The sequence below is a fragment of the Nocardioides sp. genome (genome assembly GCF_030019515.1).
GTDB lineage: Bacteria > Actinomycetota > Actinomycetes > Propionibacteriales > Nocardioidaceae > Nocardioides.
Genome location: NZ_JASEEQ010000002.1, coordinates 338,997 through 395,096, shown reverse-complemented (window position 1 = coordinate 395,096; position 56,100 = coordinate 338,997). Strand labels below are relative to the sequence as shown.

The following is a 56,100-nucleotide window of genomic DNA, read 5'->3' as shown; positions in this document are numbered from 1 at the left end:
CGACGTTCCGGCTGGTCACCTTCCCGATGCTGCGCTCGGCGCTGCTCGCCGGCGGGCTGCTGTCCTTCGGGCTGTCCTTCGACGAGATCGTGGTGACGACGTTCACCGCGAGCCCGCAGGACCAGACGCTGCCGATCTGGATCCTCCAGAACCTGTTCCGGCCCAACCAGGCGCCGATCGTGAACGTCGTGGCCGCCGTGCTCGTGCTCGCCTCGGCGGTCCCGATCTACCTCGCCCAGCGGCTCTCCGGCTCGACCGCGGAGGGGCTGACCGGCGCCAGGTGACGCATGCTCGCCGGTCCACCTAGGGTGGGCCGGTGAGCGAGACGGCGGGGGTATCTCGGGACGGACGCCGACGCACGCTCCTCGTCGGCCTGGCGGCGCTGGTAGTGGTGGCCCTCGTGGTGGGCGCGGCCGCCTGGACGCGCGATCGAGAACGTGACGACGAGTGGGCGCACGGCGGCGACGGCGTGACTGTGAGTGCGCAGATCGAGGCGACGACCAGTGCGGGCTACCCGGATTCGCTCGCCGCGGCCGGAGTGCCGGCCGAGCCGGCCGACTCGCGGGCGCGGCAGTCGTTCGTCCTCCAGGTCTCCTGGACTGGCACGCCCGACCCCGACGGGTCCTACGTGTTCGTGCTGCTCGACCAGCGGCTGTCCCCGCCGAAGCCTCTGGTGGCCATCGCGTCCTGGGACGCCGACGGCGCGTCCGCCCCCAGCTGGGCCGGCTCCTACGGCGCAGTGGCGGAGCACTACCCGTGGCTCGCCCGCACCGCGGCCCGGCACCACCCCGACGGCAGCTACACGGAGACGACCGAGGGATTGCTGCTCTCGGCGACGGAGGAGGGGGAGGGCGTCCTGGCGTTCTTCCTGCCCCGCCCCGAGCTCGCGACAGACCAGCCCGAGGACGACCTGCTGCTGGCCATGGTGCGCACCGACGACGACGGCGAGGTTCGCTGGGCGCGGAAGGTGCCGCTCACCTGAGTCGAGCCCGGTCAGCTGCCGTCCTCGGTCAGCGTGGTCGATGGCAGCCAGTCGGCTCCGAGGAGCTGGGCGAGATCGGCGAGACCAGTGGTGTCGCTTCCGACGGTGTCGGACGCCGCGGCGATCCGCTCCACCATCACTCGGCCGACCTGCTCCTCGACCGTGCCCTCGGCGTACGCGATGTGCCACGGCGAGACCTGGTGGTCGCGGTGGGTGCGCCCGGTCACCTGCCGTCCGGCGATTCCGGAGAAGCGCGCCTGGTGGAAGACGCCGACCCGCGGCTCGGTGCTCGCCTGCCGGCCGTCGGCGAGGGTCTCGCCGGCGTGCAGGCTGATCGAGGCGACGGTGGTGAAGACGCAGACCTTCGCCTGCCCGGTCTGGAACCGGAGCCGCTCGGCCTCGGCGTCGAACCGGTCGCGGCCGTAGATCGTGGCGACCTCGACGCCCGAGTCGCGCAGCCGGTCGGCGATGGGGTCGGCGGCGGTCGCGACGAACTCGACCGAGCACGCCACCTGTCGCTCGGACTCGACCTGCTGGGCGATCCACGCGACCGTGGAGTCGACCCGGATCAGCCCGGCCTTCTGCCGGAAGCGCAGCAGCGCGGCCCGGCCTTTCGCGACGTTGCGGCCGCGTCGTGCGATGTCCATCTCGCGACAGAACTCGCCCCACTCGGCCTCGTACGCCGTCCGCTCGGCCGGCGTGAGCGCCACCGGCATGCCGGAGATCGGCACCGGCCCCCAGGGCGCGGCGCGGTGCAGCATCGCCGGGGGCCGCTCGTCGGCGAGCCAGCCGCGCACCAGCTTGAGGTCGGCGGCGCGGCGCGCCGGATCGGTGGTCCAGGCCGCGCCGTACCGACCCTGCTCCACCGCGATGCCGTGGCGTTCGAGCGCGGCGGCGAACGTCGCCCCGGGCTGCGTCGCCGAGGTCCACTCCCGGATCGGCTCGCCGAGCACCTGCGCATAGGCGGGAGCGAGGTACGGCAGCTCCAGCGGCGTGTGTCCGGGCGTCGCGGTCGTCGCGATGACGAACGGCGCCTGGTCGTGCGGCTTGCCGTGGCCCGAGATCCTCGCCCAGTGCTTCCACCGCTTCGTCGTCGTCCGCCGCAGCGCGTGAGCCTCGTCGGCGATGATCACGTCCCAGGTGTGGTCCTTGACCTTCTCGAGCCGGTCCCACGTGATCACGACCCACTCCAGGCCGCCGTCGCCCAAGGCCGTGATCGTGCGGCACCAGTGGCCGATGGTGATCGCGGCGGGCCGGTCGGCCACGACGAGCACCCGCCGCGCGCCGCGCAGGTCGCCCACCGCGATCGCGCCGAGCACCGCGGAGATCGTCTTGCCCACGCCGGGCTCGTCGGCCAGCAGGAACTGCCGTCCGCCCGCCGCGGCGCGCGCCGCGATCGCGTCGGCCGCCTCGAACTGGAGCCTCCGGGGCTCGAGCTCGTCGGCCGGCTCGGGGGAGGGCGTCGGACTGTTGGGATTGAGGGTGTTCTCGATGAACCGGCCGAGCGTGTGCGGCCCCGGAGCGTACGGCGCGAGGTGCGCCGGCAACGCGCGCCCGACGTACAGGTGGGTCTTGACCGCCGGGTGCCAGCTCGTGCCGTCGACCTGGGTCCCGTACGGAACGTCGAGCACCCACAGCCGCTCGCCGGGCCCCGCGGCCGGCAGCGGCCGCTGCGGCGTTGCCTTCCGGCGGCGTGGGCGTCGGGCGGGCATCCCACGACGCTATCGCCGGGCGCGCCCTCGAGGAGTGCGGCTCGCCCACCTCGTGCGCTCTCGTGATGCCGTCCAGGGTCCCCTCGTCGTCGGACCAGAAGAACCGGGAGACACTCGCGGCGATCGCGCTCGGACGACCAGGAATCAGCGAGTTCGTCCTGTCTGGTCACGCCGATCGACCCCTGCGGACAGATCCGGATGTCCGGCAGGTGGTGAGGCGACGCGACGGTAGGTCGCGCCCGCGACGGCGCGGGAGGCCAAGGAGCGGGCCGCGATGGCCACGATCCGGCCGGTGTGGGACCTGGCTGGTCAGGCGCCGGTGGACGCCTGCGAGATCCGGGACCGACATCGGAGGGCAGTGCAGCTGAAGATGCCGGCCGACACCTTCCCCTACGCCTCCTGCACGTCCCGGTCCATCGAGACCGACCCCGACCACCCCGACGACCCCGAGGTGGCCTGACCTCGCGGGCCCGAGGTCAGCCCATATGGGTGATGGTGACCCGGCCGTCACGGACCTGCCAGTGCTGGTCCAGCCTGACGTTGTCCAGCAGGCGGCGGTCGTGCGAGACCAGCAGCAGAGCGCCGTCGTAGGACTCCAGGGCCTCCTCGAGCTGCTCGATCGCCGGCAGATCCAGGTGGTTGGTGGGCTCGTCGAGGACGAGGAGATTGACCCCGCGGGCCTGCAGCAGGGCCATCGCGGCGCGCGTGCGCTCGCCGGGCGAGAGCCCGCTGACCAGGCTGGTGACCTGGTCGGCCTTGAGCCCGAACTTCGCCAGCAGCGTCCGTACGTCGGCCGGAGCCATCTGCGGCACGGCCGCCTCGAACGCGTCCCCCAGCGACAGGGTCTCGACCAGCCCGGTGCGGGACTGGTCGATCTCACCGACCGCGACCGAGGCGCCCAAGCTGGCTCTGCCGGTCGCAGGGGCGAGCCGGCCGAGAAGGAGTCGCAGCAGCGTCGTCTTGCCGGCGCCGTTGGGACCGGTGACGCCGATCCGATCACCCGCACTGACCTGGACCGAGGTCGGGCCGAAGGTGAAGTGGCCGAGGCTCACCGCGGCTTCGTCGAGCGTCGCCACGACGGAGCTGGAGCGTGGAGCGCTGCCGATCGTGAAGCGCAGCGCCCACTCCTTGCGCGGTTCCTCGACCTCCTCGAGGCGTGCGATCCGGGACTCCATCTGTCGGACCTTCTGGGCCTGCTTCTCGGAGGACTCCGTGCGTGCCTTGCGGCGGATCTTGTCGTTGTCGGGGGCCTTCTTGATGGCGTTGCGGACGCCCTGGGAGCTCCACTCGCGCTGAGTGCGGGCTCGGTTGACGAGGTCGGCCTTCTTGTCGGCGAACTCCTCGTAGGCCTCGCGGGCGTGCCTGCGGGCGATGGCGCGCTCCTCGAGGAACGCGTCGTAACCGCCGTCGTAGACCGCCACCTGTTGCTGGGCCAGGTCGAGCTCGACGATCCGGGTCACCACCCGGGAGAGGAACTCGCGGTCGTGGGAGACCAGCACGACTCCGGAGCGGAGCCCATGCACGAACGTCTCCAGCCGTTCCAGCCCGGCGTGGTCGAGGTCGTTGGTCGGCTCGTCGAGCAGCACGACGTCGAAGCGGCTCAGCATCAACGCGGCGAGGGCCGCTCGGGCGGCCTGCCCGCCGGACAGGGACGTCATCCGGGCGCCCGGGCCGACGTCGAGGCCGAGGTCGGCGAGCATCGGCGCGAGTCGTTCGTCGAGGTCCGGCGCGCCACTGGCCAGCCAGTGGTCGAGCCCGTGCGCGTAGGCGTCCTCAGCTGCTCGGGAGGTGTCGCCGGCGCCGAGCGCGGAAGCGGCCCGCTCCATCGCATCGGTCGCGGCGGCGACTCCCGTGCGGCGGGCGACGTACTGACCGACGGTCTCGCCGGCGACGCGCTCGTGTTCCTGAGGAAGCCAGCCGACGAACGCGTCGACGGGAGCAGTCGAGACGACCCCGTCGAGCGGCTCCAGGTCTCCGGCAAGGATGCGCAGCAAGGTCGTCTTGCCAGCCCCGTTGGCACCGACCACGCCCACCACGTCCCCGGGCGCGACGGTCAGGTCAAGGGACTGGAAGAGGACGCGGTGAGCGTGGCCACCGGCAAGGTTCTTGGTGACGAGGTTCGCGCTCACCCGGCGATGGTAGTTACCTCACCGCATGCCCCGCGGGCCGGCCGCTGCGAGGCTGTGTGCCTGCGCCCAGCTACAGGTCACCGCTCGCGTCGTACACCCAGCTCGTGTCAGCGGTCGCGAGCGACTCCACCCACGACGTCGGCGCAGCGTTCATGATCGCGCCGTAGTCCCAGTAGTCCTTCCACAGGCAGACCTTGCCGTCGCGCACCCGGTGCACGGTCGCGAACGGCAGCGCGACGACCTCGCCGGAGGAGAACGTCCACGTCTCGGAGTGCTCGTACATCACGTTGTCGCCATCGGCGACCAGCAGCCCGTCGTGGTTCTCGTACGCCGCGAGGTCGCCCCAGCCGACTCGCAGGCGCTTGGCGATGTCGGCCGGGCCGCGGGCGGCCAGCGTCGGTCCGACCGGGACGTCGAGGTAGATGCAGTCGTCGGTGACCCAGTCCGCGATGCCGTCGTAGTCGCGCTCGGACAGCGTGCGCCACAGGCCGCGCACGGCATCGGCAGGGCTGCGGGTCACGACGCCGCCTCGGCCTCCGCCTCGACCGAGGGCGCGATGACCGGTGGCACGGTGGCCGCCTGCTCCGCCCGCAGGAAGCTGCCGGTGCGCTCGTGGCCCAGCAGGGGAGTGGGCGCGCCGTCGGCGACCACCCGGCGGCCGGCGATGAACACCGCGGGGACCGCGGCGTCGTTGCGGTTGACCATCCGCGAGAGCCCGCCGTACTGCTCCACCGGGCACTCGCGGTACTCCTCCAGGGTCGCGTCGAGTCGCTCGGGGTCGATGACCACGAGGTCGGCGCGGTCGCCGACGCGCAGGTGCCCGACGTCGATGCGGTACCAGTCCGCGAGCTCGCCGGTGAGCCGGTGCACGACGTGCTCGACGCACATGAACGGGCGGCCAGCGCGCTCGGCGTCACGGACGTGCTTGAGCAGGCGCAGGCCGAAGTTGTAGAACGCCATGTTGCGCAGGTGCGCGCCGGCGTCGGAGAACCCGATCTGGATGCCGGAGTCGGCCGCGAGCTTGCGCAGCACCTCGGGGCGGTGGTTGGAGATCGTCGTGCGCCACCGGATCGCGGTGCCGTGCTCGAGCACCAGGTCGAGGAACGCGTCGACCGGGTGCTTGCCGCCGCGCTCCACGCCCACCTGGCCGAACGACTTCCCGATCACGGTCGCGTCGGGGCACGCGACGATCTCGGCGTCGAAGAAGTCGCGGTGCCATACCCGCGGGCCGTACTTGCTCTCGTAGTCCTTGCGGAACCGCTTGCGGTACTCCGGGTCGCGCATCAGCTCGTCGCGGGCGAGCTTCTCCTGCAGGTGCAGGGCCGCGGCGCCCGAGCCGAACTCCTCGAAGATCACCAGGTCGATGCCGTCGGCGTACACCTCGAACGGCACCGGCAGGTGCTGCCAGCGGAAGTCTGCCCCGAGCCGGTTGACCACCCGCGCCAGCGGGCGCATCAGGTGGATCACGAACGGGATCGCCTTGATGTCGGCCGCCGAGAGCAGGCTGGTGCGCAGCGCGGGCCGACCACCCAGCCCGATCGAGCCGAGCGCCTGGGTCACGATCGTGTGGGGGTGGCTGGCGTCGGGCCCGGCCTGCAGGGCGCGGCGGCGACGGCGCAGGATCGAGCGCAGCCCGCGCATCTCGCGCCACTTCGCGTACGTCGAGGGCAGCGTGCGCGAGCGACACAGGTCGCCGTCGAGCTTGTCGAAGAGCAGCTGCTGGGCCGACATGCCGACGAACCCGGCGTCGAGCGCCTCGTTCAGCATCCGCTCCATCCGGGCCTGCTCGCGGCGGCTCGGCCGGACCTCCTTGCGGGTCGCCCGGTCCAGGCCCATCGTCGCGGTGCGCATGTCGGAGTGCCCGATGAACGCGGCGAGGTTGGGGCCCAGCGGCAGTGCCTCCAGGGCCGCGACGTACTCCTCGGCGCTGGACCAGGTGCGGTGCTTGTCGATGGCGCTGATCACGTGCTGGCGGGGGATCGCCTCCACCCGGCCGAACAGGTCGCCGGCGTCGACCCCGCCGACATGGATGGTCGAGAGCGAGCACGACCCCAGCAGCAGCGTCGTGACGCCGTGCCGGACCGACTCGGCGAGCCCGGGGCCCTCGAGCACCTCGACGTCGTAGTGGGTGTGGATGTCGACGAGCCCGGGGATCACCCACTTGCCGGTCGCGTCGACGACCTCCGGGCAGCCGGAGGCGTCCAGCGGCTCCTGGCTCACGGCGACGACCCGGCCGTCGCGCAGGCCGAGGTCACGGATGGCGGACGGTGCGCCGGTGCCGTCGAACCAGCGCCCGTTCCGGATGATCGCGTCGAAGGTCATGCGGGCATAGAACCCGTTCTAGTTGACGGGCGTCAAGAGGTGGCGGCGAACGCCTCCGCGACCACATCGAAGCCCTCGTCGAGCAGCTCGTCGCCGATCGAGAGCGGCGGCAGGAACCGGAACACGTTGCCCCAGGTGCCACAGGTCAGCGTGACGACACCGTGCTGGTGGCAGTACGCCGAGACCGCGGCGGTGCGCACCGGGTCGGGGTCGGTGCTGCCGGGGTGGCACAGCTCGATCGCCATCATCGCGCCCCGGCCGCGCACCTCGGCGATGACGTCGTGCTCGGCGGCCAGCGCCTCGAGCCGGGCCCGCATCCTGGTCCCCAGCTCGCGGGCCCGCGCGTCGAGCCGGCCCGCGCGCATCTCCTCGATCGAGCCGAGCGCGGCCGCGCAGGCGACCGGGTTGCCGCCGTACGTGCCGCCGAGGCCGCCGACGTGCACGGCGTCCATCAGCTCGGCCCGGCCGGTGACCGCGGCCAGCGGCAGGCCGCCGGCGATGCCCTTCGCGGTGGTGACCAGGTCCGGCACGACGCCCTCGTGGTCGCAGGCGAACCAGTCGCCGGTGCGGCAGAAGCCGGACTGGATCTCGTCCGCGACGAATACGACGCCGTTCGCCTGCGCCCAGGCGGCGAGGGCCGGCAGGAAGCCCGGAGCCGGCACCACGAAGCCGCCCTCGCCCTGGATCGGCTCGATCACGATGCACGCCAGGTTGGCGGCGCCGACCTGCTTGTCGATCACGTCGATGGCGCGGGCCGCGGCCTGCTCGCCGCTCAGCCCGTCGCGCAGCGGGTAGGACATCGGCGCCCGGTAGACCTCGCCGGCGAACGGGCCGAACCCGTTCTTGTAGGGCATGTTCTTGGCCGTCATCGCCATCGTGAGGTTGGTGCGGCCGTGGTAGGCGTGGTCGAAGACGACGACCGCGTCCCGGCCGGTCGCCGCCCGGGCGATCTTCACGGCGTTCTCGACCGCCTCGGCCCCGGAGTTGAACAGCGCGCTCTTCTTGGCGTGCGTCCCCGGCGTCAGCTCGGCGAGCGCGGCGCAGACGTCCACGTAGCCGTCGTACGGCGTGATCATGAAGCAGGTGTGGGTGAACGCGTCGACCTGCGCGTGCACGTTGCGGGCCACCGCCGCGGCGGCGTTGCCGACGGTCGTGACCGCGATGCCGGACCCGAGGTCGATCAGCGAGTTGCCGTCGACGTCGACCAGCACGCCGCCGCCGGCCGCCTCGACGAACACCGGGAGCATCGTCCCCACGCCGTCGGCGACGTGCGCGCGCTTGCGCTCGAGGCGCTCGAGGGAGCGCGGGCCGGGGATGTCGGTGACGAGCCGCCGCTCCTGGGGGAGGGTCGGGCCGCCCACGGCGGCGACAGCAGATTCGGTCATGACAGGGAGGCTAGTCCGACGGGATCCGTCTCGGGGAGGGGGCTCGGACAAGGATTTCGTAGGACGACGGCCCGGGATTCCGTCGCGCGGCCCACGCTGCGGGAGACTGGGCTGCGTGAGTGGCTCAGTCAGAGACGTCGCGATCCTCGGCAGCACCGGGTCGATCGGCACCCAGGCGCTGGACCTGGTGCGTGCCAACCCGGACCGGTTCCGGGTCGTGGCGCTGACCGCCGGCGGGTCGAGCCCCGAGCTCTTCGAGCGCCAGGTGGCGGAGTTCACCCCGGCCTGCCCCGGCCTGTTCTCGGGCCTGGGCGAGGAGGCCTCCGTCGAGGCCGCCACCCGGCCCTGCGACGTCGTGCTCAACGGCATCACCGGCGCCGTCGGGCTGCGGCCCACGCTGGCCGCCCTCGACGCCGGCCACACGCTCGCGCTCGCCAACAAGGAGTCGCTGATCATGGGCGGCCCGCTGGTGCTCGAGCGGGCCGCGCCGGGTCAGATCGTGCCGGTCGACTCGGAGCACAGCGCGATCGCGCAGTGCCTGCGGGGCGGCCGGGCGAGCGAGGTACGCCGGCTCGTGCTCACCGCGAGCGGCGGCCCGTTCCGCGGCCGCACCCGCGAGGAGCTGGCCGACGTGACGCCCGCGCAGGCCATGGCGCACCCGACCTGGGACATGGGCCCGGTGATCACCATCAACTCGGCGACCCTGGTCAACAAGGGCCTCGAGGTGATCGAGGCGCACCTGCTGTTCGGCCTCCCGTTCGACCGGATCGAGGTTGTGGTGCACCCGACGAGCGTCGTGCACTCCATGGTCGAGTTCGTCGACGGCTCGACGCTCGTGCAGGCGAGCCCTCCGACCATGCTGATCCCGATCGCGCTCGGCCTGTCCTGGCCGGACCGGGTGCCGGACGCCGCGCCCCCGGTCGACTGGAGCCGGCCCGAGACCTGGGAGTTCCTCCCGCTCGACGACGCGGCGTTCCCGGCCGTGGCGCTGGCCCGTGAGGCGGGTCAGCGCGGCGGCACCGCGCCCGCCGTCTACAACGCGGCCAACGAGATCGCGGTGGACGCGTTCCGCACGGGGGCGCTCGCCTTCACCGAGATCGTTCCCACGGTTCAGGCCGTTCTCAGCCGGCACGACGTACCCTCGGAGGTGACGATCGAGGACATCCTCGCCGCCGACGCCTGGGCCCGTGAGGCCACCCGCACCCGCCTCCGGCCCGACCACATCGAGGACTGACCAGTGGAACCGCTCTTCTACCTCCTGGGCGTGGTGATCTTCGTGGTCGCCATCCTGGTCTCGATCGGCCTACACGAGCTGGGCCACATGATCCCGGCGAAGCGGTTCGGCGGGAAGGTCACGCAGTACTTCATCGGCTTCGGGCCGACCGTGTGGAGCAAGCGGGTCGGCGAGACCGAGTACGGCGTCAAGGCCGTCCCGCTCGGCGGCTACGTGAAGATCGTCGGCATGCTCCCGCCCGGCGCGGAGGAGATCGCCGACGAGGTCACCGTCGACGCCGAGGGCAACCAGGTCGTGCGGGTCCGCAAGTCCAACACCGGCATGTTCACCCAGCTGATCTCCGACGCCCGCGCGGCGGAGTGGGAGACGATCCGGCCCGAGGACAGCGACCGGCTCTTCTACCGGATGTCGTGGTGGAAGAAGGTCGTCGTGATGAGCGGTGGGCCGACGGTCAACCTGCTGATCGCGTTCGTGATCTTCTGGGGCATCTTCGCGCTCTACGGCGTGCGCACGGCCGAGCCCGACGCCGGCGCGCCGGTGATCGACGAGGTCTCGCAGTGCGTGATCCCGTACGTCGAGAGCGGTCGCGAGTGCACCGACTCCGACCCGCTCAGCCCGGCCGCCGAGGCGGGCTTGCGGCCCGGCGACGTGGTCACCAGCTTCAACGGCACCGCGATCACCGGCTGGGACGAGCTGCGCACCCTGATCCGGGGCAACGACGACGGCGAGGCGGTCATCGGCTACGAGCGCGACGGCCGGGCGCTGACCGGCACCACCAGCACCACCGTGGAGGCGCGCCCCACCTCGCTGACCGACGAGACCCTGCACCAGGTCGGGTTCCTCGGCGTCACCCCGACCACCCACGAGGTGGTCACCACGGGCGGCCCGATCTACACCCTCGACCAGATGGGCACCATGACGGTGGTCACCGTCAAGGCGCTCGGCACGCTCCCGGTCAAGGTGTGGGGTGTCGCCAAGGCGATCGTGGGCGTGGAGGAGCGCTCGATCGACAGCCCGGTGAGCATCGTCGGGGGTGGCCGGATCGCCGGCGAGACCGTGTCCCACGACACCTTCCCGGTCGCCGAGAAGGCCGTCTACCTGCTCTCGCTGATCGCCGGGTTCAACTTCTTCATCGGGATGTTCAACTTCATCCCGCTGCTGCCGCTCGACGGCGGCCACATCGCGGGCGCGCTGTGGGAGGCGCTGCGTCGTGGGCTCGCGCGGCTGCGCGGCCGGCCCGACCCCGGCTACGTCGACGTCGCGAAGCTGCTCCCGATCGCGTACGGCGTCGCCGCGGTGCTGCTCGTGATGGGCGTGGTGCTGATCGTCGGGGACCTCGTCGTACCCCTGCACCTCGTGTCCTAGGATCCGGTCCTAACATCGAAGGCATGAGCACCCCCGCGTCCGCCGTCAGCCTCGGCCTGCCCGAAGCGCCCCCGCCGGTGCTCGCCCCCCGCCGCAGGACCCGCCAGATCCGGGTCGGCAAGGTCGGCGTCGGCAGCGACCACCCGGTCTCGGTCCAGTCGATGACCACCACGCAGACCTCGGACGTCAACAGCACCTTGCAGCAGATCGCCGAGCTGACCGCGACCGGCTGCGACATCGTCCGGGTCGCGTGCCCGAGCCAGGACGACGCCGACGCGCTGCCGGCGATCGCCCAGAAGTCGCAGATCCCGGTCATCGCGGACATCCACTTCCAGCCGAAGTACGTCTTCGCCGCGATCGACGCCGGCTGCGCGGCGGTCCGGGTCAACCCCGGCAACATCCGCAAGTTCGACGACCAGGTCAAGGAGATCGCCCGCGCCGCCAAGGACCGCGGCACCTCGATCCGGATCGGCGTAAACGCCGGCTCCCTCGACAAGCGGCTGCTGGAGAAGTACGGCAAGGCCACGCCGGAGGCCCTGGTCGAGTCCGCGGTGTGGGAGGCCGGCCTCTTCGAGGAGCACGGCTTCCACGACTTCAAGATCTCGGTCAAGCACAACGACCCGGTCGTGATGGTGCGCGCCTACGAGATGCTCGCCGAGCGCGGCGACTGGCCGCTCCACCTCGGCGTCACCGAGGCGGGGCCCGCCTTCCAGGGCACGATCAAGTCGGCCACGGCGTTCGGCGCGCTGCTCTCGCAGGGCATCGGCGACACGATCCGGGTCTCGCTGTCCGCGCCGCCGGTCGAGGAGGTCAAGGTCGGCATCTCGATCCTCCAGGCGCTGAACCTGCGCCCCCGCAAGCTCGAGATCGTCTCGTGCCCGTCCTGCGGTCGCGCCCAGGTCGACGTCTACACGCTCGCCGAGCAGGTGACCGCGGGCCTCGAGGGGCTCGAGGTGCCGCTGCGGGTCGCCGTCATGGGCTGCGTCGTCAACGGACCGGGGGAGGCCCGCGAGGCCGACCTCGGCGTCGCCTCCGGCAACGGGAAGGGCCAGATCTTCGTCAAGGGCGAGGTGATCAAGACCGTCCCGGAGTCGAAGATCGTCGAGACCCTGATCGAGGAGGCGATGCGGATCGCCGAGGGCATGGAGTCGGTCGACGGCGCCGGCGCCTCCGTCACCGTCACCTGAGCGCCGGGAGGACACCGCCGCGCGGGTGGTGACGCGGAGGCACCTCCGGCCGCACACTTCGGCTGTGAGGATCTCCCGCAGGCAGCTGCTCGGCACGGCATCGCTCTCCGGGATCGCCGCAGCCACCGGCGTCTCGCGGCTGCTGCCCGCGGCGGCCGCGCCCGCGCCGCTCCCCGCCCCGGCGGCGTCCGGCATCGAGCACGTCGTCGTCGTGATGATGGAGAACCGCTCCTTCGACCACTACCTCGGCTGGCTCCCGGGCGCCGACGGCAGGCAGGCCGGGCTCAGCTACGTGGACCGCAGGGGCCTGCGGCACGCGACGCACCGGCTGACGGCGTACGACGGCTGCGGGTTCGAGGATCCCGACCACTCCTGGGAGGGCGGCCGGATCCAGTTCAACAACGGGCTGCTCGACGGCTTCCTCAAGTCCGGCAGCAACGACCTGCTCGCCGTCGGCTACTACACCGACGAGGACCTCTCGTTCTACTCGCGTGCGGCCCGGGACTGGACGGTCTTCGACCGCTACTTCTCGGCCGTGATGGCCGAGACCTACCCCAATCGCTTCTACCAGCACGCCGCGCAGACCGACCGGCTGCACAACAACACCGACCGGTCCACGCTGCCGACGATCTGGGACCGGCTGGCCGAGCAGGGCCTCCGCGGCACCTATTACTACAGCGACATCCCCTTCACCGTGCTGTGGTACGAGAAGCACCTCGACATCTCCCAGCACTTCGCCACGTTCCTGGTCGACGCCGCGGCCGGCACGTTGCCGGCCGTCTCGTTCGTCGACCCGCGGTTCCTCAACGAGGAGGGCGGCACCTCGAACGACGACCACCCGCTCGCCGACATCCGTGCCGGGCAGGCGTTCCTCAACCAGGTCTACGACGCGGTGCGCACCGGCCCGGGCTGGGAGCGGACGGTGCTCGTCATCAACTACGACGAGTGGGGCGGCTTCTTCGACCACGTCCGGCCGCGGCGCGCGCCGGACGTCTCGAAGAAGACCGCGCTGCGCGGCTTCCGGGTGCCGGCGCTGATGATCTCCCCGCTCGCCCGGCGCGGGCACGTCTCCCACCACGTGTACGACCACACCTCGGTGCTCCGGATGATCGAGTGGCGCTGGGGCCTGCGGCCGCTCACCCCGCGCGACCGGTACGCCCGCAACATGGCCGAGGCGCTCGACCTCGCCGCCGACCCGGACACCTCGTCGGCGACGTACGACGTCCCGGACCTGACGCCGGTGGGCTGCGCGCCGGACGAGACCAAGTCCGCCGACTGGGCCGCCCTCAAGCACCTCGCCCTCGACCTCGGCTGGAGGCTGCCGCGATGATCCTCAAGCGACTGCTGGCCCCGGTCGGGCTGCTCGTCCTCGGGCTGGCGCTGTCCCCGGCGGGCGCCGCGCTCCCGCGGCACGCAGTGCCCAGCGTCCGGACGCCGGCCACGGCCGCCTACGTGCCGCCGATCCGGCACGTGTTCGTGATCAACATCGAGAACAAGGGGTACGACGAGACCTGGGGTGCCGGGTCGGCGGCGCCGTACCTGGCCACGAGGCTGCGCCGCCAGGGCGTCCTGCTCAACGCGTACTACGGCACCGCGCACAACTCCCAGCCCAACTACGTCGCGCAGATCTCGGGCCAGGGGCCGAACCCGGACATGCAGGCGGACTGCCAGACCTACTCGACGTTCGTGCGGGTGGGCACGGTCGACCCGGACCAGGCGGTCGGGTCCGGGTGCGTGTTCCCCGCCGACGTCCCGACGCTGCCGGGCCAGCTCACGGACCAGGGGCTGACCTGGCGCGGCTACATGGACGACATGGAGCGACCCTGCCAGCACCCCGAGCGGGACACGCCCGACCCGACCCAGCGCGCGACCGCCGACCACAACTATGCGGCCCGGCATAACCCGTTCGTCTACTTCCGCTCGATCACCGACCACCCGGCGTACTGCAAGGCGCACGTCGTGAAGCTCGGGCGGCTCACCGACGACCTGGAGCGCGCCCGCACCACACCGAACCTCGTCTACATCACTCCCGACCTGTGCGACGACGGCCACGACGCGCCCTGCGCCGACGGCCGGCCGGGCGGGCTGCGCAGCGTCAACGCCTGGATGAGGAAGTGGGTGCCGCGGATCCTGCAGGCGCCCGCGTTCCGCAGGAACGGCGTGCTCGTCATCACCGCGGACGAGTCCGACGGCCCGCAGACCGACGCCACCGCCTGCTGCGGGCCCGAGACCTCGGCGAACAGCCCGATGCCCGGCATCTTCGGGCCCGGCGGCGGGAGGATCGGCGCCCTGGTCGTCTCCAGGTACGTCACGCCCGGCACCTGGAGCACCACGCCGTACAACCACTACTCGCTGCTCGGCTCGATCGAGGAGATCTTCGGGCTGCCCAGGCTGGGCTACGCCCGCGACCCCGGCGTGGAGACCTTCGGCCTCGACGTCTACAACTCCGGCTGGGAGCAGTGATCCGGACCGAGCCGGTCGCCGGGCGGTCTTCGACGGGATCTGCCGGGTCACCGGCCCGATGACGTCGTAGGCTTCGGCCGTGCTCACGACCCGCCACGGTGTCCGTCCGCTCGGGCCGGCCGACCTCGACGCGTTCCTGGCGCTGGCGCGCAGGAACCCGGTCGTGAACGCGTTCGTCGACTACCGCGCCACGACCACGAACCTCGAGCCGCGCTGGCTGGGCGGGGAGATGTGGGGTCGCTTCGACGACGGCGAGCTCGCCGCCGCCTGCCACGTGGGCGCCAACCTGGTCCCGGTGGAGGCGACGCCCGACGACGCCGCCGCGTTCGCCGAGCGGGCGCTGACCCGCAGCCGGACGGTCTCGACCATCGTCGGGCCGCAGGCGGCGGTCCGGGAGTTCTGGAACGGCGTCGCCCCCGGGTGGGGCCGCCCCCGCGAGACCCGCTGGGAGCAGCCGCACCTGGAGATCACCGGGGCCCCGCTGGTCGAGCCCGACCCGCGGGTGCGGCGTACCGTCCGGGCCGACCTGGACGAGCTCTACCCGGCCTGCGTCGCGATGTACACCGAGGAGGTCGGGATCTCGCCGGAGCAGGGCGGGGGAGCCGAGCTGTACCGGGCCCGGGTCATCCAGCTGGTCAACCGGGGCTGGTCCTTCGCCCGCTTCGACCAGGGCCGGCTGGTGTTCAAGGCCGAGGTCGCCTGCGCGACGCCGTACGCCGCCCAGGTCCAGGGCGTCTTCGTCCCCCGGGACCGGCGCGGCGAGGGGATCGCCACCGCGGGGATGGCCGCCGTCGTCGACCTGGTCCGGCATGAGATCGCGTCGACGGTCTCGCTCTACGTCAACGAGTGGAACACCCCCGCGCGGGCGGCCTACGAGCGGGTCGGCTTCCGCGAGACCGCGCGGTTCGCGACCGTGATGTTCTGACGGAGGCGACCTGCTTCGGCGTGCGGTCCCCGGTGGTCGTCGTGGAGGGCAGCCACGGGAGGGCGTGGCGGGCGGTCGCCGCCCGCTGCCCGGGTGACGGGCCACCGCCTGCGTCGGATCGCACCGGGTGGCTCGAACCGCGGTGGCTGGGATCAACCTGGTTCATCCCAGACACCGCACTTCCCCGCCCGCGCCCGGTCAGCCCCGCAGTTCATGCCTCCCGGACGCGATAACCCGGGCGAAGCCTGCCGTGCCGAACAAGTAGCCTGCTCCCCATGATCTCACCCCACGAAGCCGCTCGCTGCGCTCGCGCCTCCGCGGGGGCCCCGAGATGATCATGCGGATGTCGAGCCTGTTCGTGCGGACCCTGCGAGAGGACCCCGCGGACGCCGAGGTGCCGTCGCACCGGCTGCTCGTCCGCGCCGGCTACATCCGGCGCGCCGCGCCCGGCATCTACACCTGGCTGCCGCTGGGCCTGAAGGTGCTGCGCCGGGTCGAGGACATCATCCGCGAGGAGATGAACGCGATCGGCGCCCAGGAGATGCTGTTCCCCGCGCTGCTGCCCCGCGAGCCCTACGAGGCCACCAACCGGTGGACGGAGTACGGCGACGGCATCTTCCGGCTCCAGGACCGCAAGGGTGCCGACTACCTCCTCGGCCCCACCCACGAGGAGATGTTCACGCTCGTCGTGAAGGACCTCTACTCCTCCTACAAGGACCTGCCGCTCTCGATCTACCAGATCCAGACCAAGTACCGCGACGAGGCGCGACCCCGCGCCGGGCTGCTGCGCGGGCGCGAGTTCGTGATGAAGGACTCCTACTCGTTCGACGTCGACGACGCCGGCCTCGAGGCGAGCTACCAGAGGCACCGCGACGCCTACGTGCGGATCTTCGACCGCCTCGGGTTCGAGTACGTCATCGTCGAGGCGATGTCCGGCGCGATGGGCGGCTCGAAGTCCGAGGAGTTCCTCGCGAAGGCCAGCGTCGGCGAGGACACCTACGTCCGCTGCACGCTGTGCGACTACGCCGCGAACGTCGAGGCCGTGCACTCGCCGCCGGTCCCGCCCGTGCCGTACGACGACGCGCCCGCCGCCCACGCCGAGCAGACCCCCGACACGCCCACGATCGAGACGCTCGTGGACCACCTCAACGAGCGGTTCCCCCGCGAGGACCGCCCCTGGGCGGCGTCGGACACCCTGAAGAACGTGGTGTTCTCGGTGCGCTACCCCGACGGGGCCACCGAGGCACTGGCCGTCGGCCTGCCCGGGGATCGCGAGGTCGACGCCAAGCGGCTCGAGGCCCACCTGGGCGAGGGCGTCGTCTTCGAGCCGTTCGGCGAGGAGGACTTCAAGGCGCGGCCCGCGCTGGCCAAGGGCTACATCGGTCCCGGGGCGCTCGGTGAGAAGAAGGCCGCCGGCGTCCGCTACCTCCTCGACCCGCGGGTCGTCGAGGGCACCCGTTGGGTGACCGGAGCCGACGTGACCGGCAGCCACGTCATCGACCTCGTGGCCGGCCGCGACTTCTCCGGCGACGGCCTCATCGAGGTGGCCGAGGTCCGCGACGGCGACCCCTGCCCCCGCGGCGACGGCGGCACCCTCGAGACCGCCCGCGGCATCGAGATGGGCCACATCTTCCAGCTCGGCCGCAAGTACGCCGAGGCCCTCGACCTCAAGGTCCTCGACGAGCAGGGCAAGCTGGTCACGGTCACCATGGGCTCCTACGGCGTCGGCCCCTCGCGTGCGGTGGCCGCCATCGCCGAGGGCACCCACGACGAGCTGGGCCTGTGCTGGCCGCGCGAGGTCGCGCCCGCCGACGTCCACATCGTCGCGACCGGCAAGGACGAGCACATCTTCGCCGCGGCCGAGCGGATCGCGCACGAGCTCGACCAGCAGGGCGTCGAGGTGCTCTACGACGACCGTCCCAAGGTCAGCCCCGGTGTGAAGTTCAAGGACGCGGAGCTGATCGGCGTCCCGACGATCGTCGTGGTCGGCAAGGGCCTCGCCGAGGGCACGATCGAGGTCAAGGACCGCCGTACCGGCGAGCGGCACCAGGTGCCGGCCGACCACCTCGTCGACCGGGTGACCGGCATCGTCCGGGCATGAGTGCGGGCCGGGCGCTCGACGCGGTCGTCTTCGACTGGGGCGGGACCCTGACCCGCTGGCACGACGTCGACTTCCACGCGGAGTCGCTGGCGCTCGCCCAGGCCGTCGTCGACGTGGACCACGACGTCAGCGTGTCCCAGGCCCGCCTGCACGAGGCGAACCAGGCGATCTGGGGCCGCTCGCGGGACCGCCAGGAGAGCGCGACCGTCGCGGACCTGTTCGCCGAGGCGGGCCTGGGTCATGACCCCGAGCTGCTCACGGCCTACTACGAGTTCTGGGAGCCGCACACGCTCACCGACCCCGAGGCCGGGCCGCTCTTCGAGCGCCTGCACGGGCTCGGCCTCAAGGTGGGCGTGCTCTCGAACACGATCTGGCCCAGCGCCTGGCACGACGGCTTCTTCCGGCGCGACGGCGTCGACCACCTGCTCGACGGCGCGGTCTACACCAGCGAGATCCCGTGGACCAAGCCCTCCCCGCACGCGTTCCGCTCGGCCATGGCCGCGGTCGGCGCGGACGACCCGGCCCGCTGCGTGTACGTCGGCGATCGGCTCTTCGACGACGTCTGGGGCGCCCAGAGCGCCGGCATGCGGGCCATCCACATCCCGCTCAGCACCATCCCCGAGGACCAGCTCGGGCACAGCGAGGGGCGTCCGGACGCCGTCGCGCACCGGTTGGCCGAGGTCGGGGACCTCGTCGAGGGGTGGCTCTGACCTGCGGTTCTGCAGGTTTGTGCAATGCGAAAACGTGAGGTTGGGGTCGTATCGCGCTCCGGGCGGCCATGTTGCATGCTTTTGCAAGAGCGGTCCTCCCGCCAGTCCCCCCACATCCCGGCGGGATCCGCTCAACGGCCAATGTCCAGGCCTCAGCGGTCCGCGTACTCGTCTCTTCCGGGGAATATCTCGGGAGTTCCCCGGAAGACGAGTTCGCGGACCGCTGTCTTGTCTCGACTCAGTTGCGGGCGGCGGTCCGGTGGGGCTTGCGGAGATCGTTGCAGTCGCGGCCCAGGACCTCGGTGCCGCACAGCTTGAGGGTCACCGCGACCTCGGCCTGGTAGTCGTGGCCGCCCGACTCGTACTCGACGCTCACGTGGTGGACCGTGGCGCCGGTGGTCCCGGCCGTGGCGGTGAGCAGGAGCTCCAGAACCTGCTCACCAGGAGCGCCCCCGTCGTAGTCGTCGCAGCTCGGTGGTGTCACGGTGGCGCCCTCGGCGTCCGTGATGGCGCCGATCAGACGCTTTTGATGCGGGTCGGCCGGCCCACCGCCCCAGGGAGGCGTCCCGTACCAGCCGAGGATCGGTTCAGAAATCACTCTGCCCTTGCGATGGTGGACGTCGAAGGAACGCGTGAACGCATCGAGCGACTCCAGGCCCGACGCCCGCACCGGTGAGACTCCTGTGATCGTGACCTCCGGACCGCAGAGCAGGAAGCCTCCCGCCGTGGCCGACCAGTGCTCGGTCGACCGCCATGTGGAGAACGTCAGCCCCGTGTTCCCGGCGTTGATGGTCAGCGGCCCGGACGCGGCGTCGTGACTCCGTCCGTGTGACCACCAGAGAGTGAGGCTCAGGGCCAGCGCGAGCATGGCGCCGACGATGGTCTGAGCCACTCCCGACCGGGTGCGGAGGATCGACGGCATCAGTACTTCTCCTGGACCTTTCCTGCCTGCCCAGGGGTGTCGTTGTTGCCGCAGCGATGGTCCCCAGGCACGGGGTGACTGCTGAGGTGAACGAGGATGGCTCTTCGCATGGCTGACCCTGAGGGTGAGGTGAGATTCCGGGCACCCAACGAGCAGGAGGCGGCCGGGTCATCGGACCGCTGCTGAGCCTTCGTAGAATCTCCGCGCTGAGCGTGCCGCGCGCGGCGGTGGGCTAGTCCACCGCCGACCCGGTGGCTACCGCGATCCGGGTAGCGCCTCGGGATCCCCGCCGAAGGCGAGCTCGCGCACCGCGCTCTCGGTCAGCGCCCCGATCGCGCTGCGCCGCTGATCGGCCACGGTGTTCTGCACCAGGTACGCGTACGTCGTCGCACATGCGCGCTCCACGCCCAGGGCCGCCCGGGTCACCTGCGGGGGTGTGTCCAGGCGAGGCAGCCGGTACGCCGGCTCCGCGGCCACCGGCTCGGCCCCGAGGTCGACGACGTCCGCGGTGAGCCGGTCGCGCCGGGCCCGGTGCGCGGCGTACGCCGCCGCCACCGCGGCGAACAGCTCCGGGGTCGCCGACTGCGACGTCCGTCCGCCCAGGGCGCCGTACAGGTAGACCGCCGCGTGCTCGGCCGCGAGCGCGGCCTGCAGGGCCTCGAGCTCAGCCATGCGCGCTCGCCAACCGCTGGGCCACGGCAGCACTCATCGAGGCCAGCAACCCGGCCAGGGCGCCGCTCGCTGCGGCGACCGCGGCCTCGACCAGGTGGGCCTGCAGCCGGCGCTCGCGCCCCCGGACGGCGGCAGCGTCGACCCGCCGTCGCGGGCCTGGCACCGGCGGGGTGCCGTCGAGGGCCTCGATGTGGGCGCGGTGCAGGGCGACCAGGTCGACCGCCCCCGCGGCCGAGGCGAGCCGCAGCGCCTGGTCCAGCTCCTCGAGCACGCCGTCGACGAGGACCACGTCCGGGTCGGGCTCGGGCGTCGAGGTGGGCGCGGCGTCGCCGGGGCTGCGGGAGCCGTCGTCGCAGCCCGCGACGGCGACCAGGCCGGCGGCCACGCCGGCGGGCAGGGCGAGCGTCGTGCGGCGGGCTAGACGAGGACCGGCGGGCACGGCGACGACCCTACCGCGGCCGGCCAGCCGCTATCGTTGACGATCAACAACAGCACAAGGAGGTCGCCCACTCGTGAGCAGTGCCAACCAGGACGCCACCCGGGACCAGATCGAGGCCGAGCTCGACGACCCCCTGCGTGCCCTGGGCCTCGACATCGAGGCCGTCGAGATCACCCCGGCCGGCAAGCGGCGGATCCTGCGCGTCGCCGTCGACAAGGACGGCGGGGTCACGCTGGACGAGGTCGCTGAGGCGACCCGTGAGGTCAACCGCGTGCTCGACGGCTCCGAGGTGATGGGCGAGCAGCCGTACACCCTCGAGGTCACCTCGCGTGGCGTCGATCGCCCGCTGACCCTGCCCCGGCACTGGCGCCGCAACGCGGCGCGGCTGGTGAAGGTCGCCCTCGCCGACGGCAGGACGGTGACCGGGCGGGTGCTCGAGAGCGACGAGGAGCGGGCCACGCTGGACGTCGGCGGTGCCCGGCAGCAGATCGCCTACACCGAGGTGAGGAAGGCGTTGGTGCAGGTCGAGTTCAACCGACCCAAGGACGCCGCGGACGACCGCGGGGATGACGAGGCGGGGGAGGCCTGATGGACATCGACATGAGCATCCTGCGCATGCTCGAGCGGGAGAAGGAGATCTCGTTCGACGTGCTCGTGGAGGCGATCGAGCAGGCCCTGCTCACCGCGTACCACAAGTCGCCCGGCGCCCGGGAGCACGCCAAAGTGGTCCTCGACCGCAAGAGCGGGCACGTGACGGTGCTCGCCTCGGAGGTCGACGAGGAGGGCAACCCCGTCGGCGAGTACGACGACACCCCGGCCGGGTTCGGCCGGATCGCGGCCACGACCGCGAAGCAGATCATGCTGCAGCGGCTGCGCGACGCCGAGGACGACGTCCGGTTCGGTGAGTTCTCCGGCAAGGAGGGCGACATCATCTCGGGGATCATCCAGCAGGGTCGCAACCCCGACGACGTGATGGTCGACCTCGGCAAGCTCGAGGCGCTGCTGCCGGTCGGCGAGCGGGTGCCGGGGGAGCGCTACGACCACGGCACCCGGATCAAGTGCCTGGTGGTGTCGGTCCGCAAGGGCATGCGCGGACCGCAGATCACGCTGTCGCGCTCGCACCCGAACCTGGTCAAGAAGCTGTTCGCGCTCGAGGTGCCCGAGATCGCCGACGGCACCGTCGAGATCGCCGCGATCGCCCGCGAGGCCGGGCACCGCACCAAGCTCGCGGTCCGCTCGACGGTCTCCGGCGTGAACGCCAAGGGCGCCTGCATCGGCCCGATGGGCTCGCGGGTGCGCGCCGTGATGGCCGAGCTGCACGGCGAGAAGATCGACCTCGTCGACTGGTCCGAGGACCCCGCCGAGATGGTCGCGCACGCGCTCTCGCCCGCGCGGGTCAACTCGGTCGAGATCGTCGACGCCGCCACGAAGTCGGCACGCGTCGTGGTGCCGGACTTCCAGCTCTCCCTCGCCATCGGCAAGGAGGGCCAGAACGCCCGCCTCGCGGCTCGGCTGACCGGCTGGCGCATCGACATCAGGAGCGACGAGGCGACCGACGACGAGACGGGCGACGAGACGGGCGACGAGACGGGCGAGGGCGCCTGAGGACGAGCGGCTGCCGGCACCCGCGCCTCCCGGTTCGAGTTAGGTGGCCCGATCGCGGTAGGGTTGTCGCCAGTGGTGCGTGAACACATCCCTTCTGCATGCCCCGAACCCTCCGGCCTCCCAGGCCCGGTCCGGACGTGCATCGGGTGCCGGAAGCGGACCGCGAAGAACGAGTTGGTACGCGTGATCGTCGGCTCGGATGCGTACGGCCACCCGGCCGTCGTACCTGATCCGGCAGCCACCGCACCCGGGCGGGGAGCGCACCTGCACCCCACCCCCGAGTGCTACGACCTCGCGGTGCGCCGGAAGGCGTTCGGCCGGGCCCTCCGGGTCACGACCGGGCTCTCCAGCGCACCGGTGGGGGACTACCTCGGCTCGCCACACAGCACGGCACCACACCCCTGATCGACCGACAGAGACTGGAGCAGCAGCTCATGAGCACTCGATGAGTACTTCGCGATGAGTTTGCACAACCACTAACGGTCGCAGAGCACCCCCAGCATCGAACTGGACCCGGGTCTTGCGGCCAGAAGGAGAAGCGTGGCTAAGACCCGAGTTTCAGAGCTCGCAAAGAAGTACGGCATCCCCAGCAAGGAAGCACTGGAGAAGCTTGGCGCGATCGGCGAGTTCGCCAAGACCGCCTCCTCGAGCATCGAGCTGCCTGCCGTCAAGAAGTTCGAGGACGCCTACGGCGCCGAGCTCACCGCCAAGATGAAGCCGACGGAGGAGAAGGCGGACAAGCCTGCCGCGCCGGCCAAGAAGGCCGCGCCCGCGCCCGCCGCCGAGGCACCCGCTGCCGAGGCCCCCGCCGCCGAGGCCCCCGCCGCCGCCACAGCCGAGGCGCCCGCCGCCCCCGCCGCCCCCGCCGAGGAGGCTCCGGCCACCGCGAAGAGGGCGGCCCCCAAGCCCGGCCCGAAGGCGGCCCCGAAGGCCGACGAGCCCGAGCCGCCGGCGCCCGAGGCTCCGGCCGCCGAGGCGCCCGCCGCAGCTGCGCCCAAGGCACCGACCCCCGCGCCGCGGCCGGTCGGCCGTCCCGGAACGCCGCGTCCGGGCAACAACCCGTTCGCGTCCAGCCAGGGCATGGGCCGCCGGCCCGCCCCCGGCGCCCCGGGAGCCCCCGGTGCCGGTGCCGGTGCCGGTGCCGGTGACAACCGTCCCCCCCGCCCGCCGGCCGCCCGCGAAGGCGGCGCCCCCGGTCGCCCGGGCATGCCGCGTCCCAACCCGGCGATGATGCCGAAGTCCCCGTCCGCGTTCGGCGCGGGCGCCGGTGGCCGAGGTCCGGGTCGTCCCGGCGCTCCCGGCCGCGGCGGTGCCCCGGCTCGCGGCGGCGCTCCGGGTCGCGGCGGCGTCGGCACCGGTGCCCCCGGCCGCCCTGGTGGCGGCGGGTTCGGCCCGAGCGGCGGTGGCCGTCCTGGTGGCGGCCGTCCCGGCCAGCGTGGCCAGACGCAGGGTGCGTTCGGTCGCCCCGGCGGCCCGTCGCGTCGTGGCCGCAAGTCCAAGCGGGCGCGTCGCCAGGAGTTCGAGGCCATGGAGGCCCCGACGATCGGTGGCATCCGCGTCCGCAAGGGCAACGGCGAGACCGTCCGGCTGCCGCGTGGCGCCTCCCTGACCGACTTCGCCGAGCGGATCAACGTCGATGCGGCGCAGCTCGTGCAGATGCTGTTCAGCCTCGGAGAGATGGTCACGGCCACCGAGTCCGTCAACGACGCGACCCTCGAGCTGCTGGGCGAGGAGCTCAACTACGTGGTCGAGGTCGTGTCCCCCGAGGACGAGGACCGTGAGCTGCTGGAGTCCTTCGACCTCGAGTTCGCCGACGACGAGGAGGACGAGCAGCACTTCGAGGCCCGTCCGCCGGTCGTGACCGTGATGGGTCACGTCGACCACGGCAAGACCAAGCTCCTCGACGCCCTGCGGCACGCGAACGTCGCCTCGGGCGAGGCCGGTGGCATCACCCAGCACATCGGTGCCTACCAGGTGGGCACCGACGTCGACGGCGACGAGCGCCGGATCACGTTCATCGACACCCCGGGTCACGAGGCGTTCACCGCCATGCGTGCCCGCGGCTCGCAGTCCTCGGACATCGCGATCCTCGTGGTCGCGGCGGACGACGGCGTGATGCCGCAGACCGTCGAGGCGCTCAACCACGCCAAGGCGGCCGGTGTCCCGATCGTGGTCGCGGTCAACAAGATCGACAAGCCGGAGGCCGACCCGACCAAGGTCCGCGGCCAGCTCACCGAGTACGGCCTGGTGCCCGAGGAGTACGGCGGCGACACGATGTTCGTCGACGTGTCGGCCAAGTCCGAGCTCAACCTCGACAAGCTGCTCGAGGCCGTCGTACTGACCGCCGACGCGTCGCTCGACCTGCGCGCCAACCCGAACCGGGACGCGCAGGGCCTGGTCATCGAGGCGCACCTGGACCGCGGTCGCGGCCCGGTGGCCACGATCCTGGTCCAGCGCGGCACGCTCCACGTCGGCGACTCGATCGTCGCCGGACCGGCGCACGGCCGCGTCCGCGCGATGCTCGACGAGTACGGCAACGAGCTGGCCGAGGCCACCCCGTCACGTCCGGCGATGGTGCTGGGTCTCTCCGCCGTCCCCGGCGCCGGGCAGAACTTCATCGTGGTCGAGGACGATCGGATGGCCCGTCAGATCGCGGAGAAGCGCGAGGCCCGCGAGCGGGCGGCCATGCAGGCCAAGCGCCGGGTGCGCCGTACCCTCGAGGACTTCATGGCCTCCATGGAGAAGGGCGAGAGCCAGGAGCTCAACCTCATCCTCAAGGGCGACGTGTCCGGCTCGGTCGAGGCGCTCGAGGACGCGCTGGCCAAGATCGACGTCGGCGACGAGGTCAGCCTGCGGGTCATCGACCGCGGTGTCGGTGCGATCACCGAGACCAACGTGGACCTGGCCGCCGCCTCCGACGCGATCATCATCGGCTTCAACGTCCGCCCACAGGGCAAGGCGACGGAGCTGGCCGACCGCGAGGGCGTGGAGATCCGCTACTACACGGTGATCTACCAGGCGATCGAGGAGATCGAGGCCGCCCTCAAGGGCATGCTCAAGCCGGAGTTCGAGGAGTCGACCCTCGGCCAGGCGGAGATCCGCGCGATCTTCCGCTCGTCCAAGGTCGGCAACATCGCGGGCTGCATGGTCACCAGCGGGGTCATCCGACGCAACGCCAAGGTGCGGGTCATCCGCGACGGCGCCGTCGTGGCCGACAACCTCGACCTGGCGTCGCTCAAGCGCGAGAAGGACGACGCGTCCGAGGTCCGCGAGGGCTTCGAGTGTGGTCTGGTGCTGCGCAACTTCCAGGACATCAAGGAAGGCGACGTCGTCGAGGCGTTCGAGATGCGGGAGATCCCCCGCAGCTGAGCACTGCCGAGTCGGCGCGACTTGCCGTCAGCCATGACGGCAAGTTGCGCCGACTCGGACCGTTCTGGCGGGCAAGTCGCGCCGACTCGGCGTTTGAGAGGGTAGGAACATGAGCAACCCACGCATCCGCAAGATCGCCGACCGGATCCAGGTGATCGTCGCGGAGATGCTGGAACGGCGCGTCAAGGACCCGCGACTCGGGTTCGTGACCGTGACCGACGTCCGGGTCACCGGGGACTCGCAGCAGGCGACCATCTTCTACACGGTCCTGGACGCGACCGGCGACGACGAGGCGGCGCTGGCGGCCACGGCGGCGGCGCTCGAGTCGGCCAAGGGTCTGCTCCGCTCGGAGGTCGCCAAGCAGCTCGGGATGCGGCACGCGCCCTCGCTGACGTTCGTGGCCGACGCGCTCCCCGAGAGCGCGCGGCACCTCGACGAGGTGCTGGCCCGGGCCCGCGCCCTGGACGAGGCCGTGGCCGCTCAGCGCGGCACGGCGTACGCCGGCGGCGAGGACCCGTACAAGAAGCCCCGCGACGCCGAGTCCGAGGAGTCCACCGGCCCCGACGAGCCCGACGAGGACGACGAGGGCGAGTGACGCCGGACGCTGGCCTGGTCGTCGTCGACAAGCCCGGCGGCCTGACCTCCCACGACGTCGTCTCGCGGGTGCGGCGCCTGGCGGGCACCCGCAAGGTCGGGCACGCGGGCACCCTCGACCCGATGGCCACCGGCGTCCTGGTGCTCGGGATCAACCGGGCCACCCGGCTGCTCGGCCACCTGATGCTGACCGAGAAGTCGTACGACGCCACCATCCGGCTCGGCGTCGCCACGAGCACCGACGACGCCGAGGGCGAGGTGACCGCGACGCTGCCGGCCACTGGGCTTGATGAGGCGACCGTCCGGGCGGCGGCCGCCGAGCAGGTCGGCGACCTGCTCCAGGTGCCGACCGCGGTGTCGGCGATCAAGGTCGACGGCAAGCGCGCCTACCAGCGGGTCCGCGAGGGCGAGGAGGTCACGCTGGCGGCCCGGCCGGTCACGGTGCACGAGCTGGTCGTCCACGACATCCGGCCGGCCGGCGACCCCCGCGCTCCCGACGCGGTCGACCTCGACGTCTCGGTGCGCTGCTCGAGCGGCACCTACGTCCGGGCGATCGCGCGCGACCTCGGGGCCCGGCTGGAAGTGGGCGGGCACCTGACGGCGCTGCGGCGCACCGCCGTCGGCCCGTACGGGCTGGACGTCGCCCACACCCTCGAGCAGCTCGGCGAGGACTTCGTCGTCCTGCCGGTCGCGGCGGCCGCGCGGGCCGCGTTCGCGAGCCGGGACCTCGACGGGGCCCAGGCCGCCGACGTCCGGTTCGGGCGGCCGCTGGACCTGGACCTCGCGGGGCTGACCGCGGTGTTCGCCCCGGACGGGGAGTTCCTCGCGCTCTACGAGCCGCGCGGCACCGTGGCGAAGGCTGTCGCGGTGTTCGTGTGAGTGCTCGATACGCTTCCCCGGTGCAGATCTGGCGCTCCCTGGAGGAGGTTCCCTCCGGCCTCGGACCGACCGTGGTGGTCATCGGCAACTTCGACGGCGTCCACCTGGGGCACCGGCACGTCGTCAACCGGGCGCGCGAGACCGCGGCGGACCGGTCGTTGACCGTGGTTGCGGTCACCTTCGAGCCGCACCCGATGGCGGTGCTGCGACCCGAGCACGCGCCCACGACGCTGACCTCACTGGCGGTGCGCGCCGAGCTGCTGGCCGACGCCGGAGCCGAGGCGGTGCTGGCCCTGCCGTTCGACCGCGACGTCGCCTCCTGGACTCCCGAGGAGTTCGTCCAGCGGGTGCTGGTCGACGGGCTGCACGCGGTGGCGGTCGTGGTCGGGGCGAACTTCCGGTTCGGGCACCGCGCCGCCGGTGACGTCGCCACGCTGCGGGAGACCGGCCAGCGGTACGGCTTCACCGCCGAGGGCATCCCCCTGGACGGCGGACCGCAGGTGTGGTCCTCGACGTACGTCCGGATGAGCCTGGCCGCCGGCGACGTCGCGGGCGCGGCCGAGGCGCTCGGCCGGCCGTACGCCGTGCGCGGGGTGGTCGTCCGCGGCGACCAGCGCGGCCGCGACCTCGGCTTCCCGACCGCCAACGTGCCGGCCGACCCGCTCACGGCGGTGCCGCCCGACGGCATCTACGCCGGCCGGCTGCGCCGGCTCGACACCGGCGAGACCTACCCGGCCGCGATCAGCGTCGGCACCAACCCGACCTTCGACGGCGTCCGGGACCGGCGCGTGGAGGCGTACGCCCTCGACCGCACCGACCTGGACCTGTACGGCGTCGAGGTCGAGGTCAGCTTCGTCGACCGGCTGCGCGGCATGGTCGCCTTCGAGTCGGTCGAGAAGCTGGTGGCCCAGATGACCGACGACGTCGACCGCGCCCGAGAGCTGCTGGCGTGACCGCCCCCGCGCCCACGGAGCCGATCGCGGCCGCGGACGCGTGGTTCCTCCAGCACGGGCTGTCGTACTTCGTGCCGGAGCGCCGGGCGGACGTGCGCCGCGCGCTGCGGCTGCGCCGCACCGTGCCGCTGCTGCTGCTCGTCGCGCTCCTCGCCGCAGCCGCCGGGGCCGCCCTCGCGTGGGTCTCCGGGCAGTTCAGCGCGGCCCCGGCGACGCTGGCGTCGCTGGGTCTGGCCGCGGCGGTCTGGTACGCCCTGACCGCGCTGCACGCGCGGCAGATCGTCGCCTGGGGCCTCAAGCGCACGTTCGGGGGGCTGCGCCGGCTGCTGCCGATGACGACCCGGGCGCTGCCGCTGCTGCTGCTCGCGATCACGTTCCTGTTCATCAACACCGAGATGTGGCAGGTCGGCGGCAACCTCAGCGTCGGCTCGCTGTGGCTGGTGGTCCTGCTCTTCGCGCTGCTCGCGGTCGCGTTCCTGCTGGTGCGCCTTCCCGAGGAGGTCGACCGGGCCGACGACGCCGTCGACGACGCGCTGCTCCTGCGGGCCTGCGCCGGTACGCCGCTCGAGCAGCCGTGCCGCGAGCTGGTCGAGGACCCGGACGCCGACCCCGCGGCCCACGCCGAGGTCACCGGCTTCGAGCGCTGGAACCTGATCCTGGTGCTGATGGTCGTCCAGGTGGTGCAGGTGCTGCTGCTCTCGCTGGCCGTCTTCGCGTTCCTCATGGTCTTCGGCAGCCTGATCATGACCGGTCCGGTCATCGACGCCTGGCGAGCCGGGGAGGACTTCAACGAGTCCCGCGCCCTGGTCCAGGTCTCGGTCTTCCTGTCGGCGTTCTCCGGGCTCTACCTGACCGTGTCCACGGTGACCGACGAGACCTATCGCGCCCAGTTCTTCTCCGGGGTCACCCGCGAGCTGGAGCGGGCGGTCGGGATGCGCGCGGTGTACCTGACGCTGCGCGAGCGCCCGCAGCCCGGGCCCGTCTAGGACGCGTCGAGGTCCTTCTCGACCAGCGCGGCGATGGTGTCGAGGGCGAGCTGGTCGTCGCTGGACACCTCGACCTGGTCACCGGGCCCGGCGCCGAGCGTCATGATCATCAGCGAGGAGCTCGCGTCGACGGGATCGCCGCCGGGGACGCCGATCAGCACCTCGCTGTCGAGCTCCTCGGCAGCCTGGGCGATGAGCTGGGCGGGGCGGGCGTGCAGGCCGACGGAGGAGCCGACGACGACGGTCTTGCTGGGCATAGATGGTTCTCCTTGACTGGAGGGGGAGGGCGGATCGGTACGGCGGTGCGCGCGGGTCAGCCGATGGCCAGGTCGGGGTCGGGCTTGCCGAGGGACTTCAGGCCGATGACCGCCGCGGCGCCGACGAGGGTGCCGGCGACGAGCGCGATCAGGTAGCCCAGGATGTTGCTGACGGCGAACAGCACGAAGATCCCGCCGTGCGGCGCGCGCACCCCGACGTCGAGGGCCATCGACACGGCGCCGGTGACGGCACTGCCGCACATGATGGCCGGGATGACGCGGAGCGGATCCGCGGCGGCGAACGGGATCGCGCCCTCGGTGATGAAGCTCGCGCCGAGGGCCCAGGCCGCCTTGCCGTTCTCGCGCTCGGCCTTGTTGAACAGCCCCGGGCGGACGACGGTCGCGAGCGCCAACGCCAACGGCGGGACCATCCCGGCGAGCATCACGGCCGCCATGATCTTCAGCTGCGGGGCGCCGCTCGCGAGCGCCGCGCCGCCGACCCCGGTGGCCGCGAAGGTGTAGGCCACCTTGTTGAGCGGGCCGCCCATGTCGAAGGCCATCATCAGGCCGAGGATGGCGCCGAGCACCATCGCGCTGCTGCCGCTCAGCGAGCTCAGGCCGTCGTTGAGCTGGTCCATCAGCCAGCCGATCGGCTTGCCGAACACGACGATCATCAGCAGGCCGGCGATGATCGACGTGACCAACGGGATGATCAGCACCGGCATCAGGCCGCGCATCCAGGCCGGCACCCGCCGGCCGCCGACCCAGTGCGCGATCAGGCCGGCCAGCACGCCGCCGATGATCGCACCCAGGAACCCGGTCGCGGGGATCGAGACGGGGCTGTCTCCCGAGGTCTGCACGCCGAAGATGTTCGCCGCCAGGCCGCCCATCACGAAGCCGGGCGCGATGCCCGGCCGGTCGGCGATCGCGTACGCGATGTAGCCGGCCAGGGCCGGGAGGAAGAGCATGAAGGCGGTCTTGCCGATGATGAAGAACAGCGCGCCGACGTAGGCCGCGAGCCCGGAGCCGAGGAGCGCGTGCTCGAGCCCGAGGGCGTCGGGGTCCGGCAGGTCGAAGAGCGTGTTGCTCACGGCGATGTCGCCGTAGGGACCGACGATCTCGTAGCCGCCGAGCAGGAACGACAGGGCGATCAGCAGGCCGCCGGCCGCGACGAACGGGATCATGTACGACACGCCGGTCATCAGCACCCGGCGGGTCCGACCGCCCCAGCTCTCGCCGGCGGTCGAGCGCGACGTCGGCGCGACGTCGCCCGCGCTGCCCTCGACCCGCGGGGCGTCCGGGTCCTCGGCGTACCGGAGGGCCTCGGCGATCATCGCGTCGGCCTGGTCGAAGGGGCGCTTGACCCCCGAGGACACCAGCGGCTTGCCGGCGAACCGGTATCGGTCGCGCACGCCGACGTCGACGGCGAAGATGACGGCGTCGGCCGCGGCGATCGTCGCGGGGTCCAGCGGGGCAGCACCGGCCGAGCCCTGGGTCTCGACCTGCAGGTCCACACCGGCCCGGGCCGCGGCGGCCTCGAGTGCCTCGGCGGCCATGTAGGTGTGGGCGATCCCGGTCGGGCACGCGGTGACCGCGACCAGCCGCCGCGGCGCGGCCGAGGTCTGCGCCACCGGGGCCGGGGGAGCGGCCGGGGTCGCCGCAGCCGTCGGCTGCGGGGCGGCGCCGACCACGTCGGCGACCAGCTCGGCCACCTCTGCCGGAGTCTCGGCCGCGCGCAGCGAGTCGGTGAAGGCGGGCTTCACCAGGGCGCGGGCGAGCTGGGTGAGCAGCTGGAGGTGGGTCTGGTCGCCGCCGGCGGGCGCGGCGATCAGGAACACCAGGTCGGCCGGGCCGTCCTTGGCGCCGAAGTCCGTGGCCGGCTGGAGCCGCGCGAAGGCCAGCACGGGCTCCGCGACCCCGGCGGTGCGGCAGTGCGGGATCGCGATCCCGCCCGGGAGTCCGGTGGCGGACGTCGCCTCACGGGCGAAGGCGTCCTCCACGAGCTGGTCGACGTCGCTGGCGCGGCCGGCGGCACCGACGATCCGGGCCAGTGCCCGGATCACGGTGTGCTTGTCGGCGCCGAGGTCGGCATCGAGACGGACGAGGTCGGCGCTGATGAGGTGGGACATGGGTCACCCTTCGCTGAGGTCCAGGTCGCGCACCGAGACGAGATCGGGGCGGACCTGCTGGGGATGGGGCATGGTCGTGCCGGGAAGTCCTGCGGCGGCGCTGCCGTAGGCCACGGCGAGCGCGAGCCGATCCTCCGGGCCGTGGCCCCGGAGGTCGCCGAGCAGGTAGCCGAAGAGGCTCGAGTCACCTGCCCCCACCGTGCTGACGACGGGGGTGGGGGGAGGGGCGGCGTGCCAGGCCCCGTCGGTGGTGACGAGTACGGCGCCGTTGGCGCCGAGCGTGGCCAGCACGCTCTCGACCCCGGACTCGACGAGGGCGCGCGCCGCCTTCGCCGCGGCGTACGGGTCGGCCTCCAGGAGCTCGGGGTCGTCGCCGGTGAACGACGCGAGCTCCTCGCCGTTGGGCTTCATCAGGTGCGGGGCCGCCGCAGGCAGCCCGTCGACCAGGGCACGCAGCGGCGCGTCGCTCGTGTCGACGGCCACCCGGGCCCCGCACCCGCGGAGCAGGACCACGAGCTCGGCGTACCACTCGGGCGGGGTGCCGGGCGGGAGCGAGCCGGCCAGCACCACCCAGTCGGCCGAGGCGGCGCGGTGGCGCAGCCCGTCCGCGAGGGCGCCGCGGACGGCGGCGGTGAGCTCGGGCCCGGGGCTGTTGAGCTTGGTGGTGGTGCCGTCGGGCTCGGTGATCGTGATGTTGACCCGCAGCGACCCGTCGTGGGGGACCGGGCGGCAGTCGATGCCGGCGGCCAGCAACTCCAGGACGAACGGGTCGTCCTTGGCGGCCGGGAGCACGGCGATCGCGGGCACCCCGGCGGCGATGCAGGCGCGGGCGATGTTGACGCCCTTGCCGCCGGCCTGGGAGATCATGGAGTCGGCGCGGATCACCGTGCCGCGCTCGAGCCGCCCGGCCAGCACGACGGTGCGGTCCAGGCTCGGGTTGGCGGTCAGGGTGAGGATCACGCGGTCACGACCTCGACCCCGGTGACCTCGAAGGCCGCGCGGTCGCCGACCGGCAGCCCGTCGTCGGTCACGAGCACGTCGACCTCCTCGAGGGCGGCGAACCGGATCGCGGCATCGGTCCCGCCCTTGCTGGAGTCGGTCAGGCACACCACCCGGCGGGCCGCGGCCACCATCGCGCGCTTGACCGCGGCCTCGTCGTGGTCGGGCGTGGAGAGCCCGTGCTCGACGGAGATGCCGTTGGTGCCCAGGAAGGCCACGTCGACCTTGAGCCTGCCCACCGCGGTGACCGTGTCCGCGCCCACCGCCGCCTGGGTGGTGGACCGGACCCGGCCCGGCAGCAGGTAGAGGTCGATCTGCGGCAGTCCGGCCAGGCGGGCCGCCACCGGGACGGCGTGGGTGATCACCGTGAGCCGGTGGTCGCGCGGCAGCATGATCGCGAACCGGCTGGTCGTCGAGCCGGCGTCGAGCAGCACCGTGCCGCCCGCGGGAGGCAGCTGGTCCAGGGCCGCCTTCGCGATCGCCTCCTTCTGGGAGGTGTTGGCCTGGTCGCGCTCGCCGAGGCCGGACTCGATGACGGCCAGCGAGCTCGCCGGCACGGCGCCGCCGTGGACGCGGCGGACCAGGCCGATCCGCTCGAGGGTCGAGAGGTCGCGGCGGACGGTCTCGGTGGTCACGTCGAACTGCTCCGCGATGACCGCGACCGACAGGCGGCCGTGCTCGGCCACGAGCTGGGCCATGGCCTGCTGCCGCTCTTCCGCGTACATCTCCGGTGACGCTCCTCTCGATCTTTGTATCTGTGGTTTTACGCCCGAATGTGTTGACTGTCAAGGCCGGCGGTCGTTTACTGGTGATCATGGTCACCAGTCCCGACGTCCGTTCCACGCTGCGCGGCACGCCGGTCGTGCCCGCCCTCGCCTACGGACCCGCCGTGCTCGTCCGCTCCGAGGTCGCACCGGACGCGATCGCCCGGTTCGCCGCCTCCGGGCTCGAGCCCGAGGCCGCCCTGGAGACCTACGAGCTCGCCGCCCAGGCGGTCTCCGACGGCTTCGCGCGCAAGGCCGAGAAGGCCTCGGGCGCGGCGGCCGAGGTGCTCACCGCGAGCGCGGGCCTGGCCCGCGACAAGGGGCTGCGCGGCGCCGTGCGCAAGCACCTGTCCGCCGGTGAGGACCTGCTCACGGCCGTCCACTCCGGCGTCGAGCAGTTCGTCACCGTGTTCACCGGCATGGGCGGGCTGATGGCCGAGCGGGTCACCGACCTGCACGACATCGAGCGCCGGATCGTGGCCCGCCTGGTCGGGGAGCCCGAGCCCGGCGTGGCCGCACCCGAGACCCCCGCGGTGCTGGTCGCCGAAGACCTCGCCCCCTCCGACACGGCGGGGCTCGACCCCGCGGTCGTGCTCGGCCTGGTCACCGAGCGCGGCGGGCCGACCAGCCACACCGCGATCATCGCCCGCCAGCTCGGCATCCCCTGCGTGGTCGGCGTCCACGGCGCGATGGCCGTCCCGGCCGGCACCCCGCTGCTCGTCGACGGGATCACCGGCACCGTGGAGCTGCGCCCCGACCCGGCCGGGGCGCAGGAGCGGGTCGCCGCCGACGCCGCCCAGCGGTCCGCTCTCGCCTCCTGGTCCGGGCCGGGCGCGACCGCCGACGGCGTACCGGTGAAGATCCTCGCGAACGTCGCCGACGGCGAGTCCGCCCGGGCCGCGAGCACCGCACCGGTCCAGGGCGTCGGACTGTTCCGCACCGAGCTGTGCTTCCTGAACCGCCAGGACGAGCCGTCGGTCGAGGAGCAGGCGAGCATCTACGGCGAGGTGCTCGGCGCCTTCGGCGACGAGCGGTACGTCGTGGTCCGCACGCTGGACGCCGGGTCGGACAAGCCGGTCGCGTTCGCCACCCACGTCGGTGAGGAGAACCCGGCGCTGGGCGTGCGCGGGCTGCGGCTGTCCTTCGGCAACCCCGGCCTGCTGGACCGGCAGCTCGAGGCGGTCGCGAAGGCGGCGGCCGCCACGGGCGCCGAGACCTGGGTGATGGCGCCGATGGTGGCGACCGTCGCCGAGGCCGCCGAGTTCTCGGCCAAGGTGCGCACGCTCGGACTCAAGGCCGGCGTGATGATCGAGGTGCCGAGCGCCGCCCTGCTGGCGCACCGGGTCCTCGAGGTCGTCGACTTCCTCTCGATCGGCACCAACGACCTGACCCAGTACACGATGGCCGCGGACCGGATGGCCACCGACCTGGCGCACCTCACCGACCCCTGGCAGCCGGCGGTGCTCCAGCTGATCGCGATCACCGCCGAGGCCGGCTTCCACGCCGGCAAGCCGGTCGGCGTCTGCGGCGAGGCCGCCGCGGACCCGCTGCTGGCCTGCGTCCTGGTCGGGATGGGCGTCACGTCGCTGTCGATGGCCGCGGCCGCCGTCCGCCCGGTCGGTGCGCGGCTCGCGAGCGTCCCCATGGACCTGTGCGAGGACGCCGCCGAGGTCGCGCTCTCCGCGACCGACCCCGCCGCCGCGCGGGACGCGGTGCGGCGGCTGCTCCTCGGTTGACCCCGTCCTCGTCGAGACACCTGAACTGGCTGGATCCACGGCCGGGAGGCAGCCACTTCGGGTGTCTCGACGGGAGACCGACGCGCGGCGGGCCGCCCGGAGGTTTCCGGCCGGCTCCGGGTGGACACCGTCCCAGGGATGGCCCATCCGGGGCCGAGGCGAAAGGAACGAGATCATGGGTTACGGATTGGGCATCTTCCTGCTGGCCCTGGGCCTGATCCTGGCGCTGGCAGTGACCGACAACATCGCGAACGTGGACCTGACGACGGTCGGCTGGATCCTCGCCGCCGCCGGGGCACTGGTCCTCGTTCTCACAGCCGCCACGATGGCGCGGGCTCGGCGCTCGACCGCCGTCACCACCCACGCGGACGGCACCCGGACGGTCAGCGAGCGCCGCGACGACGTACCGCCTGCCGTCTGACCGGCCGTCTGACCGGCCCGCTCACCGGTCCTGGACGATCCGCGGGTGTGCCGCGGAGCGCAGCCAGGTGAGCAGCCGGCGCATCTGGCGGGGGCTCACCTGCGTGCACCCGGCCGTCGGCGCCCACCGGTGGCCGGGACTGGACGTGTGGTAGAAGATTCCGCTGCCCCTGCCCGGCACCGGGCGGGGCCCGGCCCCGGGGCGCAACCGGACCCGGTTGTAGTCGACGACCCAGCCCGACCGCATCGACGGCCGGTCGCCGCTGGTCACGCCGCGCACCTCGAGCCAGGTGTTGTAGTTGGGCCCCGCCGCGGCCGAGACCACCGAGGTCGGCCGGCGGCGCCGCCACGGCAGGTCGCCGGGGTTCTCCGAACCGGTCGTGAAGGTCACCTTGATCCGGTAGACGCCGACGGGGGAGCGGTAGTCGCCCTCCCGCTGCTTGCCCCAGCCGCGGCGTGGGCGACCGCGGTCGCCGCCGCTGCGAGGATGCTCCGAGGGCCCCGAGTGACCGCACGATGATCGCATGGACGATCGCACGCTCGATTGGGTCCGTGGAGCGGTGCCGCGCTAGGATTCCCCGGTTGCCTGCCAGCAGGCGACATGCCGTCCAACGGCCGCGGAACCAGAGTGCCCGGGTGAACAGGCCCCGGCGCGCCGCGCAGCGAGAGAGCCCGAGAGGGCCGGAAGGAGCCCGCATGTCGATCGGTACCGACGCGGAGACCAAGAAGAAGATCATCGCCGAGTACGCCACGACCGAGGGTGACACCGGCTCGCCCGAGGTGCAGATCGCGCTGCTCAGCCACCGCATCAGTCACCTGACCGAGCACCTCAAGCAGCACAAGCACGACCACCACAGCCGTCGTGGCCTGCTTCTGCTGGTCGGTCAGCGCCGCCGCCTGCTCAACTACCTCCAGAAGACCGAGATCGAGCGCTACCGCGCTATCGTCGAGCGCCTCGGCCTTCGCCGCTGACCTCGATGTTCCTGCGGAGCGTCCGCGGCGTCCGCGGCGTTGTCGGCGCTCGACGGCCGCTCCGCTCCAAGGCCGAGACACGCGCTGGACGTCGTCACCAGGTGGCGGCGCCCGGCGCGTTTCCTCTTCTCGGAGGAACTTGGCTAGATTCACCGTTGAACAACATCTGAAAACAACCAGGAGCGACCCGCCCCGTTCTGGCTCTCGGTCCTCGGTAGTGGCTCTCAGGATCCCGGCCGGCTCAGCCGCCGCAGATCTGCGGGCCTCGATCGAAGACCGGCTCGCACCATCGGGACGCCGCGGATCGCTCCGCGACAGAAGAGGGACACACCCTTGACCGACCCCGAGATCTCTGCCGTCGAGACCGTTCTGGACAACGGCAAGTTCGGCACCCGCACCGTCAAGTTCGAGACCGGGCTCCTGGCCCGGCAGGCCGCCGGCTCGGTGACCGCCTACCTCGACGAGGACACCATGCTGCTGTCGGCCACCACGGCCGGCAAGCACCCGAAGGACCACTTCGACTTCTTCCCGCTCACCATCGACGTCGAGGAGCGGATGTACGCCGCGGGCAAGATCCCCGGCTCGTTCTTCCGCAGCGAGGGCCGGCCGGGCGAGGACGCGATCCTCACCTGCCGCCTCATCGACCGGCCGCTGCGCCCGACCTTCAAGAAGGGCCTGCGCAACGAGGTCCAGGTCGTCATCACCGTGATGGCGCTCAACCCGGACGCGCCGTACGACGTGCTCGCGATCAACGCCGCCTCGCTCTCCACCCAGCTCTCGGGCCTGCCGTTCTCCGGCCCCGTCGGCGGCGTCCGCGTGGCGCTGATCGAGGGCCAGTGGGTCGCGTTCCCGACGCACAGCCAGCTCGAGCACGCCGTGTTCGACATGGTGGTCGCCGGGCGCGTCACCGAGACCGGTGACGTCGCGATCATGATGGTCGAGGCCGAGGCGACCGAGCAGACCTGGGACCTGGTCCGCACCGGCACCCAGGCGCCGACCGAGGAGATCGTGGCCGGCGGCCTCGACGCCGCCAAGCCGTTCATCAAGCAGCTGTGCGAGGCGCAGGCCGAGCTGGCGAACGTCGCGGCGAAGCCGGTCCAGGACTTCCCGGTCTTCCTCGACTACGAGGACGACGTGTACGACGCCGTCGAGGCGGCCGTGAAGGCCGACCTCGCTGCGGCGATGAAGATCGCCGACAAGCAGGAGCGCACCGATCGCACCGACGAGCTCAAGGACGAGGTGCTGGCCAGGTTCGGCGAGCAGTTCGAGGGCCGCGAGAAGGAGATCGGCGCAGCGTTCCGCTCGGTGAACAAGCAGGTCGTGCGCGAGAGCATCCTGCGCGACAAGGTCCGCATCGACGGCCGCGGCCTGGCCGACATCCGGCCGCTGCACGCCGAGGTCGGCGTGGTCCCGCGGGTGCACGGATCGGCGCTGTTCGAGCGCGGCGAGACCCAGATCCTGGGCGTCACCACGCTGGACATGCTCAAGATGGAGCAGCAGCTCGACACGCTCTCGCCCGAGAAGCACCGCCGCTACATGCACAAGTACGTCTTCCCGCCGTTCTCCACCGGTGAGACCGGCCGGGTCGGCTCGCCGAAGCGGCGCGAGGTCGGCCACGGCGCCCTGGCGCGCCGGGCGCTGCTGCCGGTGCTGCCCTCGCGTGAGGAGTTCCCCTACGCGATCCGCCAGCTCTCCGAGGCGATGGGCTCCAACGGCTCCACCTCGATGGGCTCGGTCTGCGCGTCGACCCTCGCGCTGCTCCAGGCCGGTGTGCCGCTGAAGGCCCCGGTCGCCGGCATCGCGATGGGCCTGGTCTCCGGCGAGATCGACGGCCAGCTCCAGTACGTCGCCCTCACCGACATCCTGGGCGCGGAGGACGCGTTCGGCGACATGGACTTCAAGGTCGCCGGCACCCGCGAGTTCGTGACCGCGCTGCAGCTCGACACCAAGCTGGACGGCATCCCCGCGGAGGTCCTCGCCTCGGCGCTGACCCAGGCCCGGGACGCGCGCCACGCGATCCTCGACGTGATGGCCGAGGCCATCGACGCCCCGGAGGAGATGTCGGTCTACGCCCCGCGGATCATCACGATCACGATCCCGGTCGACAAGATCGGCGAGGTGATCGGTCCCAAGGGCAAGATCATCAACCAGATCCAGGACGACACCGGCGCGTCCATCTCGATCGAGGACGACGGCACGATCTACATCGGTGCCACCAACGGTGAGGCCGCGGAGGCCGCCAAGAACGCCGTCAACGCGATCGCCAACCCGACCATGCCCGAGATCGGCGAGCGCTACCTCGGCACGGTCGTCAAGACGACCAACTTCGGCGCGTTCGTCTCGCTGATGCCCGGCAAGGACGGCCTGCTGCACATCAGCAAGCTGCGCTCGCTCGCCGGCGGCAAGCGCGTCGACGCGGTCGAGGACGTCGTCTCGGTCGGTCAGAAGATCCAGGTGCAGATCGCCGAGATCGACGACCGCGGCAAGCTGTCGCTGGTCCCGGTCGTCGAGGGCGACGAGCCGGCGGGTGACGCCGAAGGGGCGGACGACTCCGAGTGATCGATGCTTCACCGTTGACCCGCCCGAAGCAGGCTTCGGGCGGGTCAACGCCTTCTCCGGGCACGCGCACACTGCAGACGACCACCGACGCCGAGGGCCAGGTGACGTCGCGGGTGCGGCGTACCGTCCTGCCCTCCGGGCTGCGGGTGATCAGCGAGCACCAGGCGGGTGTCCGGTCGGCGGCGATCGGCGTCTGGGTGGGGGTCGGCTCGCGTGACGAGAGCCCGTCCCAGCACGGCTGCTCGCACTTCCTCGAGCACCTGCTGTTCAAGGGCACCGAGGAGCGCTCGGCACTGGACATCTCGGTGGCGCTGGACGCGGTGGGCGGCGAGTTCAACGCGTTCACCGCCAAGGAGTACACCTGCTTCCACGCCCGGGTCCTCGACGAGGACCTGCCGCTGGCCGTGGACGTGCTCGGCGACATGATCACCGCCTCGACGCTCACCGCCGAGGACGTCGAGGCCGAACGCGACGTGATCCTCGACGAGATCGCCATGCACGACGACGACCCCGACGACGTGGTGCACAACCTGTTCGCCGAGCAGGCCTGGGGGGACACCCCGCTCGGCCGCCCGATCGCGGGCACCGTCGGTTCGATCCGCTCGCTGACCCGCGACCAGGTGCGCCGCTTCTACCGCCGCCACTACCGGCCCGCGAACATCGTGGTCGCCGCTGCCGGCAACGTCGACCACACCGCACTCGTGCGCCAGGTCCGCGCGGCGTTCGCCCGCAACGGCTGGCTCGACGGCCGCGACACTCCGGTGGAGCCGCGGCACGGCACTCGCAAGCGGGTCCGGCCCGGGCGGCTCGCCACGACCCGGCCGTTCGAGCAGGTCAACGTCGTGCTCGGCATGGAGGGCCTGCGCCGTGACGACGACCGCCGCTTCGCCCTGGGCGTGCTCAACACCGCGCTCGGCGGGGGCACCTCCTCCCGGCTCTTCCAGGAGGTCCGCGAGCGCCGCGGGCTGGCGTACTCCGTGTTCTCCTTCGCCACCCACCACGCCGACTCGGGTCTGGTCGGGGTCTCGGTCGGCTGCCTGCCGAACAAGCTCGACGACGTGCTCACCGTGGTACGCGAGGAGCTCGCGAAGGTCGCCGAGTCCGGCATCAGCGCCGAGGAGCTGGCCCGGGGCAAGGGCCAGCTGCGCGGCGGGCTGGTCCTGGGCCTCGAGGACTCGGCCTCCCGGATGTCCCGGATCGGCAAGGCCGAGCTGGTCCACGACCGGCTGCTCAGCATCGACGAGGTGATCGCCCGCATCGACGGGGTGACGCTCGAGGAGGTTCAGTCGATCGCGGCCGACGTCTTCGCCCGCCCCGAGATCCTCGCGGTCGTCGGCCCGGCGTAGCGGATCGAGGTGGTCCTCGGTCAGGTCGCTCGGCGGCGGGCCGGGCGATACTGGCCCCATGACCGTGACCGGCCAGCCGGCCGACCGGAGGCCCCTCCACGACGAGCTGGAACGCGTCCGCGCCGACCTGCACGACCTGGTCGCGAACGCGACGACCGCCGATCTGCGCCGGCAGACCGACGGCACCCGCTGGACGAACCAGCAGCTGCTCTGGCACATGGTGTTCGGCTATCTCCTCGTGGGCCGCCTGCTGAGGCTGGTTCGTCTGTTCGGGCGGCTGCCCGACCCGTTCGGCCGGGCCTTCGCCGCCATCCTGAACGCGGGCACGCGGCCGTTCCACCAGATCAACTACCTCGGCTCGGTCGGCGGGGCGCTGGTGTTCCACGGACCGCGGCTGACGCGGCGACTCGACCGCACGATCGACCTGCTCCACCGTCGCCTCGACGCCGAGTCGGAAGCGGCGCTGTCCAGGCGGATGCACTTCCCGGTCGACTGGGACCCGTTCTTCCAGGACACGATGACGTTGCAGGACGTCTACCACTACGGCACGCAGCACTACGACTTCCACCGGGTGCAGCTCACCCTCGAGCGACCTGAGTGACCTCGCCCGAGCCACTTCCTCCTCGTCCGACTCGTGGACCCGGTATCACCGGCGGGTCCGGTCACTCCTGGTAGCAACGGCCCAACTCGTGGGGCCGACGTTCCCGGGAGGAGAACCATGAGTCTCACCGAAACCAGCGAGGTCTTCGTCGCCGTCGAGGAGTCGGCGCTCAACGACCTCATCACCGCGGTGTGCACCACCAGGCCACACCTGCTCCACTACGGCTCGCCGGCGTTCGTCCCGGCGTCGAGCACGTCGGCCACCCAGATGGCCCCGATCCCGTTCCCCGGCTCGCCGGGGCTGCAGTGGTCGGTCGAACTGCGCATCCCTCAGCTCGACCTGTTCAAGCAGGACCTCGCGCTCCCGCCCGAGCTGAGCCTCGGCGCCGGACAGTTCAGCCTGTCGACGACGGTCCGACTGTGCGTCGACTGCGCGTCCCGAGGGAAGGACGGGAAGGAGGAGCCCCACCCCGACGACCCGAAGCACGACCCGAACGACCCGAACCACGACCGCGGCGACGAGCCGTGGCGCGACGACCGGGACGACTGGGGCAAGGCGCAGCACCCGATGTGCTGCCGGCTCGACGTCTTCGCGATCGGGCACCTGGTCAGCACCTGGGCAGGCGGCCAGCGCGCGATCGGCTTCGCCGTCGACTCGGTCGAGATCGTCGACATCGAGCCGAACGCGCTGGAGTCGGTGATCGAGTGCCTGCTCACGATGGTGCTGCGCTCGGTGCTCGCCACCCTGTCGCTCCCCGTCACCGCGCTCGAGCTGGGCGCGTTCACCCTGACCCCGACCGTGGGTCCCCTGATCGACGTCAACCGGGTCCTCGCCCGCGGCGACTTCTAGGAGGCAGTCATGTCAGAGATCATTGCCGCCATCGACGAGGGTGCGGCCCAGCAGCTGTTCGACACCGAGGTCGCCGCGCTCGGGCCGCAGGCCACGAGCGGGTCCTCGTCGCTCGGTCCCTTCTCCGTGTCGTACGCCGTGACCGGGACGCTGTCCAACGGGACCGTCGACCTGATCGCGCCCGCCACCATCGAGATCGCCGACCTCAGGCTGGACTGGCACGTCGACCTGAGCTTCCAGCTGGACATCGGGGACTTCATCCCCGACATCCACATCCCGCAGGTGTGCGTCCACATCCCGTGCGTCGGCGACGTGTGCACGCCGAAGATCGACATCGTCTGGCCCACGGTCACGGTGCCGGTGTCGTTCGGCGACTTCCTCAAGACCACCGTCGACCTGGGCGTCGCGCTGAGCCTGGTCGCCGGCGTCTGGAAGGTGGAGGGCATCGTCCAGGGCGTGCCGAGCCTGCAGTTCGGCGCCTCGACGGCCGCCCTCCTGGCCGCCATCGGCCTGGCCGTCGCCGCCGCCGTCGCGTGGGTGCCGCTCATCGGACCGTTCCTGGCCGTCCTGGCCGGCGCCGTCGTCGCGGCCATCGGCATCGCCGGACTCACCGGGCTGCTGGGGCCGATCATCACGCCGTTCGTCTCGGGCACCCGGTTCCCGATCACCGAGATCCCCGCCCTGTTCGAGGTGCTGCCCGCCTCGGGTCCGTTCGACCCCGCCGTGTTCGTCACGGTCGACAGCCTCGGCGCCGAGGTCCAGCACAACCCGCCCGAGGACGAGCTCGTCGTCCTGGCCGACATCCAGCCCTGAGGAGCACTGCCATGACCGAGATCCTGGACAGCCGCGCGCTGCGAAACACCGACTGCTACGGCCAGCGATTCATGAAGCCGGGCAGCTACCCCTACGCCCTCGTCCCCGCCGGCGGAGCCGGCGCGAGCGGGGACTTCCCGTACGTCGTCGAGGTCGTCGAGACCGCCGCGAAGCGGGACCGCGACATGCACCAGACGACCGTCACGGTCCGCTTCCTCAAGGAGCGCCACGGCGACTGCTGCGACGAGCGCACCGCCGATCCGGGCCGGTTCGTGCCGGACCAGGAGCGGGTCACGGTCGAGGTCGGCGACATGGTCGTGTGGAACTCGCCCGACGCCGCCACCAGGCCGTTCGCCGTGGCCGGCCAGAAGGAGTTCCTCGGCAACACCGCCCTGACCAACGAGTGCGGCTACACCCACGTCTTCACGACGCCGGGGGAGCACGAGTACGTCGACGCCAACGGCTCCGGGCTCCGCGGGGTCGTGCGGGTCGCCGATCCCCAGCCGCGCAACACCGAGGAGCTGCGCGCGTGGCAGTCCCGCCTCGGGGACGGGACGCTCGTCATGATCAGCGACGGCCGACCCGAACCGGCCGAGGTCGACATCCTGCTGGGGCAGACGGTGTTCTTCGCCGTCGTCAAGGGGCCCGGTGTGACGATCACCGACGCCGCGCTGGTCCCCGACCGCGCGCAGCCCGTAGGCGCGGCCTAGCCTCACGCACCTGACGCATCTGTCCTCCGCGGGCGCTCCCACGAGCAGTTGCGTCAGGTGCGCCGGGAGGCTCGCTAGCGGTGGGCGACGAACGGGTCCGCACTCATGACCCGGACGCTACGGGCGGCCGCTCCGCCAGCGGCTTCAGGCCGCACGCGGCGGCGAAGCCGTCGGACTCGATGCCGAGCGCCACGTTGCCGCGGGTGGTCATGTTCGCGAACGCGATCACCGAGGTGAGCTCGACGATCGCCGCAGCGCCCAGCTCGGCGTGCAGCCGGTCCACGAGCTCGTCGGTGACGGTCGGCGGCGTCTGGCTCATCGCCTCGGCGTACTCGAGGACATCGCGTTCCAGCGGCGTGAAGACGTCCGCCTCCCGCCACCGCGGGATCTCGCGTGCCTTCGCCACGTCGAGCCCCTTGTTCCGCGCCTCGAAGTAGTTGAAGTCCAGGCACCACGTGCAGCCGACCAGGGACGCGACCGCCATGTGGGCGAACGACTTCAGGCCCTCGTCGCAGGCATCCCACTTCTGCACCTTGCCACCGAGGCCGAAGCTGGCGAACAGCACCTTGGGGTTGTGCCAGTAGAGCCCGACCGCCGTCGGGACCTTGCCCAGCTTCTTCTCGATCATCCTCTTGATCAGAGCCCCCTTGACGCCGGTGATCTCGGCCGGGGGGATGCGGGTCGTGTGCTCCATGGTGGGTGTGGTCATGTCATGGAGACACCGGACGGGCCGCGGATGTGACACCGGGTGGGCCCGACCGCACCTGCCGGGCGAGCCGCCGGCTACCGCACCAGGAGCACGACACCGGCGCAGCCGCAGGCCCACAGCACGCTGGTGAGGGTGCCGATGATGAAGCGCTCGGCGGCACCGGTGCGGACGCCGTCCTCGGCGGCGCGCAGCTCGGGGTAGCGGCCCAGACCCTTGACCGCCAGGACGACGGCGAGCCCCTCGGGCCAGCCGGCCGCGATGGTGGAGAAGATCGCGAGGCGCTCCAGGGCCCCGATCCAGGCGCCGCCGCGCAGTACCCGGCCGGCGGTCTCCAGCGACTCCGGGGCGCTCTCGCGCCGGTCGACGAGATCGAAGACCAGCGCGGTGAGCGGTCCGCCGCCGGCCACCGCGAGCGCGCCGCCGAGGAGCACCAGCACGGTCGTCAGCCCGCGGCCGTCGACCTGGACGTCGGGAGGCGCCGCGGCGACGATCCCGGCGGCCAGCAGCAGGAGCAGGGCCGGCGGGGCCCAGACCCGGCGCGCCGCCGTGGCCCACGCGGCGCTCGCGCAGACCAGGCCGGCGGCCAGCAGCACGAGCGTCAGCGCTCCCCAGTCGTCGGCGCTCACCGCTCCTCCTCCAGCAGGGTCCGGGCGAGGACCGCCGCGAGCTCCTCGGCGCGGCGGGCCTCGACGATGCCCGCGGCCTGCGCGCGCTGGCTGACCGCGGACTGGCTGATGCGCAGGCGGTTGCCGGCCTCGGCGTACGACAGGCCCTGGGCGACGAGGTCGGCGACCTCCCACCCGCGGGCGGTACGCCGGGCGAGTACCGCGGCCCACAGCCACAGCGTGGTCTCGAGCGCGCGCCCGGCCCAGTGGTCGGCGGCGACGCGCACGTGCCAGGGGCTCGTCTTGGCCCCGGAGACGGCCGCGCGGGCCTGGAGGTACGCCGGGCCACGGCCGGCCCGCGCGTGGTCCGGGAGCGGCTCCTCGACCGGGCCGACGCCGATGCCGACGTACCACGCGTCGGCGCGCAGCAGCTCACCGAGCGCGGCGGCGACCGCGTCGGGATCGTCCAGGACGCCCTGGAGCTCGTCGCCCGCGGTCCGCTCGAAGGCCAGCAGCGTCGGCAGCGGCGCGAGGCGCTCGAGCGCGTCCGGGATCAGGTCCTCGGAGTGGCGGCTGCCGCGCTGGTCCACGGTCAACACGATCACGCTCGGCATGAGGCTCCCTCCTGACGTGGACACTACATTAGAGAATAACCTAATGTAAAGATCAGTTCAGGAAATATCCTTAACGACGGCCGATGATGCCGACCACCGGCGGCGCCTTCTGGTCGACGACCGAGACCCGGAAGCCACCGTCGGCGAGCGCGGCCGAGGCCTTCCTGACGATCGTCGGGACCAGCTCGGGGCGGCTCGCCTCGTAGAACAAGAACACCTCGCCGCCCGGGACCACCCGCTCGTGCAGGAGCGCCACCTCGTCGGCGCAGGAGCGCACCCAGAACAGGTTGACGTTGAACGAGAACACCTTGTTCAGCCGCTTGACCGGCACCCGCAGGGTGGCCAGGTCGATCTGCCGCACGGTCAGCCGCCCCGACTCCACGAACCGGGCGCAGCGCCGCTTCGTGCGGTCGACCCCCGACTCGGAGCGGTCGATCGCGAACAGCTTGCCGGTCTCGAGCCGCTCGCAGATCAGCTCCGCGCCGGCACCTGGCCCGCAGCCGATCTCCAGGACGTGGTCGGACGGCTGGACGTCCATGATGTCCACCGCCCACCTGATCCGGGGCGGGATCGTCTGCACTGCCATGGCTCCAGACTGCCAGAAGCCGAGCAGCGCGGGCAGGAGCGGCCCACCCACGAGTAGGTTGTCCGCGTGATGAAGGTAGGTGTGCTGGGCGCGCGCGGCAAGGTCGGCTCCGAGGTGTGCCGTGCGGTCGAGGCCGCCGACGACCTGGAGCTGGTCGCGCAGGTCGATGTCGACGACGACATCGACACGCTGGTGACGTCGGGGGCCCAGGCGGTCGTGGACTTCACGCATCCCGACGTCGTCATGGACAGCCTGGAGTTCTGCATCGACCACGGCATCCACGCCGTGGTCGGCACGACCGGGTTCGACGAGTCCCGTCTCGACCTGCTGCGCCGCTGGCTCGCCGACTCCCCGGCCACCGGGGTCCTGGTCGCGCCCAACTTCTCGATCGGCGCGATCCTGATGATGCGCTTCGCCGCCGTCGCGGCACCGTTCTTCGAGTCGGTCGAGGTCGTCGAGCTGCACCACCCCACGAAGGCCGACGCGCCTTCCGGCACCGCGCGTCGTACGGCGGAGCTGATCGCGGCAGCGCGCCGCGCGGCCGGTGTCGGGCCGGTGCCGGACGCGACCTCCACGGCGCTGGAGGGCGCGCGCGGCGCGGACGTCGACGGGATCCGCGTGCACGGCCTGCGCATCCGCGGCCTGGTCGCCCACCAGGAGGTGATCCTCGGCGGCGTGGGGGAGACCCTGACCATCCGGCACGACTCGCTGGACCGGGCCTCGTTCGCCCCCGGCGTGCTCACCGGGCTGCGGGCGATCGCCGACCACCCCGGGCTCACCGTCGGCCTGGAGCACTTCCTCGACCTGGACTGAGGGTGCGGAAGATCGCCGCTTCTGCACGTTCCTGCATTGCAGGAATCCGCACGTAGCAGGGGCCTCCTGACCCCGTTGTGGCTGGCAGGCTACGTCTCCTTCGCAGCCCCATCCCTCGATGAAGAAGGACCTCACATGCGCAGAATCTCGGGCGTCGCCACCGCGGCGGTTCTCGCTCTCACCGCCGTCGGCATCCAGTCCGGCGGCAGCCAGGCCGCGACCGAGCGGCCGAACGCGATCCAGGCCCTGCTCGCCCACCCCGGCGCGGCGCTGGCCAGCCGGGGCACCGCATTCACGATCACCCACACCGTGACCGACGCCGACGGCAGCACCCACGTCCGCATGGACCGCACCTACCGAGGCCTGCCGGTGCTGGGTGGCGACCTCGTCGTCCACCGGGGCGCCCAGGAGGGCTGGCGTGGTGTGAGCCAGACCCTCGAGGACGAGGTGCACGTCGCGACGACGCCGGTGGTCGGCAAGCCCGCCGCGGCCGACCGCGCGCTTGCGCCGGCCAGGGCGACGCGCGGCATCGCCGGTGCCAGGGCAGCGACCGAGCGGCTGGTCGTGGACGCCACCAGCGGCGCCCCCCGGCTCGCGTGGGAGGTCCTCACCGGAGGCACCCAGAGGGACGGCACGCCGAGCCGGCTCGCGACGTACGTCGACGCCCGGACCGGCGCGGTGATCCGTCGCGAGCAGCAGATCCAGACCGTGGACGGCTCGGGCCAGTCGCTCTACTCCGGGACCGTGCCGCTGCAGCTCACGCTCTCGGGCTCGACGTACCAGCTCAAGGACCCGACCCGGGGCAACACGTACACGACCGACATGGGCAACGCCTCCGACTCGCTGGGCTGCCAGTACTTCGGGTTCAACTGCAAGACCGGCACCCTCTTCACCAGCCCGGACAACCTGTTCGGCAACGGCTCGACCAGCAGCCGTGAGTCGGCCGCCGTCGACGCGCAGTACGGCACGAACATGACGTGGGACTTCTACAAGTCGACCTACGGCCGCAACGGCATCTTCGGCACCGGTGCCGGCTCCTTCAACCGGGTCCACTACGGCAAGAACTACGTCAACGCGTTCTGGGACGGCACCAAGATGACGTACGGCGACGGCGACGGCACCAGCTACGGCCCGCTCGTCTCCCTGGACGTCGCCGGGCACGAGATGTCGCACGGCGTCACCGAGAACACCGCCGGGCTGAACTACTCCGGTGAGTCCGGTGGGCTCAACGAGTCCACGTCCGACATCTTCGGCACGATGGTGGAGTTCTACGCCGCCAACGCCAACGACCCGGGCGACTACCTGATCGGCGAGGAGTTCGACCTCAAGAACCACCTCGGCTTCCGCCGCATGGACAACCCGGCCTCCGACGGCTCCTCATTCAACTGCTGGTCCTCGACGGTCGGCACCGCCGACGTGCACTACTCCTCGGGCGTCGGGAACCACTTCTTCTACCTGCTGGCCGAGGGCTCGGGCGCCAAGACCATCGGCGGCGTCGCCCACAACAGCCCGACCTGCAACGGCTCGACGGTGACCGGCATCGGCCGGGACGCCGCGAGCGCGATCTGGTACCGCGCGCTGACGGTCTACATGACCTCCAGCACGAGCTACTCCGGCGCGCGCACCGCCACGTTGAACGCTGCTCGGGACCTGTACGGCGCCGGGAGCGCCCAGCAGAACGCGGTGGCCGCTGCCTGGAGCGCGGTCAGCGTCAACTGACGGTCCCGGTACCGGTGATCGAGCTTGTCGAGATCCCGGAGAGCGACGCAGGGCGGTGACCGTCGCGGTCACCGCCCTGCTTTCGCTTCCACCGCCACCTGGGCGATCGCTCCGGACGTGGCGGTGCAGCCGGCGGTAGTGCACCGGTCGGACCAGCCGGTCCAGCGGTTCGGTCAGAGCAGGCGGACCAGAGCCGCCGCCAGGGCGGCGCCGAACACCACGACGAGGAACGGCGCCCGCACCAGGAGCAGCACCACCGCCACCACGATCCCGAGGGCGCGAGCATCGATCACGAGCTCGTGCCCTCGGGCCATCACCTGGACCGCGACGAGCGCCGAGAGCAGGGCCACGGGGATCAGGTCGGCGATGCGTTCGACCACCGGGCGCTCGAGGACCCGGGACGGGACCGACAGGCCGGCCAGCTTGAGCAGGTAGCAGCCCGCCGCCGAGACCGCGACGGCCACCCACATCATCGTTCGTCCCTCACGAGCACGCCCGCGACCAGCGCGACGCCCGCCGCGGCGAGGACCGGCACCCCGGCAGGCACCAGCGGCACCACGCCGAGGGCGACGGCCGCGGCGGCCGCGCCGACCAGCTGGTTGCGGCGCGAGTGCAGCCGCGGCCACAGCAGCGCGAGGAACGCCGCGCCGACGGCCGCGTCCAGGCCGTACGTGCGCGGGTCCCCGAGCGCGTTGCCCGCCACGGCCCCGGCGGCGGTCGCCACGTTCCAGAGCACGAAGATCGAGCCGCCGGTCCAGGTGAACGCCAGCCGGGCCGCGGGCGTCGAGGTCCGGGTCACCGCCATCGCCGTCGACTCGTCGATGAGGACGTGGGCGCCGAGGACCCGGCGCCAGCCGCTCCAGGCGAGCAGCGGCGCCATCCGCAGGCCGTAGAGAGTGTTGCGGGTGCCGAGCAGCAGGGCCGTCAGGGCGCCGGAGAGCGGCGCACCGCCGGCGGCGACCACGCCGACGAGGGCGAACTGGCTCGCGCCGGTGAAGACCAGCAGTGACAGCACGCACGTCTGGGCGACGGACAGCCCGGCGGCCACCGACACGGCGCCGAAGCCGACGCCGTACGCCCCGGTCGCGATGCCGACGCCGAGGCTGTCGCGGATGATCGCGGACCGGGTCGGCGGGTCGAGGCCGTCAGCCGGCGCTGGATCGGACGAGGGCGCGGCGCTCACGCCCCGACGGTAGTCGGCGTCGGGTCAGTGCCGGCGCACGCGCACGGGGCGTGGACTGTGGTGGAAGTCGTGCAGGAGCACGTACCCCAGCAGCAACCCGGCCAGCGCGCCCCACGCCGCGCCGGCCGCCGCGGCGGCGGGGGCACTGGCGAAGTGTGCGATCCAGATCCCGGAGCCGACGCCTACCGCGAGGACGGTGACGATGACGAGCATGCGATGCAGTGGCGGGAGTGGACCGAACACGAGTGTCCCCCGATCTGGAGTGGACCTCCATCGTGCACCCGTGGCCCGGGATTTCAAGAGCAACGGGTCAGGAGAGTGCGGTGTGCAGCCGGACCTGCTTGACCAGGGTCGTGCCCTCGCCGTCCAGGTCGAGCTCGCGGTGGGCGCCGTCGGGTGCCCAGCCCGCCTCGGTGAGGAAGGTGCGCAGGGCGTCGTCGGTGCTGACCGCCCAGAGCACGGCCCGGGTGAACCGGTCGGCCTGCATGGTGTCGACGGCGGCCTGCAGTAGCCGGGAGCCGTGGCCGCGGCCCCGCTCGGCCGGGTCGACGGCGAGCTCGCGCAGCTCGGCGTCGGCGATCGGGTCGCAGTCCGGGTCGCTGGCGGGGGTCGTGACGGCCAGGCCGACCACGCGGTTGCGCTCGAGGGCGACCAGCACCCGGTTGCGGGCGTCCTTGGGTGCGCCCAGCGAGGCCCGCCACGCGGCGGCCGCCGGCTCGACCTGGTCCGGCCCCGGGAGCGCCTCGGCCGGGAGGATCCCGGCGTACACCTCGCGCCAGGTGCGCAGCTGCAGCTCGGCGATCGCCGGGGCGTCATCGGCCCAGGCGACGCGCACCGAGACGTCGGCGGTGGGGCCAGGGGTACTCATGCCGCCATCCTGGCAGTCCCGCCGGGCTGTTACATCGGCGCGTACGCCGCACTGTGATCTGTAACACGCGATGGTAGCGTTCCGGTGTGTTCTTCGAGGAGCTGCTGGCCGACGACGGCCGCGTCGAGCCGCGTGACGAGATGCCCGACGCCTACCGGCGCCTGCTGGTGCGCCAGATCGCGCAGCACGCCCACTCCGAGATCATCGGCATGCAGCCGGAGGGCAACTGGATCAGCCGCGCGCCGAGCCTGCGCCGCAAGGCGATCCTGATGGCCAAGGTGCAGGACGAGGCCGGGCACGGGCTCTACCTGTACGCCGCGGCCGAGACGCTCGGTGTCGACCGCGAGGACCTCTTGGACCAGCTGCACACCGGCCGGCAGAAGTACTCCTCGATCTTCAACTACCCGACGCTCACCTGGGCCGACGTCGGCGCCATCGGCTGGCTGGTCGACGGTGCCGCGATCGTCAACCAGGTCCCGCTGTGCCGGTGCTCCTACGGCCCGTACGGCCGGGCGATGGTGCGCGTCTGCAAGGAGGAGTCCTTCCACCAGCGGCAGGGCTTCGAGATCCTCCACACGCTCTCGCACGGGACGCCGGCGCAGCAGGCGATGGCCCAGGACGCGGTCGACCGCTACTGGTGGCCGGCGCTGATGATGTTCGGGCCGCCGGACGCCGACTCGCCCCACTCCGCGCAGTCGATGGCCTGGGGGATCAAGCGCTTCTCCAACGACGAGCTGCGCCAGCGCTTCATCGACATGACCGTCCCGCAGTCCGAGGCGCTCGGGCTGTCCCTGCCCGACCCGGACCTGCGCTGGAACGAGGAGCGCGGCCACTACGACTCCGGCGCGATCGACTTCACCGAGCTGACCGAGGTGGTCTCGGGCCGCGGGCCCTGCAACGCCCAGCGGATGGCCCACCGGGTCAAGGCGCACGAGGACGGCGCCTGGGTCCGCGAGGCAGCGTCGGCGTACGCGGCCAAGCAGGCCGCGCGCGAGGGGGCCGCATGAGGGACTGGCCGCTTTGGGAGGTGTTCGTGCGCTCCCGCCGCGGGCTCTCGCACGTGCACGTCGGCTCCCTGCACGCCCCCGACGCCGAGCTGGCGCTGCGCAACGCGCGCGACGTCTACACCCGGCGTCAGGAGGGTGTGTCGCTCTGGGTGGTGCCGTCGGCCGAGATCGTCGCCTCCGAGCCCGGGCAGAGCGATGCGTTCTTCGACCCTGCGGCCGACAAGATCTACCGGCACCCCACGTTCTACGACATCCCCGAGGGCGTGGAACATCTATGACCACCCCACCGAGTTCCTCTCCTCCTCCGCTTCGCTCCTCCGGCGAACAACTCGTCGGGGACCCCGATCGCCACGTGGCCGGTCTGTTCGAGTACGTCCTCGGCCTCGCCGACGACGCGCTGGTCTCCGCCCAGCGCACCGGCTGGTGGATCAGCCGCGCGCCGCAGCTCGAAGAGGACGTGGCGCTGGCCAACATCGGCCTCGACCAGCTCGGCCAGGCCCGGGCACTGCTCGCCCACGCCGGCGCCGTCGAGGGCGCGGGCCGCACCGAGGACGACCTCGCCTACCTCCGCGACGAGCGCGAGTTCCGGAACGTGTGGCTGGTCGAGCGGCAGCAGCGCGACTTCGGGGTCGCGATGGCGAGGCTGCTGGTGCTCTCCGCCTGGCAGGCCGAGCTGTACGCCGCCCTCGCGCGCAGCACCGACCCCGCGCTGGCCGCGGTGGCCGGGAAGGCCGTCAAGGAGGTGGCCTACCACCTCGACCACGCCGGCCACTGGGTGCTGCGGCTCGGCGACGGGACCGAGGAGTCGCACCGGCGCATGCAGGCGGCCGTGGACGCCGAGTGGCCCTACGTCGAAGAGCTCTTCACCCCGGTCGACCCGACGCTCGTCGCGTCCGGCGTGGCCGTCGACCCGGCGGCCCTGCGGCCCGCCGTCCTGCACGCCGTCGGGTCCGTGGTCCGACGGGCGACCCTCACGGTGCCGGAGGTCGCCCCGGCGCGCGGCGGCGGCCGACAGGGCCTGCACACGGAGGAGCTCGGCTACCTCCTCGCCGAGATGCAGCACCTGCACCGCTCGCACCCGGGGGCGACCTGGTGAGGACGAGACCGGCGCCGAGCACCTTCCTCGACCCGGGGACGGCGTGGAAGATCGCCGCCGACGTCCCGGACCCCGAGCTGCCGGTCGTGACCATCGCCGACCTCGGGATCCTGCGCGACGTCACCGAGGACGACCAGGGCCGCGTGCACGTGCAGATCACCCCGACGTACTCCGGGTGCCCGGCCATGGAGACCATCCGCGCCGACCTGATCGAGGCGCTGACCGCGGCCGGCTACCTGCGCGTGGACGTCGAGTTCGTGCTCGCGCCGGCATGGACGACGGACTGGATGAGCGAGGAGGCGAAGGAGAAGCTCGCCGCCTACGGGATCGCACCCCCCGGCGCCCGCCCCGTCGGCGTGCCCCTCGCGGTGCCGCTCAGCGTGCGCTGCCCCCAGTGCGGGTCGCTGGACACCCGCGAGTCCAGCCGCTTCGGGTCGACCGCCTGCAAGTCGCTGTGGGTGTGCCGCAGCTGCCGTGAGCCGTTCGACCACTTCAAGGCCCTCTGATGGGGCGGATCTGAGTGCCGGCCACCTTCCACTCGCTGCGCGTCGCGGCGATCGACGAGCTGACCGACGACGCGGTCGCGTTGACCTTCGACGTCCCGGCGTCGCTGGTCGAGGCCTTCGCGTTCGAGCCGGGCCAGCACGTCTCGATCCGTGGTGGTGACGACGTACGCCGCTCCTACTCCATCTGCACCCCGCCCTCCTCGGGCGTGCTGCGGATCGGCGTGAAGCGGCTGCCCGGTGGCGCGTTCAGCCAGGGCGTCGTGGGCGGACTTCAGGTCGGCGACCACCTGGCGGTGATGACCCCGGCCGGCCGGTTCACCGCCGCCGTCGACCCCGCCGCGCGGCGTACCCACGTCGCGATCGCGGCGGGCTCCGGCATCACGCCCGTGCTCTCGATCGTCTCGGCGCTGCTCGAGGGCGAGCCGGACTCGTCGGTGCTGCTGGTCTACGCCAATCGCACGCACCGGTCGGTGATGTTCCTCGACGAGGTCCACGACCTCAAGGACCGCTACCCGGCTCGGCTCCAGATCGTGCACGTGCTGTCCCGGGAGCAGCAGGAGGTCGAGCTGTTCTCGGGACGGCTCGACGGCGCCCGGCTGGAGCGGATCCTCGCGGCGCTGGTGCCGGCCGACGACGTGGACGACTGGTACCTCTGCGGGCCCCAGCAGCTCGTGACCGAGCTGCGCGCGACGCTCACGGCCCTGGGGGTCGACCCTGCCGCCGTGCACAGCGAGCTCTTCCACGCCGAGCCCGTGCAGCGCGCCCCCGTCTCGGCCCTCGCCGGCGCGCCCGAGGGCGCGGCGCGGGTGACGGTCCGCCTGGGCGGCCGCTCGGCCGACCTCGACCTGCGTCCCGACGACGTCCCCGTCCTGGTGGCGGCGCTGCGGGTCCGCTCCGACCTGCCGTTCGCCTGCCAGGGCGGCGTGTGCGGCACCTGTCGCGCGCGGCTCGTCGAGGGCACCGTCGCCATGGACGCCAACTACGCGCTCGAGCCGGACGAGATCGAGCGCGGCTACGTGCTCACCTGCCAGGCGCACCCCACCTCCGAGCGCGTGGTCCTCGACTACGACGGGTGATCCGCGTGGGCCGCGCACCTGACGCATCTGTCGTGCTCGCCGTCGGTTGGCGACACGAGCGTCAGGTACGACGTCCCCGCAACGCGGTCGCTCGCACGCGCGTCTACTAGGGTCGAGGCATGCAGACTCGCACCCTCGGCAGCAGCGGACTCAGGATCTCGGAGATCGCCTACGGCAACTGGCTGACGCACGGTTCCCAGGTCGAGGAGGAGGCCGCGACCGCGTGCGTGCGGCAGGCCCTCGAGGAGGGGATCACGACCTTCGACACCGCCGACGTCTACGCCAACACCGCCGCCGAGGCCGTCCTCGGCCGGGCGCTGCGCGGCGAGCGGCGCGAGGGCCTGGAGATCTTCACGAAGGTCTACTGGCCGACCGGACCGGGCGGCCACAACGACCACGGCCTGTCGCGCAAGCACATCATGGAGTCGATCGACGGCTCATTGAGCCGGCTCGGCACCGACTACGTCGACCTGTACCAGGCGCACCGCTATGACGACGAGACCCCGCTCGAGGAGACGATGGAGGCGTTCGCCGACGTCGTGCGCCAGGGCAAGGCGCTCTACATCGGCGTCTCGGAGTGGCGCGCCGAGCAGATCCGGGCCGCGCACGAGCTGGCCCGGGAGCTGAGGATCTCGCTGGTGTCCAGCCAGCCGCAGTACTCCATGCTCTGGCGAGTCATCGAGGCCGAGGTGGTGCCGACCTGCGAGGAGCTCGGCATCGGTCAGATCGTCTGGTCACCGATCGCCCAAGGCGTGCTGACCGGCAAGTACCTCCCCGGCCAGCCGGCACCGGAGGGCTCCCGCGCCACCGACGACAAGGGTGGCGCGAACATGATCGGCCGCTGGCTGCGCGACGACGTCCTCGAGCGGGTCCAGCAGCTCAAGCCGATCGCCGACCAGGCCGGGCTCTCGATGGCCCAGCTCGCGGTCGCCTGGGTGCTCCAGAACGACAACGTCTCGGCCGCCATCATCGGCGCCAGCCGGCCCGAGCAGGTCACCGACAATGTGGCCGCCGCCGGCGTACGCCTCGACGAGGACACCCTGAAGGCGATCGACGCGGTGGTCGACCCGATCGTCGAGCGCGACCCGGAGCAGACCAGGACGCCGCGCCGCCGCGACCTGCTGTGAGGACCCGGCTCAGCGGTAGTGCTCGGGGAGCCGCTGGCCGATCTTGACCTGGGGCTTGGGCAACCGCATGAACTTCATCTGCAGCGCCCGGGTGATCGCGTAGTAGGTCAGCCCCTTGGCCGAGCCGTCCGGGAACCGGCGGGCGAACTCGCGGCGCACGCGGAACCGCAGCACGATCATGTCGAGGACGACCAGCAGCACGGTCACGAGCAGCACGGTGTTGCCGATCGCGGCCAGCTGGCGGTTGCCGGAGTAGCCCAGCACCATCGTCACCAGCAGGAGCGGGATGACCAGCTCGATCAACGAGAAGCGGCTGTCGACGAAGTCGCGGACGAAGCGCCGCTCGGGGCCGCGGTCGCGGGCGGGGTAGTAGCGCTCGTCGCCGGACTTCATGGCCTGGCGCACCGACCGGCTGGACTCGGCGCGGACCGCGCGCTGGGCCGCGGCCTGCTCCTTGCGGGTGCGGGGCGTCTTGGCGCGGGCCCGGGCGGCGGCCTCCGCCTCGCGTCGGGTGGGGGTCGGTCGGCCCTTGCCGCCCACCTTGGTGACGGTGGGCCCGGGGGCGGGGGTCTCGGACTTGGTGCGACGGAACAACGGGTGGCCTAACACGGGTGGGGCGGGGTGGAGCTGGTCAGGCACCAGACTACCGGCGCCGGCGCCGGTCCTTGCCCCGATGCTTGGCATTGAGCCTAGGCTGGGGCACCGGACCGGCGTACGCCGACGACTGACTGGAGAGGGATCCGTCCTCATGGGTATGTGGCAGCGCATCAGCCTGATCTTCCGCTCGAAGGCCAACAAGGCTCTCGACCGTGCCGAGGACCCGCGCGAGACCCTCGACTACAGCTATCAGCGCCAGCTCGAGCTGCTCTCCAAGGTGCGCCGCGGCGTGGCGGACGTCGCGACCAGCCGCAAGCGCGTGGAGCTGCAGGTCAACCAGCTCGACCAGCAGTCCAGCAAGCTCCAGGACCAGGCCCAGAAGGCGATCGCGATGGGCCGCGAGGACCTGGCCCGCGAGGCGTTGACCCGCAAGTCCGGGCTCACCACGCAGATCAACGACCTCAAGGCGCAGCACGCGCAGCTCCAGGGCGAGGAGGAGAAGCTC

At 72.2% G+C, this 56,100-nt stretch carries 59 protein-coding genes (2 of these 59 running past the window's edge); 37 read left to right on the top strand and 22 right to left on the bottom strand.

Annotation, left to right across the window (positions count from 1 at the left end):
• Together QMC84_RS04320 and QMC84_RS04315 are read left to right on the top strand one after the other, a co-directional pair.
• Positions 1-284 carry the end of an ABC transporter permease gene (locus tag QMC84_RS04320; protein ID WP_300372137.1) on the top strand. It extends 319 nt beyond the left edge of the window, so the window shows 284 of its 603 coding nt (coding positions 320-603); the start codon falls outside the window, past its left edge; it ends in the stop codon at positions 282-284.
• A 32-nt stretch (positions 285-316) separates the two neighbouring features.
• Positions 317-982, top strand: coding sequence for a hypothetical protein (locus tag QMC84_RS04315; protein ID WP_300372135.1), 666 nt, complete (start codon positions 317-319; stop codon positions 980-982).
• A gap of 11 nt (positions 983-993) precedes the next feature.
• Here QMC84_RS04315 and QMC84_RS04310 read toward each other — a convergent pair whose 3' ends face one another.
• On the bottom strand, positions 994-2,694 hold the full coding sequence (locus QMC84_RS04310; protein WP_300372133.1) for a helicase: 1,701 nt from the start codon (positions 2,692-2,694) through the stop codon (positions 994-996).
• A gap of 274 nt (positions 2,695-2,968) precedes the next feature.
• On the opposite strand from QMC84_RS04310, the gene QMC84_RS04305 reads away from it, so the two are divergent.
• Positions 2,969-3,154 carry a hypothetical protein gene (locus tag QMC84_RS04305; RefSeq protein ID WP_300372131.1) on the top strand — a complete coding sequence of 62 codons (186 nt, stop codon included), beginning with the start codon at positions 2,969-2,971 and terminating at the stop codon, positions 3,152-3,154.
• A 16-nt stretch (positions 3,155-3,170) separates the two neighbouring features.
• Here the strand turns inward: QMC84_RS04305 and QMC84_RS04300 are convergent, their stop codons facing one another.
• The 4 genes from QMC84_RS04300 to gabT all read right to left on the bottom strand — a co-directional run bounded on the left by QMC84_RS04300 (position 3,171) and on the right by gabT (position 8,530).
• The gene (locus QMC84_RS04300) at positions 3,171-4,823 is read right to left on the bottom strand and encodes an ABC-F family ATP-binding cassette domain-containing protein (protein WP_300372129.1); all 1,653 of its coding nucleotides are present in this window, start codon (positions 4,821-4,823) and stop codon (positions 3,171-3,173) included.
• Positions 4,824-4,893: 70 nt separating this feature from the next.
• A complete protein-coding gene (locus QMC84_RS04295; protein ID WP_300372127.1) occupies positions 4,894-5,343 on the bottom strand; it encodes a nuclear transport factor 2 family protein in 450 nt (149 codons plus the stop codon).
• Positions 5,340-7,145 (bottom strand): amidohydrolase family protein, encoded by a 1,806-nt coding sequence (locus QMC84_RS04290; RefSeq protein ID WP_300372125.1) that lies wholly within the window; start codon positions 7,143-7,145, stop codon positions 5,340-5,342. Before QMC84_RS04290 ends, QMC84_RS04295 begins: the two co-directional genes overlap by 4 nt.
• A 32-nt stretch (positions 7,146-7,177) precedes the next feature.
• Positions 7,178-8,530: a 4-aminobutyrate--2-oxoglutarate transaminase gene (gabT, locus tag QMC84_RS04285; protein ID WP_300372123.1), complete on the bottom strand. Its 1,353-nt coding sequence runs from the start codon at positions 8,528-8,530 to the stop codon at positions 7,178-7,180.
• A gap of 115 nt (positions 8,531-8,645) precedes the next feature.
• Here gabT and dxr point away from each other — a divergent pair, with 115 nt between their 5' ends.
• From dxr to QMC84_RS04245, 8 genes are all read left to right on the top strand, one after another.
• Entirely contained in the window at positions 8,646-9,764 is a 1,119-nt protein-coding gene (gene dxr, locus QMC84_RS04280) for a 1-deoxy-D-xylulose-5-phosphate reductoisomerase (protein WP_300372121.1), read from the top strand.
• A gap of 3 nt (positions 9,765-9,767) precedes the next feature.
• Complete coding sequence (locus QMC84_RS04275; RefSeq protein WP_300372119.1) at positions 9,768-11,129, top strand: site-2 protease family protein; 1,362 nt, start codon at positions 9,768-9,770, stop codon at positions 11,127-11,129.
• A gap of 23 nt (positions 11,130-11,152) precedes the next feature.
• A complete protein-coding gene (gene ispG, locus QMC84_RS04270; protein ID WP_300372117.1) occupies positions 11,153-12,316 on the top strand; it encodes a flavodoxin-dependent (E)-4-hydroxy-3-methylbut-2-enyl-diphosphate synthase in 1,164 nt (387 codons plus the stop codon).
• A gap of 64 nt (positions 12,317-12,380) precedes the next feature.
• Entirely contained in the window at positions 12,381-13,646 is a 1,266-nt protein-coding gene (locus QMC84_RS04265; RefSeq protein ID WP_300372115.1) for an alkaline phosphatase family protein, read from the top strand.
• Positions 13,643-14,779, top strand: coding sequence for an alkaline phosphatase family protein (locus QMC84_RS04260; RefSeq protein WP_300372113.1), 1,137 nt, complete (start codon positions 13,643-13,645; stop codon positions 14,777-14,779). The genes QMC84_RS04265 and QMC84_RS04260 overlap by 4 nt, the downstream gene beginning before the upstream one ends.
• 79 nt (positions 14,780-14,858) lie before the next feature.
• Positions 14,859-15,704 carry a GNAT family N-acetyltransferase gene (locus QMC84_RS04255; protein WP_300372111.1) on the top strand — a complete coding sequence of 282 codons (846 nt, stop codon included), beginning with the start codon at positions 14,859-14,861 and terminating at the stop codon, positions 15,702-15,704.
• Between the two features lie 331 nt (positions 15,705-16,035).
• Positions 16,036-17,805, top strand: a complete 1,770-nt coding sequence (locus tag QMC84_RS04250) for a proline--tRNA ligase (RefSeq protein WP_300372109.1) — start codon at positions 16,036-16,038, stop codon at positions 17,803-17,805.
• Positions 17,802-18,515, top strand: coding sequence for an HAD family hydrolase (locus QMC84_RS04245; RefSeq protein ID WP_300372107.1), 714 nt, complete (start codon positions 17,802-17,804; stop codon positions 18,513-18,515). The genes QMC84_RS04250 and QMC84_RS04245 overlap by 4 nt, the downstream gene beginning before the upstream one ends.
• Before the next feature lie 238 nt (positions 18,516-18,753).
• Here the strand turns inward: QMC84_RS04245 and QMC84_RS04240 are convergent, their stop codons facing one another.
• The 3 genes from QMC84_RS04240 to QMC84_RS04230 all read right to left on the bottom strand — a co-directional run bounded on the left by QMC84_RS04240 (position 18,754) and on the right by QMC84_RS04230 (position 20,548).
• The gene (locus QMC84_RS04240; protein ID WP_300372105.1) at positions 18,754-19,437 is read right to left on the bottom strand and encodes a hypothetical protein; all 684 of its coding nucleotides are present in this window, start codon (positions 19,435-19,437) and stop codon (positions 18,754-18,756) included.
• A gap of 255 nt (positions 19,438-19,692) precedes the next feature.
• Positions 19,693-20,109 (bottom strand): DUF4439 domain-containing protein, encoded by a 417-nt coding sequence (locus tag QMC84_RS04235; protein ID WP_300372103.1) that lies wholly within the window; start codon positions 20,107-20,109, stop codon positions 19,693-19,695.
• Positions 20,102-20,548, bottom strand: a complete 447-nt coding sequence (locus QMC84_RS04230) for a hypothetical protein (protein WP_300372101.1) — start codon at positions 20,546-20,548, stop codon at positions 20,102-20,104. Before QMC84_RS04230 ends, QMC84_RS04235 begins: the two co-directional genes overlap by 8 nt.
• 73 nt (positions 20,549-20,621) lie before the next feature.
• On the opposite strand from QMC84_RS04230, the gene rimP reads away from it, so the two are divergent.
• The 8 genes from rimP (at position 20,622) to QMC84_RS04190 (ending at position 28,934) form a co-directional block, all read left to right on the top strand.
• Positions 20,622-21,137, top strand: a complete 516-nt coding sequence (rimP, locus tag QMC84_RS04225; protein ID WP_300372099.1) for a ribosome maturation factor RimP — start codon at positions 20,622-20,624, stop codon at positions 21,135-21,137.
• Positions 21,137-22,153 (top strand): transcription termination factor NusA, encoded by a 1,017-nt coding sequence (nusA, locus tag QMC84_RS04220; protein WP_300372097.1) that lies wholly within the window; start codon positions 21,137-21,139, stop codon positions 22,151-22,153. The genes rimP and nusA overlap by 1 nt, the downstream gene beginning before the upstream one ends.
• A 72-nt stretch (positions 22,154-22,225) precedes the next feature.
• A complete protein-coding gene (locus QMC84_RS04215) occupies positions 22,226-22,558 on the top strand; it encodes a YlxR family protein (protein ID WP_366145731.1) in 333 nt (110 codons plus the stop codon).
• A 135-nt stretch (positions 22,559-22,693) separates the two neighbouring features.
• Complete coding sequence (gene infB / locus QMC84_RS04210; protein WP_300372092.1) at positions 22,694-25,522, top strand: translation initiation factor IF-2; 2,829 nt, start codon at positions 22,694-22,696, stop codon at positions 25,520-25,522.
• A gap of 109 nt (positions 25,523-25,631) precedes the next feature.
• Complete coding sequence (rbfA, locus tag QMC84_RS04205; RefSeq protein ID WP_300372090.1) at positions 25,632-26,117, top strand: 30S ribosome-binding factor RbfA; 486 nt, start codon at positions 25,632-25,634, stop codon at positions 26,115-26,117.
• A complete protein-coding gene (truB, locus tag QMC84_RS04200) occupies positions 26,114-26,995 on the top strand; it encodes a tRNA pseudouridine(55) synthase TruB (protein WP_300372088.1) in 882 nt (293 codons plus the stop codon). The genes rbfA and truB overlap by 4 nt, the downstream gene beginning before the upstream one ends.
• 20 nt (positions 26,996-27,015) lie before the next feature.
• Entirely contained in the window at positions 27,016-27,948 is a 933-nt protein-coding gene (locus tag QMC84_RS04195; protein WP_300372086.1) for a bifunctional riboflavin kinase/FAD synthetase, read from the top strand.
• On the top strand, positions 27,945-28,934 hold the full coding sequence (locus QMC84_RS04190; RefSeq protein WP_300372084.1) for a hypothetical protein: 990 nt from the start codon (positions 27,945-27,947) through the stop codon (positions 28,932-28,934). The genes QMC84_RS04195 and QMC84_RS04190 overlap by 4 nt, the downstream gene beginning before the upstream one ends.
• Here QMC84_RS04190 and QMC84_RS04185 read toward each other — a convergent pair.
• The 4 genes from QMC84_RS04185 to QMC84_RS04170 are packed head-to-tail and all read right to left on the bottom strand — an operon-like array spanning position 28,931 to position 33,044.
• Positions 28,931-29,191, bottom strand: coding sequence for an HPr family phosphocarrier protein (locus QMC84_RS04185; RefSeq protein WP_300372082.1), 261 nt, complete (start codon positions 29,189-29,191; stop codon positions 28,931-28,933). The two genes, QMC84_RS04190 and QMC84_RS04185, sit on opposite strands and share 4 nt — an antisense overlap.
• Before the next feature lie 56 nt (positions 29,192-29,247).
• Positions 29,248-31,320: a fructose-specific PTS transporter subunit EIIC gene (locus tag QMC84_RS04180; RefSeq protein ID WP_300372080.1), complete on the bottom strand. Its 2,073-nt coding sequence runs from the start codon at positions 31,318-31,320 to the stop codon at positions 29,248-29,250.
• 3 nt (positions 31,321-31,323) lie between these two features.
• On the bottom strand, positions 31,324-32,280 hold the full coding sequence (locus tag QMC84_RS04175) for a 1-phosphofructokinase family hexose kinase (RefSeq protein ID WP_300372078.1): 957 nt from the start codon (positions 32,278-32,280) through the stop codon (positions 31,324-31,326).
• On the bottom strand, positions 32,277-33,044 hold the full coding sequence (locus QMC84_RS04170) for a DeoR/GlpR family DNA-binding transcription regulator (RefSeq protein WP_300372076.1): 768 nt from the start codon (positions 33,042-33,044) through the stop codon (positions 32,277-32,279). Before QMC84_RS04170 ends, QMC84_RS04175 begins: the two co-directional genes overlap by 4 nt.
• 89 nt (positions 33,045-33,133) lie before the next feature.
• Between QMC84_RS04170 and ptsP the strand changes: the two genes are divergently transcribed.
• Together ptsP and QMC84_RS04160 are read left to right on the top strand one after the other, a co-directional pair.
• The gene (ptsP, locus tag QMC84_RS04165; protein WP_300372074.1) at positions 33,134-34,819 is read left to right on the top strand and encodes a phosphoenolpyruvate--protein phosphotransferase; all 1,686 of its coding nucleotides are present in this window, start codon (positions 33,134-33,136) and stop codon (positions 34,817-34,819) included.
• A gap of 175 nt (positions 34,820-34,994) precedes the next feature.
• On the top strand, positions 34,995-35,240 hold the full coding sequence (locus tag QMC84_RS04160) for a DUF6458 family protein (protein ID WP_300372072.1): 246 nt from the start codon (positions 34,995-34,997) through the stop codon (positions 35,238-35,240).
• Between the two features lie 21 nt (positions 35,241-35,261).
• Here the strand turns inward: QMC84_RS04160 and QMC84_RS04155 are convergent, their stop codons facing one another.
• The gene (locus QMC84_RS04155; RefSeq protein ID WP_300372070.1) at positions 35,262-35,765 is read right to left on the bottom strand and encodes a L,D-transpeptidase family protein; all 504 of its coding nucleotides are present in this window, start codon (positions 35,763-35,765) and stop codon (positions 35,262-35,264) included.
• A gap of 170 nt (positions 35,766-35,935) precedes the next feature.
• On the opposite strand from QMC84_RS04155, the gene rpsO reads away from it, so the two are divergent.
• The 7 genes from rpsO (at position 35,936) to QMC84_RS04120 (ending at position 43,089) form a co-directional block, all read left to right on the top strand.
• Complete coding sequence (rpsO, locus tag QMC84_RS04150; RefSeq protein WP_300372067.1) at positions 35,936-36,211, top strand: 30S ribosomal protein S15; 276 nt, start codon at positions 35,936-35,938, stop codon at positions 36,209-36,211.
• Positions 36,212-36,544: 333 nt separating this feature from the next.
• Positions 36,545-38,770: a polyribonucleotide nucleotidyltransferase gene (locus tag QMC84_RS04145; protein WP_300372065.1), complete on the top strand. Its 2,226-nt coding sequence runs from the start codon at positions 36,545-36,547 to the stop codon at positions 38,768-38,770.
• A 14-nt stretch (positions 38,771-38,784) separates the two neighbouring features.
• Complete coding sequence (locus tag QMC84_RS04140) at positions 38,785-40,116, top strand: pitrilysin family protein (RefSeq protein WP_300372063.1); 1,332 nt, start codon at positions 38,785-38,787, stop codon at positions 40,114-40,116.
• Positions 40,117-40,174: 58 nt separating this feature from the next.
• Positions 40,175-40,717 carry a DinB family protein gene (locus tag QMC84_RS04135; protein ID WP_300372061.1) on the top strand — a complete coding sequence of 181 codons (543 nt, stop codon included), beginning with the start codon at positions 40,175-40,177 and terminating at the stop codon, positions 40,715-40,717.
• A 117-nt stretch (positions 40,718-40,834) separates the two neighbouring features.
• Entirely contained in the window at positions 40,835-41,566 is a 732-nt protein-coding gene (locus QMC84_RS04130) for a hypothetical protein (protein WP_300372059.1), read from the top strand.
• Positions 41,567-41,575: 9 nt separating this feature from the next.
• Positions 41,576-42,379: a hypothetical protein gene (locus QMC84_RS04125; protein ID WP_300372057.1), complete on the top strand. Its 804-nt coding sequence runs from the start codon at positions 41,576-41,578 to the stop codon at positions 42,377-42,379.
• Between the two features lie 11 nt (positions 42,380-42,390).
• Entirely contained in the window at positions 42,391-43,089 is a 699-nt protein-coding gene (locus tag QMC84_RS04120; RefSeq protein ID WP_300372055.1) for a hypothetical protein, read from the top strand.
• Positions 43,090-43,192: 103 nt separating this feature from the next.
• Here QMC84_RS04120 and QMC84_RS04115 read toward each other — a convergent pair whose 3' ends face one another.
• From QMC84_RS04115 to QMC84_RS04100, 4 genes are all read right to left on the bottom strand, one after another.
• Positions 43,193-43,798, bottom strand: coding sequence for a carboxymuconolactone decarboxylase family protein (locus QMC84_RS04115; protein ID WP_300372053.1), 606 nt, complete (start codon positions 43,796-43,798; stop codon positions 43,193-43,195).
• Positions 43,799-43,872: 74 nt separating this feature from the next.
• A complete protein-coding gene (locus QMC84_RS04110) occupies positions 43,873-44,424 on the bottom strand; it encodes a hypothetical protein (protein WP_300372051.1) in 552 nt (183 codons plus the stop codon).
• Positions 44,421-45,017 (bottom strand): transposase, encoded by a 597-nt coding sequence (locus tag QMC84_RS04105; protein WP_300372049.1) that lies wholly within the window; start codon positions 45,015-45,017, stop codon positions 44,421-44,423. Before QMC84_RS04105 ends, QMC84_RS04110 begins: the two co-directional genes overlap by 4 nt.
• A gap of 70 nt (positions 45,018-45,087) precedes the next feature.
• A complete protein-coding gene (locus QMC84_RS04100) occupies positions 45,088-45,603 on the bottom strand; it encodes a class I SAM-dependent methyltransferase (protein WP_300372047.1) in 516 nt (171 codons plus the stop codon).
• A gap of 66 nt (positions 45,604-45,669) precedes the next feature.
• Here QMC84_RS04100 and dapB point away from each other — a divergent pair, with 66 nt between their 5' ends.
• Positions 45,670-46,416 (top strand): 4-hydroxy-tetrahydrodipicolinate reductase, encoded by a 747-nt coding sequence (gene dapB / locus QMC84_RS04095; RefSeq protein ID WP_300372045.1) that lies wholly within the window; start codon positions 45,670-45,672, stop codon positions 46,414-46,416.
• A 135-nt stretch (positions 46,417-46,551) separates the two neighbouring features.
• Positions 46,552-48,135, top strand: coding sequence for a M4 family metallopeptidase (locus tag QMC84_RS04090; RefSeq protein WP_300372043.1), 1,584 nt, complete (start codon positions 46,552-46,554; stop codon positions 48,133-48,135).
• Positions 48,136-48,308: 173 nt separating this feature from the next.
• Here the strand turns inward: QMC84_RS04090 and QMC84_RS04085 are convergent, their stop codons facing one another.
• From QMC84_RS04085 to QMC84_RS04070, 4 genes are all read right to left on the bottom strand, one after another.
• Positions 48,309-48,608, bottom strand: a complete 300-nt coding sequence (locus tag QMC84_RS04085) for an AzlD domain-containing protein (protein WP_300372041.1) — start codon at positions 48,606-48,608, stop codon at positions 48,309-48,311.
• Positions 48,605-49,318 carry an AzlC family ABC transporter permease gene (locus tag QMC84_RS04080; protein ID WP_300372039.1) on the bottom strand — a complete coding sequence of 238 codons (714 nt, stop codon included), beginning with the start codon at positions 49,316-49,318 and terminating at the stop codon, positions 48,605-48,607. The genes QMC84_RS04085 and QMC84_RS04080 overlap by 4 nt, the downstream gene beginning before the upstream one ends.
• Positions 49,319-49,342: 24 nt before the next feature.
• Positions 49,343-49,531, bottom strand: a complete 189-nt coding sequence (locus QMC84_RS04075) for a hypothetical protein (RefSeq protein WP_300372037.1) — start codon at positions 49,529-49,531, stop codon at positions 49,343-49,345.
• Positions 49,532-49,628: 97 nt separating this feature from the next.
• Positions 49,629-50,186 carry a GNAT family N-acetyltransferase gene (locus QMC84_RS04070; RefSeq protein ID WP_300372035.1) on the bottom strand — a complete coding sequence of 186 codons (558 nt, stop codon included), beginning with the start codon at positions 50,184-50,186 and terminating at the stop codon, positions 49,629-49,631.
• A gap of 86 nt (positions 50,187-50,272) precedes the next feature.
• Here QMC84_RS04070 and paaA point away from each other — a divergent pair, with 86 nt between their 5' ends.
• The 6 genes from paaA (at position 50,273) to QMC84_RS04040 (ending at position 54,998) form a co-directional block, all read left to right on the top strand.
• Positions 50,273-51,193 (top strand): 1,2-phenylacetyl-CoA epoxidase subunit PaaA, encoded by a 921-nt coding sequence (paaA, locus tag QMC84_RS04065; protein ID WP_300372033.1) that lies wholly within the window; start codon positions 50,273-50,275, stop codon positions 51,191-51,193.
• Entirely contained in the window at positions 51,190-51,471 is a 282-nt protein-coding gene (gene paaB, locus QMC84_RS04060; protein WP_300372031.1) for a 1,2-phenylacetyl-CoA epoxidase subunit PaaB, read from the top strand. The genes paaA and paaB overlap by 4 nt, the downstream gene beginning before the upstream one ends.
• 74 nt (positions 51,472-51,545) lie before the next feature.
• Positions 51,546-52,289, top strand: a complete 744-nt coding sequence (gene paaC, locus QMC84_RS04055) for a 1,2-phenylacetyl-CoA epoxidase subunit PaaC (protein ID WP_300372029.1) — start codon at positions 51,546-51,548, stop codon at positions 52,287-52,289.
• The gene (paaD, locus tag QMC84_RS04050) at positions 52,286-52,795 is read left to right on the top strand and encodes a 1,2-phenylacetyl-CoA epoxidase subunit PaaD (protein ID WP_300372027.1); all 510 of its coding nucleotides are present in this window, start codon (positions 52,286-52,288) and stop codon (positions 52,793-52,795) included. Before paaC ends, paaD begins: the two co-directional genes overlap by 4 nt.
• Positions 52,796-52,809: 14 nt before the next feature.
• On the top strand, positions 52,810-53,871 hold the full coding sequence (paaE, locus tag QMC84_RS04045; RefSeq protein WP_300372025.1) for a 1,2-phenylacetyl-CoA epoxidase subunit PaaE: 1,062 nt from the start codon (positions 52,810-52,812) through the stop codon (positions 53,869-53,871).
• A 119-nt stretch (positions 53,872-53,990) separates the two neighbouring features.
• Positions 53,991-54,998: an aldo/keto reductase family protein gene (locus tag QMC84_RS04040; RefSeq protein WP_300372023.1), complete on the top strand. Its 1,008-nt coding sequence runs from the start codon at positions 53,991-53,993 to the stop codon at positions 54,996-54,998.
• Positions 54,999-55,007: 9 nt separating this feature from the next.
• On the opposite strand, the gene QMC84_RS04035 is transcribed toward QMC84_RS04040, so the two are convergent.
• Positions 55,008-55,592, bottom strand: a complete 585-nt coding sequence (locus QMC84_RS04035) for a DUF3043 domain-containing protein (protein WP_300372020.1) — start codon at positions 55,590-55,592, stop codon at positions 55,008-55,010.
• Between the two features lie 154 nt (positions 55,593-55,746).
• Here QMC84_RS04035 and QMC84_RS04030 point away from each other — a divergent pair, with 154 nt between their 5' ends.
• On the top strand, positions 55,747-56,100 hold the 5' end (the start) of the coding sequence (locus QMC84_RS04030; protein ID WP_300372018.1) for a PspA/IM30 family protein. It continues 432 nt past the right edge of the window; 354 of the gene's 786 nt are visible here — the first part of the coding sequence; its start codon is at positions 55,747-55,749; its stop codon lies off the right edge, out of view.

Excerpts from the sequence above, each read along its gene's own strand:
- QMC84_RS04310 (WP_300372133.1), bottom strand. The coding sequence starts at position 2,694 with ATGCCCGCCCGACGCCCACGCCGCCGGAAGGCAACGCCGCAGCGGCCG.
- QMC84_RS04305 (WP_300372131.1), top strand. The coding sequence starts at position 2,969 with ATGGCCACGATCCGGCCGGTGTGGGACCTGGCTGGTCAGGCGCCGGTG.
- QMC84_RS04290 (WP_300372125.1), bottom strand. The coding sequence starts at position 7,145 with ATGACCTTCGACGCGATCATCCGGAACGGGCGCTGGTTCGACGGCACC.
- gabT (WP_300372123.1), bottom strand. The coding sequence starts at position 8,530 with ATGACCGAATCTGCTGTCGCCGCCGTGGGCGGCCCGACCCTCCCCCAG.
- ispG (WP_300372117.1), top strand. The coding sequence starts at position 11,153 with ATGAGCACCCCCGCGTCCGCCGTCAGCCTCGGCCTGCCCGAAGCGCCC.
- QMC84_RS04260 (WP_300372113.1), top strand. The coding sequence starts at position 13,643 with ATGATCCTCAAGCGACTGCTGGCCCCGGTCGGGCTGCTCGTCCTCGGG.
- QMC84_RS04250 (WP_300372109.1), top strand. The coding sequence starts at position 16,036 with ATGATCATGCGGATGTCGAGCCTGTTCGTGCGGACCCTGCGAGAGGAC.
- QMC84_RS04245 (WP_300372107.1), top strand. The coding sequence starts at position 17,802 with ATGAGTGCGGGCCGGGCGCTCGACGCGGTCGTCTTCGACTGGGGCGGG.
- QMC84_RS04240 (WP_300372105.1), bottom strand. The coding sequence starts at position 19,437 with ATGCCGTCGATCCTCCGCACCCGGTCGGGAGTGGCTCAGACCATCGTC.
- QMC84_RS04235 (WP_300372103.1), bottom strand. The coding sequence starts at position 20,109 with ATGGCTGAGCTCGAGGCCCTGCAGGCCGCGCTCGCGGCCGAGCACGCG.
- nusA (WP_300372097.1), top strand. The coding sequence starts at position 21,137 with ATGGACATCGACATGAGCATCCTGCGCATGCTCGAGCGGGAGAAGGAG.
- rbfA (WP_300372090.1), top strand. The coding sequence starts at position 25,632 with ATGAGCAACCCACGCATCCGCAAGATCGCCGACCGGATCCAGGTGATC.
- QMC84_RS04185 (WP_300372082.1), bottom strand. The coding sequence starts at position 29,191 with ATGCCCAGCAAGACCGTCGTCGTCGGCTCCTCCGTCGGCCTGCACGCC.
- QMC84_RS04180 (WP_300372080.1), bottom strand. The coding sequence starts at position 31,320 with ATGTCCCACCTCATCAGCGCCGACCTCGTCCGTCTCGATGCCGACCTC.
- QMC84_RS04170 (WP_300372076.1), bottom strand. The coding sequence starts at position 33,044 with ATGTACGCGGAAGAGCGGCAGCAGGCCATGGCCCAGCTCGTGGCCGAG.
- ptsP (WP_300372074.1), top strand. The coding sequence starts at position 33,134 with ATGGTCACCAGTCCCGACGTCCGTTCCACGCTGCGCGGCACGCCGGTC.
- QMC84_RS04160 (WP_300372072.1), top strand. The coding sequence starts at position 34,995 with ATGGGTTACGGATTGGGCATCTTCCTGCTGGCCCTGGGCCTGATCCTG.
- QMC84_RS04155 (WP_300372070.1), bottom strand. The coding sequence starts at position 35,765 with ATGCGATCATCGTGCGGTCACTCGGGGCCCTCGGAGCATCCTCGCAGC.
- rpsO (WP_300372067.1), top strand. The coding sequence starts at position 35,936 with ATGTCGATCGGTACCGACGCGGAGACCAAGAAGAAGATCATCGCCGAG.
- QMC84_RS04135 (WP_300372061.1), top strand. The coding sequence starts at position 40,175 with ATGACCGTGACCGGCCAGCCGGCCGACCGGAGGCCCCTCCACGACGAG.
- QMC84_RS04130 (WP_300372059.1), top strand. The coding sequence starts at position 40,835 with ATGAGTCTCACCGAAACCAGCGAGGTCTTCGTCGCCGTCGAGGAGTCG.
- QMC84_RS04125 (WP_300372057.1), top strand. The coding sequence starts at position 41,576 with ATGTCAGAGATCATTGCCGCCATCGACGAGGGTGCGGCCCAGCAGCTG.
- QMC84_RS04120 (WP_300372055.1), top strand. The coding sequence starts at position 42,391 with ATGACCGAGATCCTGGACAGCCGCGCGCTGCGAAACACCGACTGCTAC.
- QMC84_RS04115 (WP_300372053.1), bottom strand. The coding sequence starts at position 43,798 with ATGACCACACCCACCATGGAGCACACGACCCGCATCCCCCCGGCCGAG.
- QMC84_RS04105 (WP_300372049.1), bottom strand. The coding sequence starts at position 45,017 with ATGCCGAGCGTGATCGTGTTGACCGTGGACCAGCGCGGCAGCCGCCAC.
- QMC84_RS04100 (WP_300372047.1), bottom strand. The coding sequence starts at position 45,603 with ATGGCAGTGCAGACGATCCCGCCCCGGATCAGGTGGGCGGTGGACATC.
- QMC84_RS04090 (WP_300372043.1), top strand. The coding sequence starts at position 46,552 with ATGCGCAGAATCTCGGGCGTCGCCACCGCGGCGGTTCTCGCTCTCACC.
- QMC84_RS04085 (WP_300372041.1), bottom strand. The coding sequence starts at position 48,608 with ATGATGTGGGTGGCCGTCGCGGTCTCGGCGGCGGGCTGCTACCTGCTC.
- QMC84_RS04075 (WP_300372037.1), bottom strand. The coding sequence starts at position 49,531 with ATGCTCGTCATCGTCACCGTCCTCGCGGTAGGCGTCGGCTCCGGGATC.
- QMC84_RS04070 (WP_300372035.1), bottom strand. The coding sequence starts at position 50,186 with ATGAGTACCCCTGGCCCCACCGCCGACGTCTCGGTGCGCGTCGCCTGG.
- paaB (WP_300372031.1), top strand. The coding sequence starts at position 51,190 with ATGAGGGACTGGCCGCTTTGGGAGGTGTTCGTGCGCTCCCGCCGCGGG.
- QMC84_RS04040 (WP_300372023.1), top strand. The coding sequence starts at position 53,991 with ATGCAGACTCGCACCCTCGGCAGCAGCGGACTCAGGATCTCGGAGATC.